We start from the raw sequence: 57671 nt of genomic DNA on the forward strand, positions 1-57671 counted from the left end.
GCGGCGGGTATTGATCCCGTCCATTTTGGTCTGATTGTCACACTCAACCTTGCCATTGGTCAGCAGACGCCACCGGTGGCATCGGTTCTGATCACCGCCTGCTCGGTGGCAAGGGCCAATATCTGGGAGGTCTCGAAGGTCAATATCTGGTTCGTCGGCGTCCTTCTGGCTGTGTTGATGCTGTGCACCTATGTGCCGTCTGTTCCGATGTTCCTCGTGGAGTATTTCTACCGATGACCGACCTCACGCCTGACCTGACACAGGAAGTGCGCGGCAAGACGCTCTGGGTCACTTTCAACCGTCCGGCAAGCCGCAATGCACTGACGTTCAGCATGTACGAGGCGCTTGCCAGGATCTGCCGGGATGCTCCGACAGATGGGTCTGTGACCTGCATTGTCCTGTCTGGTGCAGGTAGCAAGGCTTTTGCCGCTGGTACCGACATGACCCAGTTTCGGGCATTCGAGACGGCGCAAGATGCGTTGGATTATGAAACACGGATCAGCAGTGTTCTTGATGCCGTCGAGCGGTGTCCGCTGCCGACTATTGCTGCCATCAACGGTGCGTGCACCGGCGGTGGCGCAGCGATTGCTGCAGCTTGTGATGTGCGGATTGCGTCAGCCAGTTTGAAGTTCGGCTTTCCGATCGCCAGGACCCTCGGCAATTGTCTGACGGCAGCAAACCTTGCACGTCTTTCTGATCTGGTTGGTGCAGGGCGTGTGCGGGAGATTATCTTTACGGCAAGGCTCATGATGGCCGATGAGGCGCTTTCTGTCGGGCTGATCAGCGAGATTTTGCCAGACGAACCATCGCTTCTGGCCCGCGCAGAGGAACTTGCACATCATATCGGCACCATGGCGCCGCTGACCTTGCGGGCAACCAAGGAAGCCATGCGCCGTAACCGGATGGCCACACAGGTGGATGACGCTGACTTGATCACCATGTGCTACATGAGCGAAGATTTTCGCATGGGCATGGAAGCCTTTCTCGGCAAAACCAAGCCGGAGTGGAAAGGCAAATGACAGCATCATTCGGTCCACTTGCAGGTATGAAGGTCATCGAACTCGCCCATATCATGGCAGGCCCTGTTTGCGGGCTCATGCTCGCAGACATGGGCGCGGATGTGATCAAGGTGGAAAAGCCGACCGGTGATGACAGTCGCAGGTTTGTGCCGCCGGAAATCGAAGGCCAATCCGCTGCCTACATGATGATGAACCGCAACAAGCGCGGCATTGCGCTCAATCTCAAGGACCCCGCGGCGCTCGAGGTCTTGCACAAGCTGCTGCTGGATGCAGACGTCGTGATCGAAAATTACAGGCTGGGCACAATGGAGCGGCTGGGGCTTGGCTATGATGTGCTTTCAAAGCTCAACCCGCGCCTGATCTATTGCGAGATTTCAGGCTTTGGCCGCACCGGTCCCTATGCGGCCCGCGGCGGGTTTGACCTGATCGCTCAAGGCATGTCCGGGCTGATGTCAATCACTGGAGAAGGGCCTGACCGTCCGCCGGTGAAGGTTGCTGCTCCGATTTCCGATGTCAATGCAGGTATATTGGCCGCAATGGGGATTTCTGCGGCCTATGCAAACATGCTCAAGACCGGGCGTGGGCAAAAGGTTGACACCTCGCTTTTCGAGGCGGCGATTGTCCAGACTTACTGGCAATCAGCCATAGCCTTCGCAACGGGCGAAAATCCCAAGCCGCTCGGTTCGGCTCATCCTTTGAACGCGCCTTATCAGTCTTTTGAGACAAGCGACGGATGGATAAATGTGGGCGCCGCCAATCAGAGCAACTGGCTGAGGTTTCTCAATGTGATCTCTGCGCCTGAACTCGATGCCGATCCCCGATTTTCCTCAAACCTGCAGCGCATGAAGAACTTGCCTGAGTTGGTTCGAATTCTTGACGGGTTTCTCAAACAAGACACCACTGCGAATTGGCTCTCCAAGATGGAAGAGGCCAAATTGCCGGCCGGACCGGTTCTGGATATTCTCGAAATGCATCAGGATCCACAGGCTCTGGCCCGCGAGATGATTGTTGAGGTTGATCATCCGAAGGCAGGACAGGTCAAAACGCTGGGACACCCGGTGAAATTCAGTGAAACCCCGGCCAGGATCACTCAGGCGGCTCCGGTTTTGGGGCAGCACACCAGAGAGGTTCTGGTTGAAATGGGCTATGAAACGGCAGACATAGAGTCGTTGATCCGCAGTGAGGCTGTCATCGCAGCCTGATCTGTTCCCGATCCTGTGATAGCAGTGATCTGCACTTTAGGCTGTCAAGATCAGCTATGTGAGCCAGGCCGGGAAATCCGGCGACAAGGCCAACGCATTTCGAATTATCAGACCCCGGGGAGATCAAGTCTTGGAACTCAATTTGCAGACCGCACAGTCCATTATCGCGTTTGCGCTGGAATGGCGCAAGAAACAGGACATGAAGCCGCTGACAGTCGCGGTTCTCGACAGTGGCGGCTTCCTTGTTGCTCTGGCACGTGAGGACGGCATGAGCACTCTGCGTCCCGAAATAGCGCAGGGAAAAGCTCGCGGAGCGGTTGCCATGGGAATGGGCTCACGCGCAATATTTGAGCGCGCCCAATTGCAACCGTTTTTCATACAGTCGATGAACAGCCTGGCGGCAGGATCACTCGTCCCGGTACCGGGTGGTGTGCTGATAAAATTCAAAGGCACCCTGCTGGGTGCGGTGGGCATTACAGGTGACTCGTCAGACAATGACGAAGCCTGCGCAATCGCAGCCATTCAAGCGGCTGGATTTGAAGCTGATGGTGGCTGATGGGTGCAGCATCAATGCGGAAGCGGACGACCTGCAAACGCTTTTTGTTTGTGCATCTCGTTGTTGCAAAATCGATGCGTATATTGGGCTGTATGCGTTAGCTCGCGGAGGCCCGTCGAACCGGCCTGAGCCATTTTCATAGGCCAAGGCGCCAGAGGGTGTCTGGAAGCGCGCGTTCGGGAAACGTCCGGGTCAGCGGTTTGCGGCGGGACTAGGACCAATTCCTGTCATGCAGGGCGCTCTCGGCCCGGCGATCGTAACGCGGGATCAACCCGCCGCAGCTCTGGCAAGCTGCGGCGCTTGTGATGCCAGTGCATCGGCATCCATTCTAAGGGCGAAGGCCAGTGCCTCATCCGCGGGTGTAGGTCTGGCAAAGAAGAAGCCTTGGACCTGGTCACATCCGAGCTCTTGCAGGATCTTTATCTCCTCCTGCGTTTCTGCGCCTTCAGCGATAGTGGTCATTCCCAACCCGCGGCCAAGCGCGATGATGCCGCTCAGCAATTCAGTCGAGCGTCGCGAATTGTTGACGCCGTCGATGAAAATGCGGTCGATCTTCAGTTTGTCGAATGGAAGCTGGGTGAGGTATCCCAACGAAGAATAGCCGGTGCCGAAATCGTCGAGTGCGAGGGTCACGCCGAATTCTTTCAAGCTCTTCAGGACATTGCGCACACGACTTTCGTTCTGGTCCATCAACAGGCTTTCGGTCAGTTCCAGGCATAGCAAATGTGGTGGAAGGCCGGTCTCGGTCAGAACGCGGCTGACATCGCTGACAAGATCGGAATTCCATATCTGCGCGGGAGACACATTGACGGCAATCGTCGGTGTCGGAACGCCGGCCTCCAGCCACTGCTTTGCCTGGAGGGCAGCCTGCCTCATGACCCAATAGCCCACGTCGCATATGAGATGGGAGCTTTCCGCAATGGGAATGAACACGTCAGGCGGGACATTTCCACGGACGGGGTGATCCCAGCGGATCAGTGCCTCGTATCCGATGACCCGGCCGGTCGAAAGATCAACCTGCGGCTGATAATGAACCGAAAGGCCTTCGTCATTGGCCAGCGCATTGCGAAGGTCCAGTGACAACGCCACCTTCTCTTGCACGGCTTCGTCCATGCTGGCCTCGAAAACCCTGTACCGTCCACGACCTTCTTCCTTGGCGCGGTAAAGCGCGAGGTCTGCGCTACGCAAGAGTTCGTCTGACGTCCTGCCGTGATTGAGAAGCATGGCGATGCCGATGCTTGTGCCGACTGTCACTTCGATGCGATCGAGGACCGTCATGCCGGAGATCACCCTGACGATTTCGCTGGCAATGGCTTCGCTCTCTTCCCGATCGGTTATCCCTTCGAGGAGAACCGCGAATTCGTCACCGCCAAGGCGGGACACAAAATGCGCATTCCCCAATGTTCGGGCAAGCAGATGTGCCACCTTGACGAGAAGCGCGTCACCAACCGCATGGCCAAGTGTATCATTGACGTCCTTGAAGCGGTCCAGATCGAGCAATAGCAGCGCACCGATTTCCCCGGTTCGCGCGCATCGCCCCAGAGCATCATCAACCCGCCTGTGAAACAAGGTTCTGTTTGCCAGCCCCGTCAGCGGGTCGTGAAACGCCAGTTTTTCCAGTTGCTCGGAAGCGAGTTTGCGGTCGGTTATGTCCTGGATGGTGCCGTAGACACCCGTTTTATGGCCCATGCTGTCGGTCTTGAGCTTGGTGGTGACAGCGAAGTGTCCGAATGCCCCATCGCCACGCCGGACCCTGACGTCGAGACTTTTGACAACTCCGTAGCGCACGACTTCTGCTTGCAGTTCCAGTAGCCGGCTCGCATCGTCGTCTGCATAAAGCTCCATGACCTTGTCGCGCGTCAACTGAAAGGCAGCCCGATCATAGCCGAGCAGATTGAAGATCTCATCTGCCCACCAGAGGTCTTCCTCGCCGAAATTGTAGGCCCAGTCTCCTATTCTTCCCAGATGCTGTGCCTCGTTCAATTGCCCCGAACGCTGTTCAAGGATGTTTTTGGCGGCTTCAAGTTCGCAGACAACTTGGTCCAGCTTGCGAAGCGGTATGGACCGGACAAAATAGGCCGCTGTGCCAACCAGAGTGGAAAGCAGGCCGAACAGGAAAAGTTCTAGCGCCAATGACGCAAGCGGAATTGACACCTCGAGGCGGCCGATTTGCTTACCGGCAACGATGAGGGGGGAACCTTGTGTCAGTTGCAACTGCCCGGGCGATTCACCGACAGTGAGCAACAGTTTTCCGTCATTGTCGAAGATGCGTTGTTCGGTCGTGGCGGACTGATCAATGTGGAGCTCGACAATCTCGGCGAGCCGGACCTGCTGATATTGCCACAAATCTTCATGTGCGTAGATATACTTGGAAACTCTGGCAGCCTGCATGTCCGCGATGAACGTGAACTCACTGGTCAGGTACCGGTATGAAACCAGTCCATAAGCCAATGGCGGGATTACCGCGATCGCAATGCCTATCGCGAGAGCGATCCGTATGCGTATTGCGGTATTCAACGCGCTGGTCACTGGGCCGCCGGGAGGCTGCCTGCCTCACGCAACAGGCTCTTGCCTTCGCTGGAGCCGACAAATGCCAGAAACCGCTCAACCTGCGGTTCGGGGTTTTCTGCATGGACAAATCGAAATGGCTTGAAATATGGGTATGTTCCATTCTCCAGGTTTTCGAGCGTCGGCTGCACGCCGTCGATTGTCAGAAAGTGCAATTCCGATTGATGCTGTTCTGTCACCATCTGCGCCAGGCTCGTGCCTACGAGTGACCCGTCAATGGCTTTCGCCATTTCGAGATTGTCCTGATCTGTCGCGGCCAGGGGAACGTCGATGCGTGTTCGCACCTGATCGATGGCGGCGGCCATTTCCGGAAATGTCTGGCCAAGGAGCGCGGTGTCACTCTCGCTTTTGGGCCGAAGTATGATCCGGACCGGCGATCCGTCTGGCCAAATAGAGGTGGTCGAAGCGAAGAAGGCGGCGACGTCGGCATTTGCTATATCGCCGGGCTTGGAATTCGAGCTGACAAGTCCGTAGGGTGTGATCACGGCAACGACTTCGACCAGTCCGGTCTCCGCCGGCTTTAAGGGGCGCGCGGAGACTGCAATGTCGAGGGCGCCGTCCTGGGCTGCAGCAATTCCACCGGAACTGCCGAGACCTGGAATGACCTGAACCTTCAGACCGGATTCACTGGCTTCGAATGCCGCGGCGAGCCGTTCCACCAACACTGTCGCTGAGCCGGTTCCACCGAGGCGCAGCGTCTCTGCTGCGGAAACAGGCAACACAGCGAAGCAAACAGTCAATGTTGCCATCAGGCAGGAGGATGAGGCTCGAAGAAAAGGGTTGGTCATTACAGCTCCAGGGCGCATCGGAGCACGGTGTATAGGGGGGTACACCTGAAAACTTTGTAAAGCAGAGGGGGGTGAAAAGTATCGGGTAAATATGTGTCTGACGCTGACCTTGAGGGCGAGTTGCACTCAACTCCGCTGGCCGGGCGCGGGTGCAGATTGCTTTACAACCTCCGCTATTTCCATCAGTTGCTTGGACAGGGGGCTGGTCTTGCGCCATATCATGCCGATTGTCCGGGCGGGCTGCGGTTCACTGAACCGGGCGATCGAAACCGGCGCCGAGCGGGTTTCCACGGTAATCGCCATTTCCGGAATCAGGGTAACGCCCATTCCCGAGCCGACCATCTGGACCAGCGTTGCCAGGGAACTGGCGTCCAGGATTTCCCGTGGACGGGAGGACTGGATGTTGCAGAACGACAATGCCTGATTGCGGAAGCAATGGCCTTCTTCGAGCAGAAGCAGTTTCATTTCGCGCAGGGCTTCGCGATTGGGCACCGGTTTTCCGTCATCCTTGTTTGGCCGGACCAGAACAAAACTCTCCTCAAACAACGCAATCTCCGTCAGTGACGGCTCGGAGATCGGCAGGGCTACGACAGCGGCATCCAGACGTCCTTCGGTCAATTCGTCTACGAGTTGCGGCGTCAGGGTTTCGCGGATCTGAAGGTCTATCCCGTCATTCATCAGGGTCATGTTGCTGATGATGGCAGGGAGCAAATAGGGTGCAATGGTCGGGATGATGCCGATGCGAAGCCTGCCGACCAATCGATCCCGCGAGGCCAGCGCCAATTCGCTCAGCTCATCCACAGCCCGGAGAATGAGGCGAACGCGCAAGGCAAACTCCTCTCCGAAACTGGTCAGCCGGACCTGACGCGCGGCGCGTTCGAACAGCTTGGCGCCAAGCGAATCCTCCAGTTCCTTGATCTGGACGGACAAGGCGGGCTGTGAGATGGCGCAGGCATTCGCAGCGCGCCCGAAATGATTGTGCTGGGCCAGCGCCTCGAAGTAGCGGAGCTGCTTGAGTGTCAAATTTCTCATAGTTTAAAATTATCAGAGCGATCATATAATTCAACTTAAATTAATAGATAGGTTTTGCTATAGCTCAAGGTGAAACGCGGCAGAGATGATATAATCCATCTGCAATTGATCTCGATGACTTTGGCCTGCATGGCTTCAGGGTGCTGTGTAGCGGAACGGCAACCGAACCGGCCTTTTGAGACAAGAATTGCCAGCTTCCAGAATTTCAGGGTTCATCGCCAGATGAACCGATCAATCAAAATGTGATCGGAGAACACAATGAATATCGATGCGAAAGCCGGCAAATGCCCCGTGGTCCACGGCGCAACAAACAACAGCATACGTTCGAACCGCGACTGGTGGCCGAACCAGCTCAACATCAAGATTTTGCACCAGAATGCTGCGCCTTCCAATCCGATGGGTGAAGATTTCGATTATGTCGAAGCGTTCAAGACGCTCGATCTGGACGCGGTGAAGCAGGACCTGCGCGCGCTGATGACCGATTCGAAGGAATGGTGGCCGGCCGATTTCGGGCATTACGGTCCGTTCTTCATCCGCATGGCCTGGCACAGTGCCGGCACCTATCGCACCGCTGACGGCCGTGGCGGCTCGACCTCCGGCGCGCAGCGTTTTGCGCCACTCAACAGCTGGCCCGACAATGTCAATCTCGACAAGGCCCGCCGCCTGATCTGGCCGATCAAGCAGAAATACGGCAACAAGATTTCCTGGGCGGATCTGATGATCCTGACCGGCAATGTCGCGCTGGAATCAATGGGTTTCAAGACCTTCGGCTTCGCTGGCGGACGCACTGATGTCTGGGAGCCGGAAGAAGACATCTACTGGGGCGGCGAAAGCGAGTGGCTTGACGACAAGACTCGCTACAGCGGCGAGCGCGAGCTGGAAAATCCGCTCGCTGCAGTTCAGATGGGGCTCATCTATGTGAACCCGGAAGGTCCCGGTGGTCAGCCTGATCCACTGGCGTCAGCCCGTGATATCCGCGACACCTTTGCCCGCATGGCGATGGACGACTATGAAACCGTGGCGCTGATCGCCGGTGGCCATACCTTCGGCAAGACCCATGGCGCCGGTGACGCCGGACTGGTCGGGGCTGATCCTGAAGCTGCAGGCATTGCCGAGCAGGGTCTGGGCTGGACCAGCAAACATGGAACCGGCTTTGGAGCAGATGCCATCGGCAGCGGTCTCGAAGTCACATGGACCCAGACACCGACGCAATGGAGCAACCATTTCTTCGACAATCTGTTCGGTTTCGAATGGGAGCTGACCAAGAGCCCTGCAGGTGCTTTCCAGTGGACACCGAAGGACGGCGGCGGCGCCGGCACGGTGCCGTCTGCGCATGATGCGTCAAAGCGGATTGCGCCGTCGATGCTGACGTCGGATCTGGCGCTGCGGTTCGACCCGATCTACGAGAAGATCTCGCGCCACTTCCACGAAAACCCGGACGAGTTCGCCGATGCATTCGCACGGGCCTGGTTCAAGCTCACGCACCGCGATATGGGTCCCAAGACCTGCTATTTCGGTCCCGAAGTCCCGGCTGAGGATCTGCTGTGGCAAGATCCTATCCCGGCTGTCGACCACCCGCTGGTCAATGCTCAGGATATCGCGGCGCTCAAGGTCAAGGTTGCCAACACCGGCCTATCGGTGTCCGAGCTGGTTTCAACGGCCTGGGCCGCTGCCTCGAGCTTCCGCGGTTCTGACAAGCGCGGCGGTGCCAATGGCGCGCGCGTCCGGCTCAACCCGGCCAAGAACTGGAAGGTCAACGAGCCCGAGAAGCTGGCCAAGGCGCTTGCAGCGCTGGAAGCTGTGCAGACAGCCTTTAATGATGCCCAGACTGACGGCAAGAAAGTGTCGATGGCTGACCTGATCGTGCTGGCCGGGTCGGTTGGCATCGAGCAGGCCGCCAAGGCAGCCGGCCGGTCTGTCGAGGTTCCGCTCACCCCGGGTCGCATGGACGCATCGCAGGACCAGACCGATGTCGAATCCTATGATGTGCTTGAACCTGCCGCAGACGGGTTCCGCAACTTCCTCAAGACCCGCTATACATCCGCGGCCGAGGAACTGCTGATCGACAAGGCGCAGTTGCTGACGCTGACAGCGCCGGAAATGACGGTTCTGCTTGGTGGCATGCGTGTGCTTGGCGCCAATTATGGCGGCTCCAAGAACGGTGTCTTCACCGATCGCCCCGGAACGCTGACCAATGACTTCTTTGTCAATCTTCTGAGCATGGACACCAAGTGGGAAGGTCTGGACGAGGACGAGGAAGAGTTCGAAGGCCGTGACCGCGTGACGGGCGAACCGAAATGGACCGCCAGCCGGGTTGATCTGGTGTTCGGTTCCAACTCGCAGCTGCGGGCGATTGCCGAGGTCTATGCGCAGGACGATGCCAAGGACAAATTCGTCAAGGACTTCGTTGCCGCCTGGACCAAGGTGATGAACGCCGATCGCTTCGATATCGCCTGATCAGGGCATCGACGGTATTTTCGGGCGCGGATGGTTTTCTGTCCGCGCCCGAACTGTGTTTGACAGCCGGGCAAACCGGTGATTTGCCGCGCCGGCTGAACTGGCGCGTCAGCCGCTTGCACTGTCGGCGGCGACGGCCTCGTGCAGATTGCGCAAAAGGTCGGGATCGGCAGACTGGATCCGGCTCCAGTTCGGAATGAACGGCGTTTCCATCGGGTTTTCCAGAAAAATATGTCCGGCAGTGACGATGTTGGCCGCGAACAGTTCCACCGCTTCCTCTTCCTGGTGCCGATCGGTGTGAAGACCGTTCATCACCGCATCATTGTGATACATCTCGATCAGGTCCAGCGCGGTCCGGTAGTAGGTGGCCTTGATCGTCCTGAACGTCTCTTGCGAGAAAACCACACCATCGGTCGCCAGTTTGCGAAACAGGGCTTTCGATATGTCGATCGACATGCGCGACAGGCCCTGGGATGCGTCGGCCTTGGAAAGTTCCTGATGTTTGTGATCATAGGCGTCTGAGATGTCGACCTGACAGACTGACCGGTTGGACAGATTACGCCAGACCTCCGACAGCACGCCGATCTCCAGTCCCCAGTCCGACGGAATGCGCATATCGGGCAGGATGCTGACACGCATGGCGAACTCTCCGGCCAGCGGATAGCGGAAGCCCTTGAGATATTCGATGTAGTCGAGATGCCCGCAGACCTTCTGGATTGACAGCAGCAAGGGCGAGACCAGAAGCCGCGACACCCGGCCATTGAGCTTCCCGTCGGCGATGCGGGGGTAGTAGCCCTTGCAGAACTGGTAGGGGAACGCCGGGTTGGTCACGGGGTAAACCAGGCGCGCCAGCATTTCGCGGGAATAGGTGGTGATGTCGCAATCATGCAGCGCCACAACATCGGAGTTTTGCGAGGCCAGCGCGTAGCCAATGCAGTACCAGACATTGCGGCCCTTGCCGGGTTCGCTGGGCGCCAGACCGGCAGCTTCCAGCTGGTTGTGGATGGCCTTGAGCCGAGGGCCGTCATTCCACAGAATGTCGTGCTTCTGCGGCAGGCGTGAAAAATACTCCCGGGCGAAGCGGTATTGTTCCTCGGTCGCCTGATCAAGGCCGATGATCACATGGTTGATATAGGTCGCACCACTGAGTTCATCGAGGATTTTGGAAAGTGCATCGCGGCCCAATTCCGCAAACAGCGATGGCAGGATCAGCGTGATCTTGCGGGTGGCGGAGAATTGCCGGAGCTGGCTTTCCATCATGTCCAGCGGCATATGGGTGAGATTGTGGAGGGTGGCCACGCTGCCATTCTGGTGAAAATCGCCCATGTGAGCTCCTGCTATTTTGCTGCTGCCTGCAACAGCGACATGATGGTTTCGTTCCAGCCCCTGGGGCCCGCCTGCGTTGCCCTTATGACTTGCCCGGTGGCTTCGCCGGCGAGCGGGGGAATGCCGCCATGCGCCGGATTGGGGATGATCACGCCTAAATCTGCTTGCTCGATCATCGCCACGTCATTGCCGGCATCGCCGAGCGCCACGCTGATGGCCTGGTGGCCGGACCCGCTGGCATGTTGACGGATGATCTCGACCATACGCTCCGCCTTGTTGCCGCCGAATGACAAAGTCATGAAGCGACCGCCCTGCAGGACGGTAAAGCCATCTGCCTTGAGCGCGGTGATAAATTCATCCCGGCTGGCGTCGGTGCCAAGCCAAAGACCGGGCTCGGAAAACCGGCGTTGCTTGGCTCGCACCGCTTGCTCGATGCTCAAGCCGGTTCGCTCTGAAACTTCTTCCGCGCTCCAGTCGGAAAAACCCTCATACTGGCTTCGCAAAGCCGGCGGCAGCGCATTCAAGGCGAGTAGGATGGACTGATATTTGTCCCCGGATTGGGTGGTGTCGGTTTCGCCTTCAAGGATGCCGGATCCGTTTTCGACAATGGCCTGGCAATGAGAAAAGCCCAATTCCTGCCGCAAGGGGATGATCTCCGCAGCGGTTTTGCTTGAAGCCAGAACCAGCGGGATCTTCAGCTCGCGCAGCCTTGCCAGAGCCGGAAGAGCTTCAGTGTAGGAATAGGTTTCATGATCGAGCAGCGTGCCGTCGAGATCGGTGAATATAATCAGGTTGGCGATGTCGGGGAGGGGCAGGATCGCATTGGTCAATTGGTGATCCAGCGGCATTGATAGGGGGCAAATTCAATCTCACCGGTAACACCTGCGATGTCCTCGCAGGATATCAGGTCGGTCCATTTTTCGCCGCCGATCAGATTGAGCGACATGACCGGGATCGCGACCGTGTCATTGGTGAGGTTGTGGATGGCGAATATGCTTTGCGCCCGATCCATGCTCTGCCGCCAGAAGCCGAAAAACTGATCGCCCAGTTGGAGGGTGAATTGGGTAGCGTTGGGATGAAACGCCGGCTGTTTTGATCGTTTTTCCAACACCCCGGTCAGTGCATTGAAAACGCGTGCATGGTGGCTTGCGGGATCATCCAGTTGTTCCAGCAGGTCCGGATAATGCCAGCGGTGGCGGTTGATGGCCCGGTTGTGGCCGGATTTTTCCACTCCGTCATGATCGTTCTGCGTCGCAAGCAAGGAATGGATATAGAAACCGGGTATGCCTTCCAGGCCCATGGCGATGATCTGGCTGCACAAAAACCGCTCGACGTTCCACTCATCCACGCCTGCAATGGTTCCCTTCAGAGCATCAAACAGCGCGATGTTGATTTCATAGGGCCGGGTGCCGCCATCGGGCATTTTGCGCATGGACAGCAAACCGCCGAATTTCTGCACGGTTTCAATCACACGGCCGATATCTTCCTCGCTCAGCAAACCCTCGGCGGGGCGCATGCCAATGCCATCATGCGAGGCGGTGAAATTGAAATAGGTGCAGCCGAGCTGGGCAGGTGGCATGGTCATCTGCCAGGCATTGAGATGTCTGGATGTTCCGTGAAGCAAAGCGTGCAGCAGCAGCGGCGGCAGCGAAAAATTGTAGATCATGTGAGCTTCATTGCGATTGCCGAAATAGCTCAGATTTTCCGTGTTGGGGACATTGGTCTCGGTGAGCAGAACCAGCGGTTCTCTGGTGTAATCTGCCAGCAACCGGATCAGTCGGACGATTTCGTGCGTCTGCCGCAAGTGGATGGACGGGCTGCCAGGCTCCTTCCACAGGAACGCGATCGCATCCAGCCGCAAGGTCTGGACCCCTTTGGAGATATGAAAGCGCAGGATTCGCAGGAATTCAAACAGCACTTCCGGGTTTGAAAAATTAAAATCAACCTGGTCATGGCTGAAGGTGCACCAGACATGTTTTGTACCGTTGGCGGTCTCGACCTGCCTGAGAAGCGGATGCGCCCTGGGACGGACCACCATGGAGAGGTCATCGTCCGGCGACGCTTCAAAGAAGAACTTGTCGTAAGGGGGGTGGCCGAGCAGATATTCGCTGAAATAGCCGCTCAGGCTCGAGCAGTGATTGATCACCAGATCGGACATCAGCCGGAATTTTCCGGCGATACGGCCGATGTCCTCCCAGGCACCAAGCCCGCTGTCGACCGCATAGTAATCGGTGATCGCAAAGCCGTCGTCGGATGTGTAGGGAAAGAACGGCAGGATATGCACGCCGGTGGTGATATCCTTCAGATGGCCGTCCAGAAAATCAAACAACAAATCCAGCGGCTTGTGCTCGCCATTGACGAAGCTATTGCCATAGGTGATCACATAGCTGTCTTTTTCATTCCACAGTGCATTGCCCGGGACACGACCACGTCGTTTCGGCTGCTCGCCGTCTGGCCAGAATGCGCTCAGGGTCTGATCCAGCAATGCCGCCTGATCATGCTCAGGGTAGATGGACAGAAGCAGCATCTGAAGCCCGTCGCGCAATCTTTTGGGAAATCGCTTCGGGTCCGCGGCTATGGTTTCGTATGAATTTGCATAAAAATTCGCCATGACCAAATTTTTAGCACTATTCTGTTTCAAGGCAAGATGGTCGGTCGATATTTCTGATTCCGCCGCGTGCTGCGTAGGTTTGCGGTGCGCACGGCACAGCGCAAATCCGGAAGCGCGGGCGGAATGCAGATCTATTTGTTCAGAGGCTTATCTGCGTGCTCAGCAGTAGGACTCGACACCGCTTATCTGGGCTGCGGAATAACGGTTGCCATGGGCAAAACCTGCAGGAAGAATACGGTCAATTTCGGAGAGATTTGCCGAAGTGATTTCCAGCGCGGCACCATTTACGCAGTCCGTCAGGTGGTCGGCGGAGCGAGTTCCGGGAATGGGAATCACATGCGGTCCGCGCGCAAGCACCCAGGCAATGGCCAGGGAAGCCGGCGTAGCGCCGATGTCGCGGGCATAATCCTTGAAAGGGGCGATAGCGGCAAGGTTGCGGGACAGGTTGGGCTCGAGGAATCGCGGATTGGATTTCCGAAAATCCTGGTTGCCGAATGTCGCAGGCTCCGGTGCCTTGACTGCAAAGATGCCGCGTCCCAGCGGGCAAAATGCCACGAAGGCAACCTCGAGTTCTTTGCAAGCCTGAACCATTCCCAGGTCGGGCTGTCTGGTCCACAGTGAATATTCGCTCTGCACCGCTGCCACCGGCGAGACCGCGTGTGCCAGCCTGAGTGAGGCCGGTGAAATTTCCGAAAAGCCGAAGCCACCGATCTTGCCTTCCTGCTGGAACCGCAGAAGCGTTTCGACAACTTCTTCGATCGGCCGGTCGGCCTCGCGGCGATGGACATAGAACAGATCGACATGCTCGACGCCGAGACGGGTCAGCGAAGCTTCGAGCTCGCTGCGCAAATGGTCGGCGGAATTGTCGAACCAGCGGTCGCCGGTGGCCGGATCACGGCGGATGCCGGCTTTGGTGGCAATCCTGAAATGGCCCGGATGGTCGCGCAGGTAACTGCCGATGATTTTTTCCGACACGCCCATGCCATAAACATTGGCGGTGTCGAGCAGGTCTATTCCTAAATCTCTGGCGGCAGCCAGGGTTTCATGGCTTTCTTTCTCTGATGTCGGGCCGTAGGGACCCGCAAAATTCCAGCAGCCGAGGCCGATGGCCGAAATCCGCGGACCGGCTTGTCCCAATTGACGCTGCTGCATGATGTCTCTCTGGCTGTGGATGAGTTGGTCGGGCTATTCGACACCGCCCATTCCAAAATGTCCACACCATGCAACCGGCAAACATTTAGCCGGTGAAGCTGCTGATCTGATGTCTGGATTGCTCCAGCCAGGCGGGGCTGACTTCCGCGCCCCAACCAGGTGCGTTGGTGACGGTCGCCTTGCCATCGACAATCGCATAGGGCGATTCAACGAACAGCCCGTCCTGCCAGGGATAGTAATCCTCGCCCTCTATGGAAAACTCGAGATACTTTCCCGCATTTGGGATCGCGCGCAGCATGTGCATGGTGAACAGCGTCACCATTGACCAGTTGGCGCAATGCGGCGTGCAGGGCAGGCCAGCCTTGTGCGCCATGTCGGCGACACGCAATGTGCGGGTCAGGCCGCCGAGATAGCAGATGTCGGGCTGAACGATGTCGACCGCCTTCATGTCGATCATCCAGCGCCAGTTCGGCAGTTCGCAATCCTGTTCGCCACCCGTGACATCAATCGACAGCGCCTCGGTCACCTGCTTGGTCTGTTCGTATTCCCAATAGGGGCAGGGTTCTTCGAAATGGCTGATGCCGTTGTCCTTGAGCAGTTTGCCGATTTCGATGGCCTGAGCCGGCGAATAACATGAGTTGGCGTCGACCAGCAGTGCGACGTTGTCATCCATGGCCTTGCGCATGGTCGGTACGATTTCCTCGGTACGGCCGGGCCATTCGTCCTTGCCGCGTCCGCATTCGGCGCCGATCCGGAACTTGAAGGCATCAAAGCCGAACTTGTCACGAAGGCTGCTTAGTCGTGTGGCTTCATCTTTGGGCGTGATGTCGCGTTTCATCGAAGATCCATAAGCGCGAACTGTGCCGGGTGTCCCGCCGATGAGTTCACAGACCGGCTTGCCTTCGAGGCGGCCACGCAGATCCCAAAGAGCGGTATCGAGGCCGCCGAGAGCGCGCTTCAAATAGGAGCCGGGAAACTTGTGCTCTTTCTCTGGGATCAGATCGACAAGGTAGTCGATGTCGAGGGCTGACTGACCCAATGCATAGGGCGCGACCTGCCGATGGACGATCTGGGCTGTAATGTCAGCATAATAGGGGGCAACCTGACCCCAGCCAATGTCGCCTGTATCGGTGGTGACTTTGACAAAGCAGACGAACTCGTTGGTGAACGTTTCGATGTGAGCGATTTTCATGTTCTGTAAACCTGTGCCGACGTTTTGACAAACCGTAGCGGGTCGATTGGACTTACGATAAGGTCCAATCTCGCAAAGCTTCCAGACCAATTTAGCTGTATCGAGACGCCATCGATGAAAACCAAAGCCGGAGCCATTCTCTCCTCGATTCGCATCGACAGGTCGCAGGACCGCAAAATAAGCGTCCAGCTCTATATGGGATTGCGCGACATCATCCTGTCTGGCGGCTTGAACGGCGGCGAGCGCCTGCCGGCGACGCGGACACTGGCGAGCGAAGTCGGTGTGTCGCGCACAACAGCGCTCGATGCGGTCAGTCGGCTGATTTCCGAGGGGCTTCTGGAATCGCGCATCGGCGCGGGCACTTTCGTCAGTCACACGATGACCGGACGGGCACCGGTCAAGCTTCATGCCGCCGGTGCAGATGTGGAGAGGCAGCCAAGGCTTTCGCCTTCAACCATCCAGGCCCAGCAATTGTTTGCAGAGCGGCGGCGGTTGCCGCACAAATCGCAGGCCTTTGTCACAGCCCTTCCGGCACTGGCATCGTTTCCGATGGCGCAATGGGCGCGGCTTTCAGCGCGGCATCTCAGGTCGGACCGGGACGCGGTGATGGGCTATGGCAATCCCTATGGATTGCCGCGGCTGCGCGCCGCCATTTCCACACATCTCAATGCCAGCCGGGGGATTCAGTGCGACCCGGAACAGATTTTTGTCGTTGGCGGGGCACAGCAGGCGTTTTCGCTGATCGGCGGCATGCTGCTTGATCGGGGAGAAAAGGTCTGGTTCGAGAATCCTGGCGCCATTGGCGCGCGCAATGCGTTCATCTCGCAGGGAGCCGAACTTGTTCCGGTAGCTGTGGATGATGAGGGCATTGTTGTCGAGGATGGGCTCGCCAAGGCGCCGGACTTCAGGCTGGCCTTTGTCACGCCCTCACATCAGCAGCCGCTGAGCAAGGTCTTGAGCCTGTCGCGGCGACTGGCGCTTCTGGATGCCGCCGATCGGGCTGATGCCTTAATCGTCGAGGATGACTATGACGGCGACTTCTATTTCGGTGATCAGCCGCTTCCGACGTTGAAGAGCATCGATACAAATGGCCGGGTGATCTATGTCGGCACGTTCTCCAAAACGCTGTTTCCCTCGCTGCGGCTTGGATTCATTGTGGCGCCGGTCAGCATGGTTGAATCCATGTCGAGCATTTTTTCGTCTGCCCTGAGCGGGGTTCCGACCTGGCCGCAGGCCATCGTTGCCGATTTCATCGATGAAGGCCATTTTGCAACGCATATCAGAACCATGCGTCAGCACTACAAACGGCGTCACGAGATTCTGCATGAGCATGCACGGCAGCTTGAGCCGCACATGCATGTCCAAAGGGCGTCAGCCGGCTTTCACACGGTCGGCTACTTCAAGGAACCGGGGCGAAGCGAGGACGACTTCGTTGCGGCTGCCCATGCGGCAGGCCTCACCCTGTCGGGCATCAGCCGCTACTGCCTCACTCCGATCGACCGCAAGGGTGTGGTGATCGGTTACGGAGCGGCCAGCGAGAGCGAAATCCGGCACGGTATGGATGTCATGGCGCATTTGTTTGCCTGAAGGGCTGATTTGTCGATGAGGCTGCGTTGGAAACAGCCATTTCCGACGTGTTAATTTTGCCGCAATTTCGCTGAAGTGCGTTGCCCCGCGGATAAGCGGCTGATTGTCATAAATTGGTATGGAAAAATATCTAGAATGGATATGCGGTGCAGTCCAATGAGGGATTACGCTTCTTGCTATCTGCGCGAATTATAAACAATAATGCGCTGGTATTCAGAGGGTTCAAAGGGAGTTGAAAATGATCATGAAATTAGCAATGGCCGGGCTATTGGCGACAACAGTTATGGCAGCCGTGCCGGCGCAGGCAGAGACCTTGCGCCTTTTGACATGGGGCTCTTATGCTCCTGACGAGCTGGTAAAGAAGTTTGAAGCGCAAAATCCCGACATCACTGTCGAGGTGACTTTCTCCAACAATGAGGAAATGATCGCCAAGCTTCGCGCTACCGGCGGCGCCGGTTTTGACCTGGCTCAGCCGAGCCATGACCGCATTTATGCGGTTCAGCAGGAATACAACATATACAAGCCGATGGATCTTTCCAAGATCAACACCGAGGCCATGCAGACCAAGCTGCTTGAAGGCGTGAAAGCCAACACCACGATCGATGGCGAAGTCTATGCCGTGCCGCACCAGTGGGGCACATCGGGCCTGATGGCCAACAAGGCATTGGCGCCTGACGTCAAGGCATGGGGCGACCTTTGCGATCCGCAGTACAAGGGCAAGACCTCGATGCGCCTGAAGCGCACCATCCTGCTCGGGATGGCGTTCGACATGGGCGAAGACCCGTTTGCAGCCTATGCCGACCTCGACAAGTACCAGACCATTCTGGACAAGGTCGCCGACAAGCTGATCTCGTGCAAGGACAACCTCAAGGCCTACTGGAAGGGCGGCGACGACCTTTCGGCGATGATGATGTCAGGCGAAATCGTGGCTTCGGAAACCTGGGACTCGACCGCCTACAAGCTCTATGGCGAAAACAAGGACATCGTGTTCGTGCCACCGAAGACCGGCGCGCTTGCCTGGATCGACACTTTCGCATTGCCGCGCAAGGGCGAAGCTGATGATGCCGCCTACAAGTGGATCAACTTTGTGCTTGAGCCTGAGAACGTGAAGATCATGTCGGCCAGCACCGGCGCCATTGCAGCCGTGAATGGCGGCAAGGACCTGTTGCCTGATGACAAGAAGGCTGCCGTCAATGCCTCCTTTACCGACGAAGACATCAACAATTTGAAGTTCTTCGCCAACATCCCCGCCGGTGTTGAGGATATGGAAGGCAAGACGCTGGAAAAGATCAAGGCTGCCACCGGCTCCGAATAAGCCCGGCACTACGATCCTTTTTCGTAACATGATGCGGCTGCGCAATCCCTTTTTGCGCAGCCGCATCAGACCTTCAATGACTGATGACGACAACGCACTGGGCACTCGATGCAATCAAACACCGGGAACGATCTGGCAAACGCCGAGTACGATCTGGAATGTATCCAGATCAAAAAACACTTCGGGTCCGTCCGGGCCGTTGATGATGTCTCTTTCGAGATCCCCAAGGGTTCGTTCTTTTCCATTCTCGGCCCATCGGGATGCGGCAAGACAACGCTGATGCGGATGATCGCCGGGTTTGAGCAACCGACATCTGGCGATATCCGGATCAAGGGGAAATCCGTTGTCGACACACCGCCGAACCGGCGCAATGTGAAGATGGTGTTCCAGCATCTGGCCTTGTTCCCGATGATGAATGTCTATGAGAACATTGCCTATGGCCTGCGCTGTGCCGGTGCCTCGAAAGAGGAGATCCGCACCAAGGTGCATGATGTTCTCGAGCGCATTTCACTACCCGATGTGGCCAATCGCGAGATCACCCAGCTTTCCGGCGGCCAGAAGCAGCGCATCGCCATTGCCCGCTGCATGGTGCTCGACCCCGATGTGCTGTTGCTTGATGAACCCCTTGGCGCTCTGGATCTGAAACTGCGTGAGGCGATGAAGATCGAACTCAAACTGTTGCAGCATCAGTTCGATACGACCTTTGTGTACATCACCCATGACCAGTCCGAAGCGCTGGTCATGTCCGACCATGTGGCGATCATGAATGAAGGCAAATTCGTTCAGATCGGTACGCCGCAAGAACTTTACCACAAGCCTTCGGCGGCCTTTGTCGCCGGATTTGTCGGAGACACAAATCGATGGTCGGGCCGTGTGTCGCGCGTCGAAGGCGGCACTGTCGAAGTTGAAACAGAGGCCGGACTGACCATGCGCGGATCCGTGCGCGGCGGCGGTGCTGCAAGTGTTGGCGATGCGGTCAATGCCTTTGTCCGCCCGGAATTCATCAAGGCGGAAAGATCTGCCGGGAAAGCCGATACCACCGGTGCGAACCAGAATGTGATTGAAGGCAAAATCGACAGCATCCTGTTCAATGGTGCCAACAGCCGGGTTCTCGTTCGCGATCAGGCGGGAGAGCTTATTGAGGCTGATGTTGTGCTGACCGGCGGAACACAGGATTTGAAGCCAAAAGATCACGTCACGCTTTCATGGTCGGCCGAACAGACCATGAGCTTTACGGTTTGAGGATGATCCGATGATGCAAAAAGACATCAAACGGCTGTCGCTCATACTCCTGTTTGCGCCGTTCGCGCTGTGGATCGCGTTGCTGATCATACTGCCGCATCTGGGCATGTTCTACATTTCACTTCGCGAGAAGGTCGCGCCGCGGGTCTATGAATTCGGGCTGGACAATTACATCAATTTCTTCACCGAGCCGATCTACTGGAACACCCTTATCCGCACCGGCTCGATGTCGCTATTGGTGACCGCGCTGGCATTGGTGCTCGGGTTTCCGATCGCCTATTACATTGCCAAGATTGCCGGTAATCGCACCCGTGGCGCGTTGTTCCTGATGTGCCTGATCCCGCTGTGGGTCAGCGACCTGATCAGGGCTTTCGGCTGGATCCTGCTGCTCAGGGAAACCGGAATCGTCTCCAGCAGCCTTCAATGGGCCGGGCTGATCAGCACGCCGATCGAGTTCTTGTACAATGATGCCACTGTCATCGTCGGTCTGGTTTACACAGTGATCCTGTTCATGATCGTGCCGCTGGTCTCGACGCTGGACGGCATGGACAATGCAATGATCGAAGCTGGCTACAATCTCGGCGGCAATGGCCCGACCGTGCTGCGCCGGATCATCATCCCCTACGCCATGCCTGGCATCGTGTCGGGATGCATCGTCGTGTTCATGCTGACTGCCGGCAGCTATCTGACGCCTATCCTGCTGGGCGGCAAGAACTCAAGCTGGTTCACCGAGCAGATCTATGACCAGTTCATTACCCGCTACAATTGGGAATCCGGTGCGGCATTTGGCTTCCTGCTGCTGGCGTTCACATCGCTGGTGGTTTGGGGCGGCCTGAAACTATCGGGTCAGACCCTGAACAGCACAGTGGCGAGAAGCTGATGGCGATCAAACCCAACACCGCGTTCTTGACCAGCTACCGGCTTTATGTGGCAGCGTTCTTCGTGTTTCTGGCGGCACCCTTGGTTGCCGCCGGCATGTTTGCCTTCAATGATTCCGTCTTTCCCTCGCTGCCTTGGCAGGGGTTCACGCTTGACTGGTTCTTCAACGACACCGAACCAAAGCTCGGAATGTTTCATGACCGGAGACTGCTGCGCGGGCTCTATTATTCCTTCGTCATTGCAAGTTTTGTGTCGTTGCTTTCGGTGTTTGTCGGCACCTGCAATGCTTTCCTGTTCGTGCGCTGCAAGTTCCCGGCGAAGGATTTCTTCTACATCATGATGGTGTTGCCGCTGGTCATTCCCGGCGTCATTCTGGGTATCTCGATCCTGCTGCTCGCCAGCAACATCGCCAACGGGGCCGAAGAAGCGTTCTCGCTCGATCTGGATTTCCTGCGTCCTGGAATTATCCTGGTGGTGCTTGGGCAGTTCTCCTTCATCACCACAATCACCTCGCTGGTGATTATCGCCCGATTGAAGAAATTCGATGAATCGATGGAAGAGGCCGCATTCAATCTTGGCGCCAGCCGGGTGCGGGTGTTGCGGACGATCACTTTGCCATTCCTGTTTCCGGCGATGGCCGCTGCCAGCATCGTGGCGTTTCTGGTGTCATTTGAAAACTTCAACACCACGTTGTTTCTGGTGGGATCTGAAGCGCCGCTGACGATCACCATGTATGACCGGATGGTCAAGGTCGGCTCAACACCGGTGCTCAATGCAGTCTCGTTCTTCCTGATGGTCGGCTCGGCGCTTCTCGCCGTGGTTTCCATCCTGGTGCAACGCGACAAACCCCAAACCTGAATCCCCATACCGGAGTCCCCGAACCAAAGAGTGGCGCTTCCCGTGCAGACTTATGACTTTGTGATTGTTGGCGCAGGTTCGGCTGGTTGTGTGCTGGCCAACCGGCTGTCCGAGAACGGCAAGTATTCCGTGCTGCTGCTCGAAGCCGGTGGCCATGACAGGAACTACAAGATCTGGATGCCGATCGGCTATGGCATGGCGTTTTACGACAAGCGTATCAACTGGATGTACAGGTCCGAGCCTGATCCGGGCACCGACAACCGTGTCAGCTACTGGCCGCGCGGCAAGGTGATCGGCGGCTCTTCCTCGATCAACGCCATGGTCTATATCCGTGGGCATCAGGGTGATTTTGATGACTGGGCTGCTATGGGCAATCCCGGCTGGGGGTGGAACGATGTGCTGCCCTTTTTCAGGAAGAGCGAAACCAGCGATCAGGGCGCAACCGAGTGGCGTGGCGGCGGTGGGCCGTTGCATGTCTCGACCATGGACCAGGACCTGCATCCGACCTGTCAGAATTTTATCCGTGCCGGAGAAGAATGCGGCCTGACCTACAATCCGGATTTCAATGCCGCCACCAATGAAGGCATAGGTCTGTACCAGAACACCGCCAAGGGCGGCTTCCGGATGTCGGCGGCCCGCGCCTATCTGCATCCGGCAAGACGGCGCCCCAACCTGACTGTCATCTCGCGCGCTCACGCGACCCGGATTCTGTTTGACGGAACGCGCGCCAAGGGTGTCGAATATGTCCGCAACGGAAAGCTCGAGCAGGTTTTGGCTGGCCGCGAAGTTATCGTTTCGAGCGGGTCGGTGAATTCGCCGCAATTGCTGATGCTGTCCGGCGTCGGTCCCGCCGATGTGCTCAAGCGGCATGGCATTGATGTCGTGCGCCAGCAACCGAATGTCGGCCGGCACCTGCAGGATCATCTGTGTATCGACCATACCTACAAGGCCAAGGTCCGTACGCTGAATGATGAGCTGAGGCCGTTGCTCGGAAAATTGCGACACGGCATCAACTATGTTCTTCGGCGCAGGGGACCGCTTTCGCTCGGGGTTAATCAAGCGGGTGGCTTTATACGGACCCGGCCCGAGCTGGAACGGCCGAACATGCAGCTCTATTTCTCGCCGGTCAGTTATACCAAAGCGCCGCCGGGCAAGCGGCTACTGATGAGCCCCGACCCGTTCTCGGGGGTCATTATGGGAACCCAGCCAACCCGGCCGACCAGCCGCGGGCACCTGGAACTTCGATCGTCCGACCCTTTGGATACGCCTGCGATCCATCCGAATTATCTGTCGACCAATCATGATGTTGCAGAGCAACTGGAAGGCGCCCGGTTTCTGCGCAAACTGGCTCAGGCGCCTGCCTTTGCCGGAATTCTCGAGGAGGAAATCCGTCCCGGACGTCAGGTGGAAACTGACGAGGAGATGATTGCAGATATCCGCGCGCGGGCAGGCACCGTCTTCCACCCGGTCAGCACCTGCCGCATGGGCGAGGACGAGACCGGCAGCGTGGTAAATGCACGGCTTCAGGTTCACGGTCTGACACATCTGCGGGTCATCGACGCGTCTGTTTTTCCGACGGTGACATCAGGAAACACCAATGCGCCGACAATCATGGTGGCGGAAAAAGGGGCAGACATGATCCTCTCCGACCACGCGGGAACATAAGATGGCAAATTCAAGCGATTGTTTTAGCTTAGACTTCAAGCCCGCGCCTTACTGGTGGGATGCAAGCCCACGCCAGGCCGATGAAACGGCAAAATTGCCTGTCAACGCCGATGTGGTGATCATCGGATCAGGTTATACCGGCCTGCATGCAGCGGTGCAGACCGCGCGCGCAGGGCTGGATACGGTCGTGGTCGATGCCGAGCCAGCTGGCTTCGGATGCAGCACCCGCAATGGCGGACAGATTTCCACCAGTGTAAAGCCTTCCTTTTCCACGCTCACGCGGCGCTATGGGGAAGAGCGTGCGATCAGCATTCTGAAGGAAGGCCAGGCTTCGCTCGATCACGTCGCGCGTTTCGTCGGTCAGGAAAAAATCGAATGCGATTTCGGGGTCGTTGGCAGGTTTCATGGCGCGCACACAGCCGGACAATACAACAAGCTGGCGCGCGACTACGAAATCCGCCATCCCGGCTTTGAAACAGGCGCATTCATGGTTTCGCGTGGTAATCAACACAGCGAACTAGGTACGGATGCATATCACGGTGGAATTGTTTTTCCGCGACATGCCAGCATCGATCCCGGCAAATACCATTCAGGGCTTTTGGGAGTTGCTCGCTCCGCGGGCGCAAACATCATCAGTCAGTGCCGTGTGGAGACTCTCGAACGCACCTCGCAAGGGTTCGATGTTGCAACGAGCAAGGGTCGCATTCGCGCCAACAAGGTGATCATCGCGACAAATGGCTACACCGGGTCGCTAACGCCCTGGCAGCAACGCCGGGTAATCCCGATCGGATCCTATGTCATTGCCACCGAGGAAATTCCTGCGGCGGTGATGGACAGGCTGTTTCCGACCAATCGCGTTCTCTCCGACACCAGAAAGCTCGTCTACTATTACCGGCCATCGCCGGACCGGAAACGGATATTGTTTGGCGGCCGTGTGTCTCTGCAGGAAACCGATCCGCGCAAGAGCGGCCCGAAGCTGCTTGCCGAACTGGTCAGGTTGTTTCCGGAACTGGCGCAAACCCGCATCAGCCACTCCTGGGCCGGCATCGTGGCGTTTACCTTCGACACGCTGATGCATTGCGGCGAGGACAACAATCTTTTCTATGCCATGGGCTATTGCGGCTCCGGCGTCGGCATGGCGGGTTATCTCGGATCAAGGATCGGGTTGGCTGCGGCGGGCATTGACAAAGACCTCGGCGCCTTCAGCACGATCCCGTTTCAGACCCGGCCGTTCTACACCGGAAATCCGTGGTTTCTCGGCCCGTCCGTAGCAATGTACAGACTGCGGGATCGGCTTGGGCTGTAAATCAGTCCCTCTTGCGCGGGCGAAACGCGCGGTTCCAAGCGCCGGTTGCCGCAGATAGCAGTGGTTCTTTCAATAGCAACTCTTCGCATAGGCATCGTATTGACGCCCTTCGGCCGTTGCCCTGCGCGCATCGCGCTCCGGCATCGGACCAGCCACAACGACCCAATAGCCGGGCGTAAAATTCGGACAGTTCCTCGAGTTCATCACCTGCCATTGGCGCGACAGATTCCGAGCCCGATTATTGGCGTTCTTGCGGCTGCTGAAAGCGCCGGCTACCGCGTACCATTCTTCGTTGGCAGCTTTGTCGGTGTAGCTGTCGAGGCTGAACAGCAGTTCGTCATAGCGGTACCTTGTAACCTCGCATCGCCTGTTACGAACCGGGGCCTGACCTTCGAGCAGAATCGAATTGGGGCGGATGGCGCCTTCGACACTGTAATCAATTGCGCCGCATTGGGCGCTGAAACGGCGTGCCGTGCCAGACACCGCACCAATCCTGGAAATAGTACCTTCGAACAATGTGGTTCCAACGCGAATGCCTATTTTTCGCAATGAAGCTTTTGGCCTGGAGTAGGAAATGTACAAGTCATCGCCGCACATTTCCACTTGCATGATCGAACCGTTGTGATCGTAGTCATCAACCGAGCAATTGCTGGCCTGAGACTGTCCGGCAAATCCGAGCAGCAATAAAATCGTCCACACAGGCCAGAGGCGGTTTGACATGGTCAGTCCTTTCATCCGGTCAAATCTCGATTTTATCGACCGTTTTGTATCTTTTCATCTGTCGTTCAATTTGAAACCTACACTCTGAATCGTCGATGAACAGATTAAAATGAAGGGGAGGCCGGCTTCTTTTCAATATAATCGTTCGATTGAGTGATATTGCCAAATACATTTGGTAGCAAAATGCAATCGCAACCATCGGTAATTTTTACGAAGGTCCGTACCTGTATGGTTGCTAATTCATGAATCGGCCAAATAATGCTTTACAGGAATGCATTTCACCTTAGTCTTGAAGGGATTGAATTGCGATAAATATAGATAAAACAGTCGTATTTTGAATTTATTGGGGGATGGCCGGGTATGTTTTCTTTTCGTGCATTGATGTCTTGGATTGTCCTGACGCTGTGTCTTTCATCGTTTCCTCTCAGCGCATTTGCCCAGGCTTACGGCACCAAAGATGCCCAGTATGTCACCAATTCCCGAAACGATTCCGTGCTCAGATATATTGTCTGTCTGGAACTTGTGGCGGGTACGTTGCCGGCAAGCATGAGCATGGACAGCCGGCTCAAGCGTGGGGAAGACGATTGCAAGACAGCCGCCTCGCGGCTCCCCAATTCGGCACGTGAACCGGACGCCGACGATATCCGCGGAATGATCCTTGAATGCGGCTTTCGCGCCGGTGAAGCTTCCGGCAACGCCGATTGTGGCGGTACGCCAACTGCAGGGCGAAACCAGAACACCCGGGGGCCGAAACGCCCCGGCGCGGCTGGCGGTGCCGATGACGTCACGCTCGCACCCAGGATCATCCAGCTCGGAAAATGGGTTGAAGGCATCGTGCATGACGGCTCGAACCTCTGGGTGTCAGAAAGCGGTCAGAGAACCATTGCGCGCGTCGATTACCGCACTGGCAAGCTTCTCGAGCGGTTGAAGGTAGGCCGCCTTCCGATTGCGATTACCTCGATTGGCAAGGATGTATTTACGCTGGTCGCCACCGACAAGGTGATCCTCAAGCATGACGAGCGCAGCAAAAAGACCCGCCTTGCCAACCTCAAGGATTGTCCCACCGCCATGCTGGCTTCCGGAGAGGATCTTTTTGTTCTGGGCGAACCGAATTGCAGTTCCAACGAAAGCCGTTTGACGCGTATCGACGCGCGCACCGGAAAGCAGAAGGCGTCGAGCAATCTGGGCGAATGGGGACAAGCCATCACGGCGTTCGGCTCCGAAATCTGGGTGGGCCATGCACGGGGATCAACGGTTTCTGTCGTCCGCACATCCGACATGAAAGTATCCAAAGTCAAACTGCCGGGCATCGAAGTCTGGGCTATGGCATCCAACAGCAAATCTGTTTTCGCTGGTGGCAGCACAGCAAATTCAAATGCTGACGGAAGCATCGTGATGATTGACGCGCAGACCCGCAAGGAGGTCAGGCGGTTTTCCCCGGCTGAGCGGGTTGCCGAAATCGCAGCCGATGACACCAAGGTTGTCGCTGTCGGCGATGAAGGCACAATCTGGGTCCTGTCGCCCCGCGACCTGTCCCTGCTCCGAACCATTCATGCCAATTCCGGTGACTATGAACCCAAGGCGATCGCATTCGTCAAAGACGAACTGGTGGTTTCCGTTGGTCAGTACATCGGTGAGAAAGGTGCGGTGTTTGTCTTTGCCGATTACCTCCCGCACGGGCTCTCTGTTGCAGCAGGGCCGACAAGGCCCTCATCCAGGCCGCAGCGTCCATCGTCGACGAACAATGGCAAGCCCGGCAATATCAGTCGCCCAGGTCGTCCATCCTCGACAAATACGGGCCGTCCGCCTCAGGTCATTCAGCGTCCCAACAGGCCACAGCGGCCGGGATCGAGCAAAGGCTTTCCTTTGTCTGCACGATCGTTCCAGGGAAATGTCCGCAGCAAACCGACGATCAACAGCGCTATTGTTGCCAAGACAAGCAATATGCAGCCGGTCAAATTGCTGGCGCGCACTGGTGTGATGCTTGCCAACTATCCCTGGTTTTCCATTGAGTTCGCAAATGGGCGCAAGGGGTATCAGTGGGGCAAGCTGATTTGCTCGAAGACCAAGCCGATTGCCGGCACCCGTGGTGCCTGCCCCTCCGACAGACCAACAAAACCGAGATTCAATCCACAGGTCAGTGGAAATCAGGGATCGGGCATCAAGAATGGTCAGTCGAATGGCGCTGACGTGGTTGTTGGCATTCTGAACCTGTTTGGCCAGATAATCGACAGCAACAACAATAAGAACAATTCTTCCAACGGCCAGAATCTGTTCAGCGAAAACATTCAAGTCAGGCCTGGCGATGGTCCGGTTTCGTTCTTCCGTGACCTGAATGATGGCCAATTGGCGATCTACACGCTTCGCGGAAAAAGAGGCCAGAGGCTCCGGGTTGAGTCCTGGTCGCAGAGCAAGAACGCGATCTTCAATATCTACGTCAACAAGGCGGTCGAAGGCGGCCGGACCTTGCCCGGCGCGAACGATGGTGACTATGCCACCTATTTCGACGGTGAATTGCCGGAGAACGGCAACTATCTGATTGCAATTGGCTCCACCGGCGGCCAGACCTCTTACGAACTGGTTGTGACGGTCGACGAGGAAGAAAACAAATACAAGCCGTCCTACGCGGCGGGCGCATCCAACAGCAAGCTTGTGGTTGGAACCTATTCGGGCGCAAACGTCGAATCCGGCAACATCCAGTACAATGAAAAGACCCGGTCTCTGACATGGACCGAGTTCTGTGGTCCGACCATCAGTCTGAACCCGGACTGGGTCAATTCCCGTTTGATTCCGCGCGTAGGTGGTCTCAAGGCATTCCGGCTCAATGTTAAAGACGGCGAGGTTTTGGGCTTCAGAAGTCGCCAGAATACCTATGTCAAACAGGCCGGAATCATGATGCCAATGTGCGTGGCACCACCCAAAAATCCCCGTGGCGGCAAGAATAAGGGCCCGGGTTCAGCAGCGCCTGATTGGGCACTTGACCCGCAGGATGCGCGGCGATCCAAGGACTACAGCAGTCTTCCGAATACCTATTGGAGGATCTGCGAAGCTGCGAACAGCAATCCGAAGTCAAAGGATTTCAACAATGAGAGAGCGTTTTGGGACTGTGCCGATGAAGGCCTCAAGCTGACAGCCGGCACCGGCGGCAACAGCGGAAAAAATCCCGCTGCCCTACCCGATAAGCGCACCAACAAGGATTACCGCCTCGTTCCTTCCGCTGAGCAGCAGATATGTGGGACCAAATACCCTGGCAGCCCCAAGGACGATAAGGGCTATTTCGACTGTATGGACGTCTTCCTTGCGGCAGCGAAAACTGCTGGCAATGGCAATACCCCGGCAGCCCCGGACTGGACGCTCAAGCCTCAGGACAGGATAAGATCGGTCAAGGATTACAGCAGTGTTCCGACTCGTGAGTGGTCGAAATGCGAATCCGCGAACAATGACCCCAAATCGCCGAAGTTCAACAACGAGAAAGCCTTCTGGGACTGTGCCGACCAGGGCCTCCTGTCTGTCGGCGGTGCACCAGTGGCACCTGTTCCTACCGCCCCGGCGGTGCCTGATCCGCGCAGTTCAAAGGACTACAGTGCGGTTCCCGCAGTTGAAGAACAGAAATGTTCAAATGCTTATCCGGTCAGTCCGAAGGACGACAAGGGCTATTATGACTGCCAGGATGCAGCCTTGGCAGCGGTAGGACACACCGCCCCTGTCACGCCGGATCCTCGCTTGAACAAGGACTATAGTGCGGTCCCCACAGCCGAAGACCAGAAATGTGCAGTCGCGTTTCCCGACAGCCCGAAGGACGACAAAGGCTATTATGACTGCAAGGATGCAGCGCTGGCGGTTATCTTGAGCATGCCTCCTGTTGCACCGACTGCGCCTACCGCTTCAGATCCACGCAGTTCGAAGGACTACACTCTGGTTCCGTCTGCTCCGCAGCAGTCCTGCCAAACCAAGTTCCCGGACAGCCCGAAGGATGACAAGGGCTACTATGACTGCATGGATGCGGCGCTGACAGCAGTCGGAACCGGCACCCCAGCAACGCCAGTTGCACCGGGTACGCCTGTAGCTCCTGATCCGCGCAGTTCGAAGGACTACACCCTGGTTCCGACTGCGCCGCAGCAGTCTTGCCAGACCAGCTTTCCGGACAGCCCGAAGGATGACAAGGGCTACTATGACTGCATGGATGCGGCGCTGACAGCAGTCGGAACCGGCACCCCAGCAACGCCAGTTGCACCGGGTACGCCTGTAGCTCCTGATCCACGCAGTTCGAAGGACTACACCCTGGTTCCGTCTGCTCCGCAGCAGTCTTGCCAGACCAGTTTTCCAGACAGCCCGAAGGATGACAAGGATTACTATGACTGCATGGATGCTGCTCTGACCGCTGTCGGAACCGGTACTCCAGCAACGCCTGCTGCTCCGGGCACTCCGGTTGCACCGGGTACACCTGCCGCACCAGATCCGCGCAGTTCGAAGGACTACACCCTGGTTCCGACTGCTCCACAGCAGTCCTGCCAAACCAGCTTCCCGGACAGCCCGAAGGACGACAAGGGCTACTATGACTGCATGGATGCTGCGCTGACAGCTGTCGGAACCGGTACTCCAGCAACGCCTGTTGCACCGGGTACGCCTGCCGCGCCAGATCCGCGCGGTTCGAAGGACTACTCGCTGGTTCCGACTGCTCCACAGCAGTCCTGCCAGACGAACTTCCCTGACAGTCCGAAGGACGACAAGGGCTACTATGACTGCATGGATGCTGCTCTGACCGCTGTCGGAAGCGGCACTCCTGTTGCACCGGGTACGCCTGCCGCGCCAGATCCGCGCGGTTCGAAGGACTACTCGCTGGTTCCGACTGCTCCGCAGCAGTCTTGCCAGACGAACTTTCCTGACAGTCCGAAGGACGACAAGGGCTACTATGACTGCATGGATGCTGCTCTGACAGCTGTCGGAAGCGGCACTCCAGCAACGCCTGTTGCACCGGGTACGCCTGCCGCGCCAGACTCACGCAGTTCGAAGGACTACTCGCTGGTTCCGACTGCTCCACAGCAGTCTTGCCAGACCAGTTTTCCGGACAGTCCGAAGGACGACAAGGGCTACTATGACTGCATGGATACGGCGCTGACAGCTGTCGGAACCGGTACTCCAGCAACGCCAGTTGCACCGGGTACGCCTGGTGCGCCAGATCCGCGCGGGGCCAACGACTACAGTGCGGTTCCGCCGGCCGAAGAGCAGAAATGTTCGAGTGCGTTTCCGAACAGCCCGCAGGACGACAAGGGTTATTACGATTGCCAGGATGCGGCCTTGAAAGCCGTTGGCACCGCGCCGGTTGCACCGGTAGCTCCGGACCCTTCAGCCGGAACGCCCGCCGCGCCGGACCCTCGCGGGGCCAACGACTACAGTGCGGTTCCGCCGGCCGAAGAGCAGAAATGTTCGAGTGCGTTTCCGAACAGCCCGCAGGACGACAAGGGTTATTACAATTGCCAGGATGCGGCCTTGAAAGCCGTTGGCACCGCGCCGGTTACACCGGTAGCTCCGGACCCTTCAGCTGGAACGCCCGCCGCGCCGGATCCTCGCGGGTCCAACGACTACAGTGCGGTTCCGCCGGCCGAAGAGCAGAAATGTTCGAGTGCGTTTCCGAACAGCCCTCAGGACGACAAGGGTTATTACGATTGCCAGGATGCAGCGCTGAAGGCTGTTGGCAACGCGCCGGTTGCACCGGTAGCTCCAGACCCTTCAGCTGGAACGCCTGCCGCGCCGGATCCTCGCGGGTCCAACGACTACAGTGCGGTTCCGCCGGCTGAAGAGCAGAAATGTTCGAGTGCCTTTCCGAACAGCCCGCAGGACGACAAAGGCTATTACGATTGCCAGGATGCAGCGCTGAAGGCTGTTGGCAACGCGCCGGTTGCACCGGTAGCTCCAGATCCTTCAGCTGGAACGCCCGCCGCGCCGGACCCTCGCGGGGCCAACGACTACAGTGCGGTTCCACCGGCTGAAGAGCAGAAATGTTCGGCTGCCTTTCCCAATAGCCCGCAAGACGACAAGGGTTATTACGATTGCCAGGATGCAGCGCTGAAGGCTGTTGGCAACGCGCCGGTTGCACCGGTAGCTCCAGATCCTTCAGCTGGAACGCCTGCTGCGCCAGATCCGCGCGGGGCCAACGACTACAGTGCGGTTCCACCGGCTGAAGAGCAGAAATGTTCGGCTGCCTTTCCCAATAGCCCGCAAGACGACAAGGGTTATTACGATTGCCAGGATGCAGCGCTGAAGGCTGTTGGCAACGCGCCGGTTGCACCGGTAGCTCCAGATCCTTCAGCTGGAACGCCTGCTGCGCCAGATCCGCGCGGGGCCAACGACTACAGTGCGGTTCCACCGGCTGAAGAGCAGAAATGTTCGGCTGCCTTTCCCAATAGCCCGCAAGACGACAAGGGCTATTATGATTGCCAGGATGCGGCGTTGAAGGTTGTGGGCAACGCGCCTGTGGCGCCTGCCGCTCCGGATTCCGATAGCGGAGCTGCCGACAAGTCCTCCGGTGCGGCTGATGATCAGGACGCGGCGCTCAACGAGATTTATGGTTATTGTTCCAGCACCTTTCCCGGTTCGGAAGATCCCTGCTATCAGGCGCTTGCCCAATGTCTTTCGGTGAGTTCAGACACCGATTCAAACGAGTATTTCCAATGCGCCCAGGAAGCGGGTTGGGTTCAGTAGTCTGACCACTGGCCGTTCGCAATTTCGCTTCATCCGCCACAGCGACGTGGCGGATGATTCATAAGAACTGAGCTGTGGACAGATCGCCTTTCGGCGGTTGGCAGCGAGGGGCTTCTTGAAGCAGGCTTGCCTGCTGATCAGGAAGGCGTTTTGCGAGGGATGCTCACAACAGCCTCGGCCTCAATCTCAACCCGGAAATCGCCGATCAGGTTGCCGACCAGGAACGTGGTGTTGGCAGGTGGATTGGTGGTGAAGCGCAGCCCGTGGGCGCGCGCGGCAGGCTCGACGTCTTCGTCTCCACGCAAATACATACGGGTGCGCAGCACATCCTTCGGGTCTCCGCCAAGTGCCCGCACCGAAGCGGCGATCTTGTCGAGAATATAGGTGGTTTGAGCACCAGCGTCGTCGAGCGCAACGGTGCGATCGACACCGTGGGTCGCGGTGGTGCCTGAGACAACGATGCGGTCACCATCGCGCAAGGCCCGGCAGTAGCCGGCGATCGGCTCCCAGAGCGATCCCGAAAACACCCGCGCCCGATCCGGATTTTCGGGATCCGTGACTGCCTCCATGGCGCTGGGCATTTTCGCCAGGTGATGGCTCAGATCGCCCGAGGCGGTGAGAAAAGGCGGCTGGCGGTATTCATCGCCGCAATCACCGGGGATCGGGCGGGTTGCGTCGAAAGCCTGGTTCAGCAATGCGTGGTCGTCCCTGTCGAGTTCGAACTGGAACAGGCGCAGATTGTCGGCGCGATGCTGGTTTTCGCCCAACCGCGCCCCAACGATGGCGCCGGCGACATGGGCATGTTCGAGAACCCAGCGGGTGGCGACGTTGGAAATCGAGACCTTGTGTTTCGTGGCGATATGGCTGGCTGCCTTGAGGATGCCTTGGTAGGCATCCCAGCCGCCGGCGGCATGGATGAACCGAAGATATTTCGAACCGCTCCAGTCGGCGACCGAATCCGGTTCGGGCTTGTCGAGCCAACGCTCGGAGAGAAAGCCGCCGCACAGGGTGCCATAGGCCAGCAACTGCACATTGTGCTTTTTGCAGGTTTCCGCGAGGTGACCGGCGGCGCGGTGATCAATCAGCGAGAAGGAAACCTGGTTGGAGACCAGCGGTATGCCATCGGCCAGGGCAAGATTGAGGTGGGCGGCATCAAAATTGGTGACGCCGATCTCTCCGATCAGGCCGTCTTGTTTGAGCCGCGCCAATTCATGCAGAGCATCGAGCCAGGCGGGGTGCTCGAAGGTCCACCAGTGAAACTGCAGCAGATCGACACGGTCGACGCCGAGGCGATCGAGCCGCTGCTGGACGCCGGCGCGCACTACCTCGGCGGTCATTGGACCGGGTTCGGGGCACCATTTGGTGAAGGCCTTGGGGCGGGGTGTGTCCTTCCAGCCGCGCAACATTTCGCCGGTGATCAACTCGGCGCTGCCGTAATGATCGGCCATGTCAAATGTGTCGAAGCCTTCTTCCGCATAGGCTGTCAGCGCACGGGCGCCCGCCAAAGGATCAAGTGTGACGCCATCTCTTTCCTGATCGGCGACCTGCCAGAGGCCGGTCAGAATGCGACTGATGGAGAGTCCGGGAGCGAGGTCTTTGCGGTCAGGTTTCATGGATTTACTGGTCCTTGTTGCGGCGGCCGAGGTGGCGCGACACCGAGCGCACCTCGGGCAAAATACCCTGCGGCCGCCAGAGAAGAATGACGCACAGCATGACGCCAATGGCCACGATCTGCAGCGACGCGGCTCGGGCTTGCTGATCGGCGGGGAAGATTTCCGAAATCAGCGCGCCTGACAGGGCCCAGATCGCCCAGACCAGAACAGCACCGAGAATGGCGCCTCGATTGTTACCGGAGCCACCGACAATCAGCATGGCCCAGACCTGGAAGGTCATCATCGGAAGGTAATTTCCCGGGGCAATGAATCCGATGAAATGGGCTTGCACCGCACCGGCCAGCGCCATGATGGCGCCGCCAAGCGCAAAGGCCTGGATCCGCAACAGAACAGGGTTCTTGCCCAAGGCTTGCGCCGCAACTTCATCCTCGCGCACCGCCCGCAACGCTCTGCCCCAGGGGCTGCGCAGCAGATGTTCGAGCAACAGGTAGCATGCCAGTACGACGGCCGCGGTCAGCGCCAGATTGATGAAGTTGAAGGCGAAGGCCTGTCCCTGCAACTCAGCAAATGGGCGCGGAATAAACGCCATTCCGAAGGCGCCGCCGGTCAGGCTTTCAGCGTTCTGAAAGACCAGTTGCAGCGCCACGGCGATACCGAAGGTGGTGATTGCCAGGTAGTCGGATCGCATTCGAAGTGTCAGCAAGCCCACAGCCAGCGCAAGCAGCCCACCTGCTGCCATCGCCGCCAGCCAGCCGACAAGGATCGGCAGGTCAAAGCCGCCGATGCGCTCGACTGCATCCGGCGTGGTCAGAGCCGCAGACACGTATGCGCCCAATCCGACGAAGCCGGCAATGCCGACATTGAACAGGCCGGTTTGTCCCCATTGCACATTCAATCCCAGGCACATGATCGCATAGGTCAGTGCCACGGTGAGAAAGAATGCGGTATAGGCGAGTATTTCCATTCAAGCCGCCTTTCGGCCGAAGAGGCCCTGCGGGCGCAGCATCAACACAAGTACAAGAATGACAAAGGAGATGGCGGCCCGCCATTCGGCGCCGACAATTTGCACCGCGAAAGCCTCGGTCAGTCCGATGATCAGGCCCCCCAGCATGGCGCCGGGAATGGAGCCGATGCCGCCGAGAATGGCTGCGGCGAACAGCGGCAGCAGCAAGTCAAATCCCATATAGGGCCGGATCTGCACCAAAAGTCCGGCCATCACGCCGGCAAGGCAGGCCATGCTGGCGCCGATGATCCAGGTGACACGCACCACCTTGTCGACATCAACCCCGAAGACACCGGCAAGGCTCGGGTTCTCCGACACGGCACGCATGGCCCGACCGATGGCTGAGCGGGTAACCAGCAAGTGCAAGACCAGCACCAGAACGCCGGTCAGCCCGATGACCAGAAGCTGGTCCGGCGTGGCGCGCATGCCCAGACCGAGTGGCTTGGCGATCTGCAATGCCTTGGTGAAATAGGCCGGCTTCGCCGTGAAAATGAATTCGAGCAGCGATCTGAGCGCCATGGACGCACCAAAGCTTGCCATGACGATGATGATGGCATCGGCACCACGGGCGCGCAAACGGCCAAACAGGATGCGATCTAGTCCGAGCGCCAGTGCCACGGTCAGCACGACGCCTCCAAGTACGGCCAGCGGCAAGCCCCAGCCAAAGCTGAAGGGATATAGCGGCGCGCCGAGACCGGCAGCCAATCCGCCCAATACACCGGCAACGGTGAGGGTGAGATAGGCACCCCAAGCAAGAAAGTCGCCATGGGTGAAATTGGCAAAGCGCAGGATGGAATAGGTCAATGTCAGGCCGATGGCGCCCAATCCAATGGTTGAGCCGGAAATCAGCCCGTCGATGATGGCTTGCGGGTTCATGCGCTCGCCTCCGCTGCGCGGTGGCCGAGAAACAATTCTCCGAGCAGGCTGCTGTCATGCAGCCCGGCTGTCGGTCCGTCATGCGCCAGTTGCCCGTCAACGAGCACGAGGGCGCGTGATGTCAGCGACAGTGCTGCGCGGACATTCTGCTCGACCAGAACCAATGTCACGCCTGCCTCGGAAATGCGGCGCAAGGTGTCGAATACCTGTCCGACCAATTTGGGAGACAATCCGGCTGAAGGTTCATCCAGCATCAGAACCTGTGGTTCAGTCAGCAGTGCACGCGCCGCCGCAAGCATCTGCCGCTGCCCGCCGGAAAGCGCACCGGCCAGTTCGCGCGGACGCTCGCCAAGGTCGGGGAACATGCCAAGCATCGCTTCGATCCTGCCGGCCCGATGCGGGCGGGGCAGCAATTGTGCCGCAATCTGCAGGTTTTCGAGGATGGTGAGGCTGGTGAAGATGTTGTCGGTCTGTGGCACGAACCCCATGCCCTTGCGTACAAGGTCGTGAGAGGGCAGGCCGGTAACATCCAAATTGCCGAGCCGGACTTGTCCGCCGAAACAGGCGACCTGACCGGCAATCGCCTTGATCATCGTCGATTTTCCGGCACCGTTGGGACCGAGAACGCACACCGCTTCGCCCCTGGGGACGGTAAAACTGACGCCTTTGACAATGGGGAGGTCACGGTCATACCCGGCGCGCAGGTCTTGAACGGAAAGCGCAGTCATGCCGGCATTCCTTCAAGATAGACATCGATCACATCGGCGCGTTTGGTAATTTCCGAGGGTGCGCCCTCAGCCAGTGCCTTGCCTGCCGCCATAACAATGACACGCGGACAGAGCCGGGCGATCATCTCCATATTGTGCTCGATCAGCAGGACCGCGATGCCAAGTTTGTTGATGGCGATGATCCTGTCGATGATCAGATCGAGAAGCGCCGGATTGACCCCGGCGGCAGGCTCATCGAGCAGGATGACCCTTGGTTCGGCCATCAGCACACGGGCAAGTTCCAGCAGTTTCCGCTGTCCGCCGGAGAGCACGGCGGCCGTCTGATCTTCCAGGTGCGAGAGCGAAACAAAATCGAGAATGTCGCGGGCCCGCTTGGCATTTGCTCGCTCCTGGGCGGCGACAAGCCGCGGCGCCACCAGAGCAGAGAACAGGCTTTCGCCGCGCTGGTTTTGCGCTGCGGTCATGACGTTTTCCAGAACCGTCATACGCGGAAATGGTCTCGGAATCTGGAATGTGCGCCCCAGGCCAGCGTGGATGCGGGTTTCCGCACGGGCGTGGGTCAGATCCTTGCCATCAAGATGAATGCTGCCGGAGTCAATCGGGAGCGCGCCTGCCAGCAGATTGAAAAGCGTCGATTTCCCCGCGCCGTTTGGTCCGATGATTCCCAGGATTTCAGTGCCGGAAAGGGCAAGTGAGATGTTGTTGACCACACAGAATCCACCAAAGGATTTGGTGATGCCATGCGCTTCGAGAATGGAGGTCTGACTGGTTCCGGACATTCACTCAACCAAAGTTGATCAACTATCATTTATCATTTACAGGATCATGTTTGATGCCTAAAGTAAAGCTCGAAACCGGGGAGCAGGCGTTGGCAGAATGAACATCCAAACCACCACCAAGCTTGATGGGCCAGGGCTCGATCGGTTGTCGCCAGTCGGCCGGGAAACCGTGCAGGACCGGATTTACCGACAGCTTCGTGTTGCGTTGATTCAAGGCCGCTTTGACGCTGGCGAGATTTTTCTGGTCGGTGATGTAGCGCAACGGATGTCAGTCAGTTCGATGCCGGTGCGCGAAGCTCTGGCCCGGTTGGTGTCGGAGCGCGCGCTTGAAGCGACACCGAACCGGCGGGTGCGGGTGCCGCTGCTGACGCTTGAGCGCGCCCGCGATATTGCCCAGGCACGCGCGCTGATCGAAGGCGAATTGGCCGCGCGTGCGATCGACAACCTTTCGCGTGCCGATATTGCCCGACTGGAATCACTGACACAGGACTACGAGGGGACCCGGGAAGCGGAGGATGTCACCACGCTCAACCATGCCTTCCATTTCCAGCTCTATGAGGCCGCCGGTTCGTCGGTGTTCATGCCGATAGTCGAAAGCCTCTGGATGCAGGCCGGACCCTATGTTCGTGCCGCCGCGAAACTGCACAGCCCACTCACCGACACGGCGGCAACGCTGCACCATCGCGGTATTCTCGCGGCGATCGAAGCGGGCGACAAAACACGGATTTCGAGTGAGCTGACGGCTGATATCAGTCAAGTCTTTGCCATTCTTGAAAGAGCTGATCCTGCCTTCTGGGACACGCAAAGCGGAGGTGGGTCATGAGCGGAAATGAAGGGTTCGAGTTGTGGGACCTGAGGGTCGAGGTGATTGCACCGGAAGGGGCCAAGATCTGGTGCGGTGCGAATGTCGGCGACTATTTCGAACTGCGCGGTGAAATGCTCTATTTGCCGCCGGGGCAGGGCATTTCAATCTATTCGCTGGCCTCGGTACTGCCCTTGCTGGCGGCAAAGCAGCGGCAGACGGACCCGAATGACTGGATGTCCACCGATGCGGAAATTGCCTGTCCTGATCCGCACTGTCCTTCACGCTTGAAGATCACCCGCACCAATTTGCGGCGCTTCAATCATTCGCAGACCACTGCCGTTCCTCTGGGAGATAACAATGCAGATGTTTGATCTGGCGCCCGAACACCGGATATCCCGTGTCATCAAGGGCGGCTGGCAGTTGGCCGGCGGGCATGGCGAGATTGATCGGCAATCGGTGATCGAGGACATGGTCGCCTTTGCCGATGCCGGCATTACCACATTTGACTGTGCTGATATTTACACCGGCGTCGAAGCCCTGATCGGCCTCTTTCGGGCAGAATACCTGAAGCTTCGCGGAGCCGAAGCCCTGAGCCGGATCAAGGTTCATACGAAATTCGTTCCCGATCTTGGCAAGCTGGCAAGCATCAGCAAGGCCGATGTGGCGGAGGGTATCGAGACCTCGCTCACGCGGCTTGGCATGGAGCAGCTCAATCTGGTCCAGTTTCACTGGTGGGACTATGAAATCGACCGGCAGGTCGAGGTGGCAAGCTGGCTGGCGGACCTGCGCCGCGAAGGCAAGATTGCAAACATCGGCGGCACCAATTTCGACACTGAGCAAATGTTGCGGATCGTCGATGCCGGAGTGCCACTGGTATCGATGCAGGTTCAGTATTCGCTTATCGATGACCGGCCGTCGCGCACCATGGTGAAGGCGGCCAAGGCGCATGGCATCAACCTGCTGTGTTATGGATCTGTCGGAGGCGGGCTGTTTTCGGAACGCTCGCTCGGCGCTCCTGAGCTGCAGGCCCCGTTCGAAAATCGATCATTGAACAAGTACAAGCTGATCGTAGATGAGTTCGGTGGCTGGGCGCTTTTTCAGGAACTGCTTGAGGCTCTTGCGACAATTGCCGCTCGCCATGGCAGTGATATCGCGTCGATTGCCAGCCGGGCGGTTCTCGAACGTCCGGGCGTGGCGGCGGTGATCGTCGGTGCCCGCAATCGCAATCACCTCGCGCGCAATCTGGCCATTCCCGGGATCGAACTCAGCCAGCAGGATTTTGCCGAAATCAATGCCGTGCTGGCGCGTGCCAGTCCAGTGCCTGGCGATGTCTACACGCTGGAACGGGACCGGAGCGGCAGGCATGGCTCGGTTATGAAATACAACCTCAACAAAGAGGGGCATTGAGCCGATGGATCTGATCGAACGCGCCCAGGCTGAAGTCATCAACCGACACGATTTCTTTGTGGAATGGTTCACCGGACGCGCCGGGGAAAAAGACATGGAGGTTTCGGCCCGCGCCTTTGCACCCGACATGCTGATGATCGAGCCGGATGGCAAGATGATCCGTGCTGGCGAGATCGTCGGAATGATCACTGCGGCGCGCGGCAAACGCCCGGCGGATTTTGAAATCAGAGTGGAATTGGTCGCGGCGCGTCAGATCGGTAACGATATCGCGCTTGTGACCTACGACGAACATCAGGTGATTGATGGCCAGAAAACCGCCCGTCGCTCATCTGCTGTGTTCAGTGCTGACCCGGAAGCACCTGAGGGGGTGGTCTGGCGGCAGCTTCAGGAGACCTGGATTACCACATAACAAAGCGGGCGAGTGAGGCCCAATAACAAGGAGAACGACAATGAACATGATCAAGAAATCGGGCCTTGCAATGGCCATGCTTTGCGCGTCGGCGTTGAGCTCCCAGGCTTGCGACGTTACCATCGGCATGGTGATGGAACTGACCGGTCCGGCGGGAGCCTACGGCCAGGCCGGAGCGAAATCTGTCGAAATGGCTTTTCGCGACATCAATGAAGCAGGCGGCGTTCTTGGCTGCGATCTGGTAACAGACACCCGTGACAGTCAGAGCCAGGGCAATGTCGCTGTCGATCAAGCGACGCAGCTGGTCAACATCAAGCAGGTGCCAGTGGTAATTGGCGGCATCATCTCCTCGGTGTCGATTCCGATCCTGACCTCGGTCACTGCCGCAGCCGGCGTGGTGCAGGTTTCGCCCGCGTCCTCCAGCCCGACGCTGACGCAGCTCAGCCGTGACGGCAAGACCGGCGGCTATTTCTTCCGCACGATCACCTCGGATGCCCTGCAGGGCATTGCGGCGGCGAAATATGCCATCGATTCAGGGCTGACCAAGCTCGCCATCATTCATGTGAACAATGATTTCGGCCTCAATCTGATGCGCGAATTCACTGCGTCCTACGAAGCTTTGGGTGGCGAAATCACTTCAGCTACGCCCTACAATGAGAACCAGCCCAATTACAGCGCTGAAGTGACCGCAGCCATGGAAGGCGGACCGGAAGCACTTTATCTGGTCAGCTACCCTGTCGACGGCGCCACCGTGGCGCGGGCCTGGATCAGCCAGGGTGGACCGCAGAAGTTTCTGCTCAATGACGGCATGAACTCCACCGACTTCATTGAAGCTGTCGGTGCGGATTATCTCGAGGGTGCCTATGGCACATCATCGGGTACCACCGAGACGGACTCGACCAAGTATTTCTATGCCAATTACGAAGCCTTTTCCGGCGGCATCGCGCCTTCGGCGCCTGCTGCTGACCGGTCCTATGATGCGGGTGCAATTGTCGGGCTGGCTGTAGCCAAGGCTGGCAAGGCTGAAGCGGATGCCATCCGTGACGCCATCCGCTCGGTGGTCGATCCTGAAGGTGAGGTGATTTATGCCGGACCGGAAGAATTCAAGAAGGCGCTGGCCCTTATCGCTGAAGGCAAGCCGATCAATTATCAAGGCGTGATCGGCAATGTATCGTTTGACAAGTATGGCGACATTTCCGGCCCGTTCCGTCTGTGGCAGATCAAGGCCGGCGAGGTCGTCACCAACGGCCAGATGACCGCCGCAGACGTGGCCGATGTCAAGGCTTCGATGAAATAGGGCTTTGCAGTCAAACCAGGTTTGACCTACCAAAAAAAGGGGCGCAATCAATGCGCCCCTTTCGTGTTTGCTCAGTTGGACTCACTCACTTGCGTCTGAGGAAGCCTGGGGTCAGCAGATGAACATCTGTCGATTCATCGCGATGGCTGCCGCCGAGGCTGGCAAACCACCAGGCTGCGCCGGCGCCGAGAGCTGCTGCTGCTCCGGACGAAAAGCCGTACACGACACTGATGGTCCTGGTGTACTCAACAACGTTTTCGGGAATGTCCGAAACGGTGTTTGTTTCCAAGCCGAGGCTGGACAGGGCCGCAGCGACGGCCGCGAAAGCCGCAACAGCCATGGTCGACACAGCCCATACGGAGAGGCCGTGGACACCGTCACGAAATTCGACTTCGGTCTTGGCGGCATCGTTCCAGCGGCTGCGCATGCGACCGGCGATGTAGCCACCGCCGGCCGAGCTTGCCAGGGCAGTCACGAACAGCCAGAGGCTGGCAACAACAACCTGCCAGGACGGGTCACCATTGGCGAGCATCGGCTCGCCCAGCGCCAGACCGGCAGAGCCACCAAATTGTCCCAAGACGATGGTTGTGGCGATGGCGACGACGCCACCACCCCAAACGGCACCCCATTCAAGATAGGATTGGCCGTTGGGCAAATTTTCCGAATAAATCGGTGCAGTTTTGACTGCGGTCGGTTCCATGACCTTAACGCAGGCCGAGAAGCGAAAGGATGAACATGACTACGACCACGAGGCCGACGAGATAAATAATTCCATGCATTGGAAATCTCCTTTTATACAACAGGCCAGCACCACGCCTCGGCCCCACTGAGCCTTCAACGTCGCTTGTTGAATTAAGTTCCAAATGTGACTTGCAGATTGCAGCAGGCGTCTTATCGCGTGAAACCGGCCAGCCAATGCCGGTAGAGGCTGGCTCTGATGCGGGTGAGGTCGGCTTCGGCAGCTGTCAGCTTGCCAAACACATGATCGGCGGAGCTGCCGATCTCTTGCCGCAGCATCTCCTCGCAGCCGTCGATTTCGTACCAGTCGGCAAGCGTGGCCGCATCGATTTCGGCGTGAAACTGGACCGAGCTGACAGTCTGTCCCCAACTCATGGCCTGCACGGCACACTGCTCGGATCTGGCCAGAATGCCGGCGCCTTCCGGCAGGCGGCTGACTTCGGCGCTGTGCCATTGGAAACAGGGCAGCGGTCCGGACAGGCCGCTGAACATTGCAACCTCGCCGGATTTTTCCACATGCAGCAAGCCGACCTCTGACTGATGTGCCTGGCTGACGCTGCCTCCCAGCACATGGGCCAGCAGTTGATGGCCGAGACAGATGCCGAAGCAGGGCATGCTGCGAACGAGAACCGCGTCGCGGATCACCTCGATCTCCCGCGCAAGCCAGGGCAGTTCGTCCGCCTGCCACACCTGCATCGGGCCGCCAAGTACCCAAAGACCATCGAAATGGCTCAGATCGACATCGCCGATTTCATCGGGTGCGATGCAGGCGGAGATCTCATGGCCGTCACGCGCAAATAACGGTCTGAAGCCGCCGGCGTGCTCTTTGTCCGAATGCTGAATGATGAGAATCCGCATGGCAGTGACCTGGTGTGATTGGGAATGAGACCTGCAAGTGTTCGGCTCGGCTGTCTGCTGCGCATAAACCGGCTTCAGGTTGTTTGCAGTGTCTTCAGGCTGTCGGCGAATTCGGCACTGGCCATAAGGCTCTTGCAGCGGGCAAAACGGCCATCGGCATAGGCGCGGAAATCTTCAGCCGGATTGCCGTTGGCGAGCTGGATCAGACCCCATAATGTCCACAACAGATCACACATTGCCTTGTAGATGACCATGCGGGCATGATCTGCGGGATCGGGCGCGCCACCGGAATAGGCTTCCATCATCGCCCGGTCCTGGGCTGCATCAAAGCCGCCCTCGACCGAAAGATCACCCAGATCCCACATCGGATCATTCATGCCGGAATATTCCCAGTCGACGATCCAGATGCGCTCGCCGGTGTCGAGAAAATTTTCGCACAGCGGATCACAATGACACGCCACCGATGGCAGCGTATGCCGGGCGAGCGCGGCGCGGACGGTTTCGGCCTGGGCAACCACATCATGGTAGCCTTTCGGCAGCGCCACATGTTTTTTCGACAGAATGCCCAGGTACTCGTCGATCATGGCAAAGAGTTCGAAGGTGAACGGAAACTCGGCACCGGATTGGTGCAATTGCCGGAACGCTTCGCCGGCTCTGCGCACCGAGCCGGGATCGGCAGCAAACGCGGCGGGCGTCATGGTTTTGGCGCCCTCGACGAAACGGGTGACCATGATGCCCGTGGCCGCATCGGCATGAATCAGCTCGGGACTGACGCCAGCCGCGGCTGCTTCGCGTGCGGCCACTTCCTCGTGTTCACGGTTGATATATTCCTCGGTGCCCTTGCCCGGCAGCCGCAGGCAATAATCGCCGACGCGAAACACCAGATTGGTCAGTCCGCCGAGTCGCTCTACCGGGCCGATATGACCGTCCAGCGCAGAGATTGTGGTCAGGGCATGCGAGAGCCGGGCTTCGGTGTCGTCGTCCATATTCGTCTCCATTCGCCGCTTTTCCGGAATATCCTTGGCGGCAAGGTTTCACATTGCTCCGTGCAAGGCTATGGTTTGACTGACAAAGTTTCAATCACGATGGGAATAATTGATGAGCGACCAGGACAAGACGGCACGGCTGGGACAGGTCTACTCGGCACAAAAGCCTGACGAACTGGCAAAGGTCTACGACGCCTGGGCGGAGAATTATGATTCCGACATGTCGGCAATTGGCTACCGGCACCCGGCCATCGGGCTGGCGATGCTGGCCCGCCATGTCGAAAAGGGGGCCGCGCCGCTGCTCGACGCAGGAGCAGGCACCGGTCTGATCGGCGAATGGCTGGCAATCATCGGCTATCCGGAAGCCGAAGGGCTCGACCTCTCGGAGGGCATGCTGAAAGTGGCCGAGCGCAAGGGGGTGTACTCGGCGCTGCATCAGGCGGCGATGGGCGGCGAATTGCCGTTTCCGAGTGACCGCTTTGCCGCCATCATTTCCACAGGTGTATTCACAGCGGGACATGTCGGCGTTGAAGGTCTCGATGATCTCGTTCGCATCTGCCGGCCCGGCGGCGTCATCGTGCTCACCATCAAGGACCTGATGTGGGGCACTGCATTCGGTTCGTATGTCGCTGACTTCGAAGCAAGGGGACTGCTCACGCTGATTGACGACACCGGCCCCTATATCTCGATGCCGGGCGAAGCAGGCACCGAGCCGAGCCGTTGTGTTGCATTGAAGGTACTGTAATCGCCCAAATGACTATTGATTATCGAATGAAAGACAATATTTAGACATATCGTCGTTTATGAATGCTACTGCCCGCGGCACACCCGATCCTGGCAGCCCGAAAACTGAGAGCGAATTTTCATGACACTGAACAAACTCCGTACCAGAACGACAATGCTTGGCTTCGGAGCTGCGATGTTCATGCTACCTCTCATGGGCGCTGCGTCAGCCCAGGATGCATCGGCTCCCGGGATCGGCTTCGAACTCGGTCTGGGCGGCGTCGTGGCGCCGAGCTATGAAGGATCGAGCCGCTATATGCTCAGCCCTTATCCGATCATCAGCTTCAACTATCTGCGGCTTGGCAATGGTTTTTCACTGGGTGGCGGTGACGGCCAGGGCCTGTCTTTCAAGCCGTCCTTTTCCTATAATGGCGAGCGCAATGCCGTTGATGAGCCGGCTTTGGCGGGTATGAACACTGTCGAAGCCGCAGTCGAACTCGGCGCCGGTTTGAAATACACAGCCGGCCCGATCAGTGTTTTTGGTGCTCTTCGTTACGGCGTGACCGGTCATAATGCCGTCGTCGGCGAGATAGGTGCTGACTATGCGATCAAGCCGAATGAGGCGTTGACACTGTCGTTGGGTCCGCGGCTTTCCTTTGCCTCGTCAAACTACATGAATACCTATTTCGGCGTGACGGCCGCAGAATCCGTCACTTCAGGCTTCACGGCCTACACTGCCAGCGGCGGCATCAAATCTGCGGGCATCGCAGCCAGCGCCCGTTATGACTTCAACGAGAACTGGGCTGGCGAAGCCGGTGCAAGCTGGAACCGTCTGGTCGGCGATGCGGCGGATTCACCGTTGATTGCCGCAGGCTCCAGGGATCAGTACACCGCCAATATCGGCCTGATCCGCAAATTCCAGTTCGATTTCTGATCCGGTCTTCGGGCTGCAGTCATGACAAAGGGCGCGAGAGACAATCTCGCGCCCTTTTTTGTCGACGTTACCCGGTTTTCCTCCCGGCTTTGATCAGGCTTTTACCTTGGTATTTGCCGGATCGACCAGCGGCCCGAGATGCAGGCTGGCCGGGAATTTATCCAGTGCGATGACCAGTTCGTAATTGGCCCCGTTGAGGAACTCATCCGACACGCCATCGTCGTTACGCACATAGCCATAGCCAACGCTTTTGCCGATGGTGTAGCCGTAGCCGCCGGAGGTGAGGTAGCCGACCGGCTCACCATTGCGCAGAATGGTTTCGCGGCCGACCAGCACGGCGTCGGGATCGTCAATGACGAAGGCTGCGAAACGCTTTGTCAGCGGTTTTCCGGCGACGGCCCGGAGCGCCGGAGCGCCAAGGAAATCGGTGTTGGATTTGAGCTTTACCGCCCAGCCCAGCCCAGCCTCGAACGGAGTGTCGTTGGGGGTGATATCGGAGCCCCAGGCGCGGTAGCCTTTTTCAAGCCGGAGCGATTCCAGCGCCCTGTATCCGATCGGGCGGATGTCCCAGGCCTTGCCTGCCGCCATCAGCGCATCAAAGACATCGCCGGTTGCCTCGATCGGGATGTGCAGTTCCCAACCCAGTTCGCCGACATAGGTCACGCGCAGCGCCCGGACGGTGCTGCCGGCAATGTCGATCTCGCGGACATGGCCAAAAGGAAAGGCTTCGTTGGAGACATCGGCAGCGGTTACTTTTTCCAGCACATCGCGGGCGTGCGGGCCCATCAGTGACAATGTGCCATAGGCCTCAGTGATGTCGTCGATTTGGACATCAGCGCCTTCGGGAACATGCTCTCTGATCCAGGCCAGATCGTGGGTACGGAAACCGGTGCCGGTGACAACGTAGAAGCGGTCATCGGCGAGCCGTGCCACGGTCAGATCGGCTTCGATGCCGCCGCGGGTGTTGAGAAGCTGGGTGTAGGTCAGCCGCCCGACCGCTTTGGTGACATTGTTGGCGCAAATATGGTTGAGTGCCGCGAGTGCGCCCGATCCACTGATTTCGTATTTGGCGAAGGAGGACTGATCGAAAACACCAACCTTCTCGCGCACATGGCGATGCTCATCGCCAACCGCATCAAACCAGTTCTGGCGTCCCATCGTCGGAATGTCTGCGGCCTCCATGCCCTCGGGAGCAAACCAGTTGGGACGTTCCCAACCAAGCTTGGAGCCGAAGACAGCACGGTGCGCCTTGAGCCGTTCAAACAGTGGGGAGACAATGCGCGGGCGGCCGGACTCATATTCCACATGCGGGAAGCCGATGGCGTAGTGTTTGCCATAGGCTTCGAGCGTGCGGTCATTGACCCATTGCCTATCCTTGTGCATCTCGGAAAAACGCCGGATGTCGACAACCCAAAGATCCAGCGGTGCTTCGCCGTCAATCACCCATTGGGCCAGCACCCAGCCCGCGCCGCCGCCCGAGGCGATGCCGAAAGCGTTGAAGCCGGCACCGACGAACATGTTGGAGCATTCAGGCGCCGCTCCGAGAATGAAATTGCCGTCCGGAGTGAAACTCTCCGGGCCGTTGATCATCTGTTTGACGCCGACATTGCCCAGCGCCGGAACCCGCTCCATCGCCTGCATCATGTGCTGCTCGAAATGGTCATAATCATCGTCAAAAAGCTGGAACTCGAAATCATTGGGCACATCGTCCATGGTCCAGCCCTGCGGATTGGGCTCGTAGCCGCCGAAGGACAGGCCGCCAACTTCTTCCTTGAAATAGGTACGGCGGTCGGGATCGCGGATAGTCGGTGCGTCGCTTGATAGTCCATCGATCTTGTCAGTGATGACATATTGATGCTTGACCGGCTGCAGCGGCACATTGATGCCGGCCATCACGCCTATCTGGCGCGCCCATTGCCCGGCGCAGTTGACCACTTTTTCGCAAGCGATGTCGCCTTTGTTGGTCTTCACCGCTGTGATGCGGCCATCGGTCATGTCGAAGCCGGTGACCCGGACGTTCTCATGGATCTTTGCGCCATGCATGCGCGCGCCCTTGGCCAGCGACTGGGTGATGTCGGAAGGGCTGGCCTGGCCATCGGTCGGCAGCCAGCTGGCGCCAACCAGATCATCGACCTGCATCAGCGGGAACTTGGATTTGGCTTCCTGCGGCGACAGCAACTGCATGTCCATGCCGAAACTCTGTGCGGTGGTCGCCAGCCGACGGTATTCGGTCCAGCGATCCTGATTGGTGGCAAGCCGCAGACAGCCCGACATCTTCCACCCGGTTTCAAGGCCGGTTTCCTGGTCGAGGTGCTTGTAGAGATCGACCGAATATTTGAGCACCTTGGTGATAGATGCTGAGGAGCGCAGTTGCCCAACCAGCCCGGCTGCATGCCAGGTCGAGCCTGATGTCAGCTGACCTTGCTCGAGCAGAATGACATCGGCCTTGTGGTCGCGGGCCAGATGGTAGGCCGTGGAGCAACCGATGATGCCACCGCCGATGACGACGATCTGGGCTCTGTCAGGAAGGGTCATTGTGATGTCTTTCCGTAGGTCGAATGGTACTGGTCAAGCGCGGCGTCAAGACGGGCGAGGTTCTCTGCGGTATAGGCCTGGTAGTCCGCGCCCGGCGCATCAAGGTGCAGTTCCGAGACCAGGCTCCACAGCGTTTCACGCAAGAGCGATGCGCATTGCATAGCGTGAAAGGATCGGGTGAGAGCAGCGTCCGGGGTGGTTCCCAGCGCGGCCTCAATAAGAGTGGCTGCCTCAGCTTCTGACATTTCGGCGTTTGAAGCCGCGCCGGCGATGTCGAACATGGCGGTGGAAAATCCGGCATATTCGAAATCGATGAGCCACAACTTGTGACCATCATCGAGAAAATTTGCAGGCAGCAGATCATTGTGCCCGAAGATTATCGGTAACGGGTGCTGTGCAGCTTCGAGTCGATCTGAAAGCTCCAGCCAGTCAGGCAGGCGGTCGGCCATACGCGAGCCGCCCGCCTTCAGCGTTCGGGCATAATCGCGGATGACGTGGAAAACCCAGAACATGAAACCAGGGCCTTCGATGTGGCGCGGCATGGTAGTGTGGAAATCGTAGATGAGTTTGCCGATGCGTTCAGGGTTGGCGCGGACATCTGGCGGCTCAAAGGTTTTCGCATCCAGAAAAGCCGAGACCATGATGCCAGGTTCGGAATATTCAACTCGCGGCGCAAAGCCTGCTTCATGGGCCGCGCGGGCGGTCATGACTTCGCGTTTGCGGTCAACATGGTGAAATGGAAAATCGCGTCCAAGCCGGACGACATGGCGGCCCGCCCTATCCGAGACAAGCCAGCTCTCATTGCTCAATCCGCCGGTCAGCGGTTCGATGTCGATCTTGCCCGAGAAGCAGGGCAGGGCACGGATGTGATCAAGGGAAGCAAGATCAGTCATGAGTTACTCCAGACCAAGACGGCGACGGGCGTGACTGGCGCCGGCCGAAATTAGCCGGTCGGCGATGATGGCGATGGCTGCAATCGACAGGCCAGCAACGAGACCGCGGCCGGTGTCGGCCTTGGTCAATGCGATATAGACTTCCTGACCGAGATCGCGGGTGCCGACCAGTGCAGTGATGACCAGCATCGACAGGGCGAACATGATGGTCTGGTTCAATCCGAGCAGGATCTCGGGCAGCGCCAGTTTCAGCCGGATGCGGGTGAGGATCTGCCACTCGGTGCAGCCCATGGCGCGGCCGGCCTCGATCAGCTTCGGGTCAACCTTGCGGATGCCGAGCGCGGTGTAACGGATGGCCGGAGCGATCGCGAAAGCCACAACGGCAATCATGGCGGTGAAGTCGCCGACCCGGAACAGCATCACGGCAGGCATCAGATAGACAAAACTCGGGAGTGTCTGCAGCGTGTCGATGGCAAGCTGAACCCAGGTCCAGACACGGTCGCGGGTGGCGGCAAAAATGCCGATTGGAATGCCAATCAATGAGGCGAGCACAGCCGAGATGCCGCAGAGATAGACGGTGATCATGGCCTTCTCCCACTGGCCGGTGGCGGCGATGAAGAGCGGCAGGCTGATGGTCAGCAACCCCAAACGCCAGCCACCGAGCCGGTAGCCGGCAAAGCCGAGAAATACTGTCACACCAAACCAGGGTAGATCGCCGAGGAAGCGTTTGAACGGAATCAGAACATTGAGCAGCATCGCGTTCTTGATGGCTTCAAGCGTGTCGAAATAGTTGATGTTGATCCAGGCTACGACTTCCGACCAGAACGTGCCGGTCGATAATTGCAGGGCTTCAGGATAGCTGCGGATGCCGGGCACAACATAGCCGAGCACCGTTGTGACGAAAACCAGACCCAGTGCGGCAACAATATAGGGATGGCGTGCCAGGAGCCCGGAGGTTTGAACCTCGGTGGAGGGAGCAGAGAGTTTTTCTGCTGCAGCCTGGCTCAATCGGTCCATGGCAATGGCTAACGCGACGATGGCGAAGCCTGCTTCCAGGCCTGCGCCGAAATCGAGCCGGCGCAGGGCTGCCAACACGTCGAAGCCCAAGCCGCCTGCACCGATCATCGAGGCGATGATGACCATGTTGAGCGACAGCATGATCACTTGGTTCATGCCGACCATCAGGCTTTCGCGCGCGGCGGGTACCATCACTCGCCAGGTCATCTGGCGTTTGGTGCAGCCGACCATGTTTCCCAGATCGATGATTTCACTGGGTACTGCCCGCAATGCCAGAATGGCGATGCGGGTCATCGGCGGGGTGGCGAAAATCAGAGTGGCGATCACGGCCGCCGTCGGGCCGAACCCGAACAGGAAAAGCACAGGTACCAGATAGGCAAACACCGGGATTGTCTGCATCAGGTCGAGCAGCGGCGCGATTATCCGCTCGAACCAGCGCCAGCGCCAGGCGGCAACGCCAAACAGCAGCCCGAAGAGTACGCCCAGTGGCGCCGCCACCAAGATAGAGGCGAGGGTGATCATGGCGCTGGTCCACTGCCCGAAGACCGCCAGGAACAGAAAGCAGCCACCTGACAACAGGGCCAATGACCTGCCGCCGAGCCAATGTCCGAGCAGCATGACCAAACCGACGACGGCTACCCAAGGCAAGGGGGGAGCTATCTGGATCGCCGAAGAGCCGCTGCCTTCGAGAAAGCCGGTGGACAGCAGGCTGGAGGCAAGTGTGTAGGGCACCTCCAGAACGGCGGAGACAAAGCGGGTGAACTCGGTGAAGGTGAAAAGCCCGAAAGTGGCCTCGTCGATCAGCCATTTCATCGCCGCGCTGATCCACTTTGCGAGCTTCACCACATGGGCTTTCGGGTACTCGAAGGCTGCGGGGACAAGAGGTTTGGCGTAGAGCCAGAATGCCACGAACACTGCGATGGCAACCAGCCAGGCAATCGGCAGCCGGAAAGATCGCGGAGAAGCCTGAACCGTGTCGGGTTTCAAATCGGGGGCGCCGGACATCGCCATGTTCAGCCCTGCAACATCAGCGAGACAATCGCTTCGCGGTCAAGTCTGCCGATGAGTTTGCCGGTGTCATCGGCAATCCCAAGATGGGCAATCCCATCAAGAAACAACGGCGCCACGTCGGCAATAGTCGATCGCGCGGAGACCGTCGGTCCGTCGACGCCGCCATTATCGACCGGGACCATCAGGCTGCGGGTGCGGATCACCTTGGCCCGGGCGACGTTTTTGGTGAATTCCGCCACGTAAGAGGTGGCTGGTGTCAGAACGATCTCTTCAGGCGTGCCGGCCTGGACGATCTCGCCATCCTTCATGATGGCAATCCGGTCAGCGAGACGGATGGCTTCGTCGAAATCATGGGTGATGAAGACGATGGTCTTGTGCAGCTTGGTCTGCAGCCGCATGAACTCGTCCTGCATCTCCCGGCGGATCAGCGGATCTAGCGCCGAGAACGGTTCATCGAGAAACCAGATTTCCGGTTCGACGGCGAGCGAGCGGGCGATGCCGACGCGCTGCTGCTGACCTCCGGAGAGCAGCCGGGGAAAGGCGCTTTCCTTTCCGGCCAGACCAACCAGTTCAATCATTTCGCGGGCCCGGGCCTCACGCTCGGCACGGCTCATGCCCTGGATATCAAGTGGGAACGCAACATTGTCGAGAACGGTAAGATGCGGCAGCAATGCGAAATGCTGGAACACCATGCCCATCTGGTGGCGGCGGATTTCGATCATCCGCGCCTGCGAGACCTTGAGCAGGTTTTCGCCCTTGAACAGCACGTCGCCGCCGGAGGGCTCGATGAGCCGTGACATCAGCCGCACCAGCGTCGATTTGCCGGAGCCTGACAGGCCCATGATGACGAAGATTTCACCCTCATGCACGTCGAGATCGACTTGCCGCACGGCGCCGACCAGACCGGCCTCGGCGATTGCTTCGGCATCCGGGCGTCCGTTGTGCCCGGCAAGGAAACTTGCGGCATCAGGGCCGAACAGTTTCCACACATTGCGACAGACGAGTTTGGCTTCAGGAGTGGTCATGGAGAACTCGTGCGGGGAACGCTTGAAAATATGGCGGTCTGAACCGGTCCGCGCGGTGCCGGTTTGTCATCCAGTGGTGCACAACCGGGCGCGATCGCCCGGTTGTGGTGTCAGCGGCAGATGCCAAGGCATCCGACTGGAGACTTACTTCTTGATCCAGCCCGACCAGCGGGCTTCATTGGCACCCATCCATTCGCCGACGACGTCGGAGACTGTCTTGCCGTCCAGATCGACTTCGGTGATCATCTTGCCCATCTCGTCATTGTCGATGGTGAAAGCCTTGATGGCGTCATAGGCGCCAGGCCATTTGTCCTTCACGCCGGCCCAGCCGACTTTCCAGATTTCGCCAAACGGCTTGCCGCAGTCATAGGCCATGTCAGGGTTGAGACCGGTTGCTGCGTCATTGTAGCATTCGGCGGAATATTCCGGGAACTCGACCCAGGCGCCTTCATACTTGGCAGGTGCCCAATGCGGCGCATAGATCCACAGCATGATCGGCGCCTTGCGCTGATAGGCGCTTTCCAATTCGGCGAAGAGTGCCGCATCGGTGCCGGCGTGGATCACTTCAAACGGCAGATCGAGCGCTTCGACGCGTTCATCGTCAAAGCCGCCCCAGGTGACCGGTCCGCCAAGGTAACGGCCCTTGGGTGCGGTTTCTGCAGTGGAGAAGGCTTCCGCGCAGGCTTCGTCCTTCAGGGCTTCCCAATTGGGCAGGCCCGGGCATTGCTCGGCCATGTAGGCGGGATACCACCATTCTTCCTTGGCTTTCATGCCTGTGGGGCCGAAATTCTCGACCTTGCCGGTTGCGGTGGCCGCATCCATGGCGTCGCGGCCTGTGGTTTCCCACATTTCCATGGCAACGTGCAGATCGCCGGACTCCAGTCCTGCGAACTGGGCCAGATAATCGGCCTGGACGTATTCTATGGAATAGCCGGCCTTCTTGAGCACTTCACCCATTATTTCCGTGGTGATCAGCTGACCGGTCCAGTCATGGAGCGTCAATTTGATCGTATCGGTGGATTCCTGCGCCATGGCCGAAGCGGACAATCCAATGCAAGAAGCGCTCGAAATGACGAGCGCCGCTGTCAATTGCCTGAAAGTGCGGCCGGTAAAAATATTGGCTGAATGCATGTCGAGCCTCCTGTTCACCCTGTTGGACCCGGCATCTCGGCGCTTTGTCCGCAAGTCACGATGGACCTAGCGGCAGCGCACCCGTGCGCGGCTTGTTAACTTCTCAATCCCACACCACACCTCGATCCTTGTCAATCAATTCTGTGGTTATATTTTGCTTTGATGCCCGGTTATGTTTGTTTTGATTGATAAAGCGGCGATAGTCGCCTAGAAATCAGGCAGATCAGAAGGTGTATGCCGATGCTGTCAAAACGTCATACCGAAATCATGCGGATACTGAGTGACGAAGGCACCGTGACCATTTCAGGGCTCGCTGCCCGGCTTGGCGTGTCGCTTGAAACTGTACGCAGAGATGTGCGGCCGCTGACTGAAAACGGTTCTGTGCTGCGAATTCATGGTGCGGTGGGACTGGCCGGACAGGTCGGCGAAGCGCCATTCCAGCGGCGGATGCGTGAGAACGCAGATGCCAAACGCCGGATCGCGCGTGAAATGGCAAAGCTGATCCATGATGGCGATTCCGTCATGCTCGATACCGGCACCACAACCAGCTTTGTCGCGCGAGAACTGCTTGGTCACAGGCGGCTGACGGTAGTGACCAATTCTTCAGATATTGCCCGGACGCTGGCTACGGTGAACGGCAACAAAGTCTATATGGCCGGCGGCGAACTCAGAAGCGATTCCGGCGCCGCCTTCGGAGTTTCGGCGATCGAGTTCATCGCCAAGTTTTCGGTCGGCCATGCGATCATTTCCGCCGGTGCCATTGATGCTGAATCCGGAGTGATGGATTTCGATCTGGAAGAGGCCGAATTTGCACGGATGGTGCTGACACGCGGAGCAAATAGCTATGTTGTCACGGATCGCACCAAATTCGGGCGCCGAGGATTGGTTCAAGTGGCGGGGTTTGACGCCATTGGTCATGTGGTGACGGATGAACCAGTCGCTGACGATATCGCAGCCGCGCTTGACGAAGCGGGAACTCAATTGATCGTCGGTGGAACTGCAGCCGCATCGGTCGACCACGCAGCCGAGGAGTGAAGCCGCCCTTTGACGGCTCCATTCGTTTCAACGGATCTAGCGCCGGATGATCATTTCTTCCGGGCCGTAGGGGAAGTTGGTGATGTTTTCCGCGCCGGTTTCGGTGATGATGAAAATGTCGTGCTCGCGGTAGCCACCGGCACCCGGCATTCCCTCTGGGATCATGATCATCGGTTCCATCGAGACGATCATGCCTGGTTCCAGCACCGTGTCGACATCTTCGCGCAGCTCGACGCCGGCTTCACGGCCATAATAATGCGACAGCACGCCGAAGGAGTGGCCATAGCCGAAGGATCTGTATTTGAGCAGATCCCAGCCGCGATACATGTCGTTGAGCGCCAGCGCGATGTCGGAGCATTTCTTGCCCGGTGCGATCATGTCGGAGCCGGCCTTCATCACCGCGCAGTTCTTTTCCCACAAATCCAGATGGACATCAGACGCTTCTTCGCAAAACAGCGTGCGCTCGATGGCGGTGTAATAGCCGAAGATCATCGGGAAGCAGTTGAGGGAAAGGATATCGCCGCGGGCGATTTTCTTGTTGGTTACCGGATTGTGGGCGCCGTCGGTCATGATGCCTGACTGGAACCAGGTCCAGGTGTCCATCAGCTCGACAAAGGGGAAACTCTTGCCGATCTCGCGCACCATGGCTTGCGTCGAGGCGAGTGCGACTTCGTATTCCGGCACGCCTTCGGCAATTGCCTCCATTACGGCGCGGGCCCCGACATTGCAGACGCGGGTGCCTTCGCGGATCAGCGCGTGTTCCTCTGCGGATTTCATCGTACGCATCCACATCGAGGCTTCGGCGACATCAACGAATTCGACACCCGGAAAGGCGTCGCCGAGAAGTTTGCGGAAATCGAGCGAAACATGGTCGAACTCGATGCCGACGCGGCGGGCATTTGTAGGGATGAGGGATTTCACTGCAGTGAAGAAATTGTCGCGGCGCCAGTCGGAATAGATGATGTTGTCGCCATGGCTGCGCCGCCAGGGCTGCCCGCCGTCGATCCCGGCTGAGACGGTTGTGGCGGTGTCCGGGGTCAGCACGAAGCCGTATTTGCGACCGAAATAGCAGTAGAGGAAACCCGAGTAATAACAGATGCCGTGATAGGACGTGAAAATCGCGGCATCGATGTTCTTGGCGGCGAGATGGGTGCGCATGGCGTTCTGGCGCCGGTCCATTTCGGTGGCCGAGAACGGCGACCATTCCTTCTCGCCATTCTTCCATTGGAAGACATGCAGCATATCGTCAGTGCTGGTGAGGTTTGTCATTTTGTGAATCGCTTCAATTGGGCCTGATGGCCCGCGACCCTAGTGCCGCGAGCGTTGGCCTGACCGGGAAGTGAAACCGGTTCTCACACAATAGCTGATCTTGCAGCGGAATCCGATCCCCGAATTGACATGGCTTGGTCGGTTCGCGACGTCAGCTCCAGGCCAATCGGTTCCCGATAGTGTCAGCCTGGCGACAGGCCCCGCAACCGTTCGGAACGGCGACGCAGCAATTCGAGCGTGGTCAACAGCAGCATCGAAACGCCGACCAGAAGTGTGGCGACCGCGAGGATGGTGGGCGAGATCTGTTCGCGCAGGCCGGTGAACATCTGCCATGGCAGGGTCTTCTGCCCGGCCGACCCGACGAACAGCACCACCACCACTTCATCGAATGAAGTGATGAAGGCAAACAGGCCACCGGAAATCACGCCTGGTAGGATCAGCGGCATCTGCACCTTGAAGAAGGTGGTCACCGGGTTGGCGCCCATGTTGGCGGCTGCCCGGGTCAACGACTTGTCGAAGCCGACCAGTGTTGCTGTCACCGTGATGATGACGAAGGGAATGCCGAGCGCCGCATGGGCGAGAACAACGCCGATATAGGTGCCCTGCAGGCCGATGCGGGAATAGAAGAAATACATGCCGGCTGCCGAAATGATCAGCGGCACGATCATCGGTGAAATCAGGATCGCCATGATTGCGCGCCGGAACGGCACATGCGGCTGCGACAGGCCGATGGCGGCGAGTGTGCCAAGCGAGACCGAAATGATGGTCGCTGCAGGTGCAATCTGCACCGAATTCTTCAGCGCCTGCTGCCAGTCGGGATTGGTGAAGAAGTCGCGATAATGTTTGAGCGAATAACCCTCGGGGTCAAAGGACAGCATGGCCGGGGTGAAGGTGAAGAAATTCTCAGCGTTGAAGCTCAGCGGCATGACCGTGAGGATCGGCGCAATCAGGAAAAAGAAGATCACGCCGCAGATGAGTTTGTAGGTGTTGTGCCACAACACCTGGCCCGGCGTTGCATATATCTGTGTCCCGGAACGGTAGCTGCCGGTGGAAAGCCAATAGCTCAGCCAGCCAAGCACGAAGCCGACGATCAGACCGCCGACAATGCCGCCGGTTCCGGCCAACAGCAGGCCGACGATCGCGAAAAGGACGGTTGTCGCGGCAATGCCGGTGCGTTTCAAGGGCACAAATGTGGCGAGCACCCAGGCAAGCGCCGCGCTGCAGATGGCACCGATGGCCGTTCCTGCAAGCGGTGATCCGTTTGCCGTGCCGACAAGGAAGCCGAAGCCGGCTCCGGCAAGCGCCATGATCGGCAGAACGAAGCGGATGAGGTCGACTTCAGGCTTTGTGGATTTGCGCATTGGTCTATCCCAGGCTCACATTGTCGATGCCCACGATGCGGTCATAGACCCAGTAGAGCAACAGCACGACCGCCAGCAGGATCGTCCCCAGCGCGGCCGCGAGGCCCCAATTGAGCGAGGACGAAATGTGATAGGCGATCCGGTTGGAAATAAAGGTGCCCGTCGTGCCGCCCACCAGTTCAGGGGTGATGTAGTAGCCGATGGACAGGATGAAGACGAGGATCGATCCGGCGCCGATGCCCGGTACCGACTGAGGGAAATAGACCCGCCAGAAGGCAGTCCAGTCGGTCGCGCCCAGCGATTTGGCGGCGCGCACATAGGTTTGCGGAATGGTTTTCATCACCGAGTAAAGCGGCAGGATCATGAAGGGCAGCAGAATGTGGGTCATGGCGACAATGGTGCCGAACTGGTTGTTGATCATCACCAGACGGTCGCCGTCGCTGACCAGGCCAAGCCAGACCAGAATGTCGTTTATGACACCTTGTTGCTGCAGCAACACCTTCCAGGCTGATGTCCGCACCAGCAGGGAAGTCCAGAACGGCAACAGCACCAGGATCAACAGCAGATTTGATGTCCGCAATGGCAGGTTCGACAGCAGGTAGGCGATTGGATAGCCGAGCAGGATGCACGAGCCCATGATCACCATGCTCATGAACATGGTGCGCCCGAACAAGAGCATGTAGACTTTCTGGTTTTCAGGCTGCTCCTCGATGCCGGCAGGGGTCAACTGCAGATCGACAGAGGCGAGAAAGTAACCGGCTGTATAAGGTGAGGAGAAGGCCTTGATAGTGCCCCAGACCTGCGGACTGGCCCAATCCTTGTCCATCTTGATGAACTGGTCCTTGAGCGAGACCGATTCAAACCCGTCGACCGCGCTGTCGGCCGACTTGATGAGGCCGGCTTCGGCACCGCTATAGGCGTTAATTGCCGATGCCGGCTGTTTGATCAGATCGCGATAGAGCGTCGTATAGACGAAGTCCTCAGGCTTTTCCTCGGCCAGAACATCATCCTTGTTTGCCACAATTCGCTTCCAGGATTTCCAGGCAGACGCGGTCTCTGGC

The 57671-nt window shown here is 58.2% G+C and carries 47 protein-coding genes (2 of these 47 cut by a window edge); 22 read left to right on the forward strand and 25 right to left on the reverse strand.

Features of this window, described 5'->3' with window-relative positions; all coding sequences use genetic code 11:
• From IMCC20628_RS00985 to IMCC20628_RS01000, 4 genes are all read left to right on the forward strand, one after another.
• Positions 1 to 237, forward strand: the final stretch of a protein-coding gene (locus IMCC20628_RS00985) for a TRAP transporter large permease (RefSeq protein ID WP_047028646.1). Its footprint begins 1044 nt before the window's first position; only the last 237 of its 1281 coding nucleotides appear in the window; its start codon lies beyond the left edge, outside the window; its stop codon occupies positions 235 to 237.
• Positions 234 to 1019 (forward strand): enoyl-CoA hydratase/isomerase family protein, encoded by a 786-nt coding sequence (locus IMCC20628_RS00990; protein WP_047028647.1) that lies wholly within the window; start codon positions 234 to 236, stop codon positions 1017 to 1019. The genes IMCC20628_RS00985 and IMCC20628_RS00990 overlap by 4 nt, the downstream gene beginning before the upstream one ends.
• Entirely contained in the window at positions 1016 to 2221 is a 1206-nt protein-coding gene (locus tag IMCC20628_RS00995; RefSeq protein WP_047028648.1) for a CoA transferase, read from the forward strand. The genes IMCC20628_RS00990 and IMCC20628_RS00995 overlap by 4 nt, the downstream gene beginning before the upstream one ends.
• Before the next feature lie 142 nt (positions 2222 to 2363).
• Positions 2364 to 2777: a heme-binding protein gene (locus IMCC20628_RS01000; RefSeq protein ID WP_245307926.1), complete on the forward strand. Its 414-nt coding sequence runs from the start codon at positions 2364 to 2366 to the stop codon at positions 2775 to 2777.
• Between the two features lie 267 nt (positions 2778 to 3044).
• Here the strand turns inward: IMCC20628_RS01000 and IMCC20628_RS01005 are convergent, their stop codons facing one another.
• Entirely contained in the window at positions 3045 to 4931 is a 1887-nt protein-coding gene (locus IMCC20628_RS01005; RefSeq protein WP_245307848.1) for a GGDEF domain-containing phosphodiesterase, read from the reverse strand.
• Between the two features lie 15 nt (positions 4932 to 4946).
• Here IMCC20628_RS01005 and IMCC20628_RS25530 point away from each other — a divergent pair, with 15 nt between their 5' ends.
• The gene (locus tag IMCC20628_RS25530; protein ID WP_245307849.1) at positions 4947 to 5210 is read left to right on the forward strand and encodes a hypothetical protein; all 264 of its coding nucleotides are present in this window, start codon (positions 4947 to 4949) and stop codon (positions 5208 to 5210) included.
• A 92-nt stretch (positions 5211 to 5302) separates the two neighbouring features.
• Here IMCC20628_RS25530 and IMCC20628_RS01010 read toward each other — a convergent pair whose 3' ends face one another.
• On the reverse strand, positions 5303 to 6133 hold the full coding sequence (locus tag IMCC20628_RS01010) for a substrate-binding domain-containing protein (protein ID WP_047028650.1): 831 nt from the start codon (positions 6131 to 6133) through the stop codon (positions 5303 to 5305).
• 126 nt (positions 6134 to 6259) lie between these two features.
• Complete coding sequence (locus IMCC20628_RS01015) at positions 6260 to 7165, reverse strand: hydrogen peroxide-inducible genes activator (RefSeq protein ID WP_047028651.1); 906 nt, start codon at positions 7163 to 7165, stop codon at positions 6260 to 6262.
• Positions 7166 to 7423: 258 nt separating this feature from the next.
• Between IMCC20628_RS01015 and katG the strand changes: the two genes are divergently transcribed.
• On the forward strand, positions 7424 to 9622 hold the full coding sequence (katG, locus tag IMCC20628_RS01020) for a catalase/peroxidase HPI (RefSeq protein ID WP_156174373.1): 2199 nt from the start codon (positions 7424 to 7426) through the stop codon (positions 9620 to 9622).
• A gap of 108 nt (positions 9623 to 9730) precedes the next feature.
• On the opposite strand, the gene IMCC20628_RS01025 is transcribed toward katG, so the two are convergent.
• The 5 genes from IMCC20628_RS01025 to IMCC20628_RS01045 form a co-directional block, all read right to left on the reverse strand.
• Positions 9731 to 10948 carry a glycosyl transferase gene (locus tag IMCC20628_RS01025; RefSeq protein ID WP_047028652.1) on the reverse strand — a complete coding sequence of 406 codons (1218 nt, stop codon included), beginning with the start codon at positions 10946 to 10948 and terminating at the stop codon, positions 9731 to 9733.
• 11 nt (positions 10949 to 10959) lie between these two features.
• Positions 10960 to 11778 carry an HAD-IIB family hydrolase gene (locus IMCC20628_RS01030; RefSeq protein ID WP_245307850.1) on the reverse strand — a complete coding sequence of 273 codons (819 nt, stop codon included), beginning with the start codon at positions 11776 to 11778 and terminating at the stop codon, positions 10960 to 10962.
• Positions 11775 to 13475, reverse strand: coding sequence for a sugar phosphorylase (locus IMCC20628_RS01035; protein WP_245307851.1), 1701 nt, complete (start codon positions 13473 to 13475; stop codon positions 11775 to 11777). Before IMCC20628_RS01035 ends, IMCC20628_RS01030 begins: the two co-directional genes overlap by 4 nt.
• A 243-nt stretch (positions 13476 to 13718) precedes the next feature.
• On the reverse strand, positions 13719 to 14711 hold the full coding sequence (locus IMCC20628_RS01040; RefSeq protein ID WP_047028655.1) for an aldo/keto reductase: 993 nt from the start codon (positions 14709 to 14711) through the stop codon (positions 13719 to 13721).
• Positions 14712 to 14796: 85 nt separating this feature from the next.
• Positions 14797 to 15903, reverse strand: coding sequence for a mandelate racemase/muconate lactonizing enzyme family protein (locus tag IMCC20628_RS01045; protein ID WP_047028656.1), 1107 nt, complete (start codon positions 15901 to 15903; stop codon positions 14797 to 14799).
• Between the two features lie 114 nt (positions 15904 to 16017).
• Here IMCC20628_RS01045 and IMCC20628_RS01050 point away from each other — a divergent pair, with 114 nt between their 5' ends.
• From IMCC20628_RS01050 to IMCC20628_RS01080, 7 genes are all read left to right on the forward strand, one after another.
• Positions 16018 to 17490, forward strand: coding sequence for a PLP-dependent aminotransferase family protein (locus IMCC20628_RS01050; RefSeq protein ID WP_047028657.1), 1473 nt, complete (start codon positions 16018 to 16020; stop codon positions 17488 to 17490).
• A gap of 238 nt (positions 17491 to 17728) precedes the next feature.
• Positions 17729 to 18805 carry an extracellular solute-binding protein gene (locus IMCC20628_RS01055; RefSeq protein WP_082127954.1) on the forward strand — a complete coding sequence of 359 codons (1077 nt, stop codon included), beginning with the start codon at positions 17729 to 17731 and terminating at the stop codon, positions 18803 to 18805.
• 108 nt (positions 18806 to 18913) lie between these two features.
• Positions 18914 to 20047, forward strand: coding sequence for an ABC transporter ATP-binding protein (locus IMCC20628_RS01060; RefSeq protein ID WP_047028659.1), 1134 nt, complete (start codon positions 18914 to 18916; stop codon positions 20045 to 20047).
• A 10-nt stretch (positions 20048 to 20057) separates the two neighbouring features.
• Positions 20058 to 20927: an ABC transporter permease gene (locus IMCC20628_RS01065; RefSeq protein WP_197078371.1), complete on the forward strand. Its 870-nt coding sequence runs from the start codon at positions 20058 to 20060 to the stop codon at positions 20925 to 20927.
• Entirely contained in the window at positions 20927 to 21784 is an 858-nt protein-coding gene (locus IMCC20628_RS01070; protein ID WP_047028660.1) for an ABC transporter permease, read from the forward strand. Before IMCC20628_RS01065 ends, IMCC20628_RS01070 begins: the two co-directional genes overlap by 1 nt.
• A gap of 42 nt (positions 21785 to 21826) precedes the next feature.
• A complete protein-coding gene (locus IMCC20628_RS01075; RefSeq protein WP_047032143.1) occupies positions 21827 to 23449 on the forward strand; it encodes a GMC family oxidoreductase N-terminal domain-containing protein in 1623 nt (540 codons plus the stop codon).
• 1 nt (position 23450) lies between these two features.
• Entirely contained in the window at positions 23451 to 24755 is a 1305-nt protein-coding gene (locus IMCC20628_RS01080; RefSeq protein ID WP_047028661.1) for an FAD-binding oxidoreductase, read from the forward strand.
• 69 nt (positions 24756 to 24824) lie between these two features.
• Here IMCC20628_RS01080 and IMCC20628_RS01085 read toward each other — a convergent pair whose 3' ends face one another.
• On the reverse strand, positions 24825 to 25475 hold the full coding sequence (locus IMCC20628_RS01085; RefSeq protein WP_047028662.1) for a hypothetical protein: 651 nt from the start codon (positions 25473 to 25475) through the stop codon (positions 24825 to 24827).
• A gap of 546 nt (positions 25476 to 26021) precedes the next feature.
• On the opposite strand from IMCC20628_RS01085, the gene IMCC20628_RS01090 reads away from it, so the two are divergent.
• Positions 26022 to 32177 (forward strand): hypothetical protein, encoded by a 6156-nt coding sequence (locus IMCC20628_RS01090; RefSeq protein ID WP_156174374.1) that lies wholly within the window; start codon positions 26022 to 26024, stop codon positions 32175 to 32177.
• Positions 32178 to 32314: 137 nt separating this feature from the next.
• Here the strand turns inward: IMCC20628_RS01090 and IMCC20628_RS01095 are convergent, their stop codons facing one another.
• From IMCC20628_RS01095 to IMCC20628_RS01115, 5 genes are read right to left on the reverse strand one after another with little or no spacing between them, the layout of a single operon-like run.
• The gene (locus tag IMCC20628_RS01095) at positions 32315 to 33790 is read right to left on the reverse strand and encodes an aldo/keto reductase (RefSeq protein ID WP_047028664.1); all 1476 of its coding nucleotides are present in this window, start codon (positions 33788 to 33790) and stop codon (positions 32315 to 32317) included.
• 4 nt (positions 33791 to 33794) lie between these two features.
• On the reverse strand, positions 33795 to 34754 hold the full coding sequence (locus tag IMCC20628_RS01100; RefSeq protein ID WP_047028665.1) for a branched-chain amino acid ABC transporter permease: 960 nt from the start codon (positions 34752 to 34754) through the stop codon (positions 33795 to 33797).
• On the reverse strand, positions 34755 to 35669 hold the full coding sequence (locus IMCC20628_RS01105) for a branched-chain amino acid ABC transporter permease (RefSeq protein WP_047028666.1): 915 nt from the start codon (positions 35667 to 35669) through the stop codon (positions 34755 to 34757).
• On the reverse strand, positions 35666 to 36397 hold the full coding sequence (locus tag IMCC20628_RS01110) for an ABC transporter ATP-binding protein (RefSeq protein WP_047028667.1): 732 nt from the start codon (positions 36395 to 36397) through the stop codon (positions 35666 to 35668). The genes IMCC20628_RS01105 and IMCC20628_RS01110 overlap by 4 nt, the downstream gene beginning before the upstream one ends.
• The gene (locus IMCC20628_RS01115; protein ID WP_047028668.1) at positions 36394 to 37176 is read right to left on the reverse strand and encodes an ABC transporter ATP-binding protein; all 783 of its coding nucleotides are present in this window, start codon (positions 37174 to 37176) and stop codon (positions 36394 to 36396) included. Before IMCC20628_RS01115 ends, IMCC20628_RS01110 begins: the two co-directional genes overlap by 4 nt.
• 97 nt (positions 37177 to 37273) lie before the next feature.
• On the opposite strand from IMCC20628_RS01115, the gene IMCC20628_RS01120 reads away from it, so the two are divergent.
• The 5 genes from IMCC20628_RS01120 to IMCC20628_RS01140 all read left to right on the forward strand — a co-directional run bounded on the left by IMCC20628_RS01120 (position 37274) and on the right by IMCC20628_RS01140 (position 41094).
• Entirely contained in the window at positions 37274 to 37999 is a 726-nt protein-coding gene (locus IMCC20628_RS01120; RefSeq protein ID WP_047028669.1) for a GntR family transcriptional regulator, read from the forward strand.
• Positions 37996 to 38352, forward strand: a complete 357-nt coding sequence (locus IMCC20628_RS01125) for a TIGR04076 family protein (protein ID WP_047028670.1) — start codon at positions 37996 to 37998, stop codon at positions 38350 to 38352. Before IMCC20628_RS01120 ends, IMCC20628_RS01125 begins: the two co-directional genes overlap by 4 nt.
• Entirely contained in the window at positions 38339 to 39388 is a 1050-nt protein-coding gene (locus tag IMCC20628_RS01130; protein WP_047028671.1) for an aldo/keto reductase, read from the forward strand. Before IMCC20628_RS01125 ends, IMCC20628_RS01130 begins: the two co-directional genes overlap by 14 nt.
• A 4-nt stretch (positions 39389 to 39392) precedes the next feature.
• Positions 39393 to 39797, forward strand: coding sequence for a DUF4440 domain-containing protein (locus IMCC20628_RS01135; protein ID WP_047028672.1), 405 nt, complete (start codon positions 39393 to 39395; stop codon positions 39795 to 39797).
• 70 nt (positions 39798 to 39867) lie between these two features.
• Positions 39868 to 41094: an ABC transporter substrate-binding protein gene (locus IMCC20628_RS01140; RefSeq protein ID WP_245307927.1), complete on the forward strand. Its 1227-nt coding sequence runs from the start codon at positions 39868 to 39870 to the stop codon at positions 41092 to 41094.
• 85 nt (positions 41095 to 41179) lie between these two features.
• Here the strand turns inward: IMCC20628_RS01140 and IMCC20628_RS24120 are convergent, their stop codons facing one another.
• From IMCC20628_RS24120 to IMCC20628_RS01155, 3 genes are all read right to left on the reverse strand, one after another.
• A complete protein-coding gene (locus tag IMCC20628_RS24120) occupies positions 41180 to 41794 on the reverse strand; it encodes a hypothetical protein (RefSeq protein ID WP_052766244.1) in 615 nt (204 codons plus the stop codon).
• A 191-nt stretch (positions 41795 to 41985) separates the two neighbouring features.
• Positions 41986 to 42690 carry a type 1 glutamine amidotransferase gene (locus tag IMCC20628_RS01150; RefSeq protein ID WP_052766245.1) on the reverse strand — a complete coding sequence of 235 codons (705 nt, stop codon included), beginning with the start codon at positions 42688 to 42690 and terminating at the stop codon, positions 41986 to 41988.
• Positions 42691 to 42764: 74 nt separating this feature from the next.
• On the reverse strand, positions 42765 to 43676 hold the full coding sequence (locus IMCC20628_RS01155) for a phosphotransferase (RefSeq protein ID WP_047032146.1): 912 nt from the start codon (positions 43674 to 43676) through the stop codon (positions 42765 to 42767).
• Between the two features lie 112 nt (positions 43677 to 43788).
• On the opposite strand from IMCC20628_RS01155, the gene IMCC20628_RS01160 reads away from it, so the two are divergent.
• Complete coding sequence (locus IMCC20628_RS01160) at positions 43789 to 44421, forward strand: class I SAM-dependent methyltransferase (protein WP_047028674.1); 633 nt, start codon at positions 43789 to 43791, stop codon at positions 44419 to 44421.
• 174 nt (positions 44422 to 44595) lie between these two features.
• Positions 44596 to 45333, forward strand: coding sequence for a MipA/OmpV family protein (locus IMCC20628_RS01165; RefSeq protein ID WP_197078372.1), 738 nt, complete (start codon positions 44596 to 44598; stop codon positions 45331 to 45333).
• 93 nt (positions 45334 to 45426) lie between these two features.
• Here the strand turns inward: IMCC20628_RS01165 and IMCC20628_RS01170 are convergent, their stop codons facing one another.
• The 5 genes from IMCC20628_RS01170 to IMCC20628_RS01190 all read right to left on the reverse strand — a co-directional run bounded on the left by IMCC20628_RS01170 (position 45427) and on the right by IMCC20628_RS01190 (position 52945).
• The gene (locus IMCC20628_RS01170; protein WP_047028675.1) at positions 45427 to 47868 is read right to left on the reverse strand and encodes an FAD-dependent oxidoreductase; all 2442 of its coding nucleotides are present in this window, start codon (positions 47866 to 47868) and stop codon (positions 45427 to 45429) included.
• Complete coding sequence (locus IMCC20628_RS01175; protein WP_047028676.1) at positions 47865 to 48761, reverse strand: phosphotransferase; 897 nt, start codon at positions 48759 to 48761, stop codon at positions 47865 to 47867. Before IMCC20628_RS01175 ends, IMCC20628_RS01170 begins: the two co-directional genes overlap by 4 nt.
• Positions 48762 to 48764: 3 nt before the next feature.
• Positions 48765 to 50789, reverse strand: a complete 2025-nt coding sequence (locus IMCC20628_RS01180; protein WP_047028677.1) for an ABC transporter permease subunit — start codon at positions 50787 to 50789, stop codon at positions 48765 to 48767.
• Positions 50790 to 50791: 2 nt separating this feature from the next.
• Positions 50792 to 51814, reverse strand: a complete 1023-nt coding sequence (locus IMCC20628_RS01185) for a betaine/proline/choline family ABC transporter ATP-binding protein (RefSeq protein ID WP_047028678.1) — start codon at positions 51812 to 51814, stop codon at positions 50792 to 50794.
• Between the two features lie 144 nt (positions 51815 to 51958).
• Positions 51959 to 52945, reverse strand: coding sequence for an ABC transporter substrate-binding protein (locus IMCC20628_RS01190; protein ID WP_082127955.1), 987 nt, complete (start codon positions 52943 to 52945; stop codon positions 51959 to 51961).
• A 240-nt stretch (positions 52946 to 53185) separates the two neighbouring features.
• Between IMCC20628_RS01190 and IMCC20628_RS01195 the strand changes: the two genes are divergently transcribed.
• On the forward strand, positions 53186 to 53980 hold the full coding sequence (locus tag IMCC20628_RS01195; RefSeq protein ID WP_047032149.1) for a DeoR/GlpR family DNA-binding transcription regulator: 795 nt from the start codon (positions 53186 to 53188) through the stop codon (positions 53978 to 53980).
• A 36-nt stretch (positions 53981 to 54016) separates the two neighbouring features.
• On the opposite strand, the gene IMCC20628_RS01200 is transcribed toward IMCC20628_RS01195, so the two are convergent.
• The 3 genes from IMCC20628_RS01200 to IMCC20628_RS01210 form a co-directional block, all read right to left on the reverse strand.
• Positions 54017 to 55249, reverse strand: a complete 1233-nt coding sequence (locus IMCC20628_RS01200; RefSeq protein ID WP_047028679.1) for a M24 family metallopeptidase — start codon at positions 55247 to 55249, stop codon at positions 54017 to 54019.
• A 182-nt stretch (positions 55250 to 55431) separates the two neighbouring features.
• A complete protein-coding gene (locus tag IMCC20628_RS25535) occupies positions 55432 to 56214 on the reverse strand; it encodes an ABC transporter permease (RefSeq protein WP_343123256.1) in 783 nt (260 codons plus the stop codon).
• A gap of 400 nt (positions 56215 to 56614) precedes the next feature.
• Positions 56615 to 57671, reverse strand: the 3' portion of a protein-coding gene (locus tag IMCC20628_RS01210; RefSeq protein WP_047028681.1) for an ABC transporter permease. The gene runs 527 nt beyond the window's last position; the window shows 1057 of its 1584 coding nt (coding positions 528–1584); its start codon lies beyond the right edge, outside the window; it ends in the stop codon at positions 56615 to 56617.

It is taken from the genome of Hoeflea sp. IMCC20628 (assembly GCF_001011155.1).
Classification (GTDB): Bacteria; Pseudomonadota; Alphaproteobacteria; order Rhizobiales; family Rhizobiaceae; genus Hoeflea.

Bases quoted from the DNA above. Each gene is read 5' to 3' on its own strand.
- IMCC20628_RS00990 (WP_047028647.1), top strand. From the start codon at position 234: ATGACCGACCTCACGCCTGACCTGACACAGGAAGTGCGCGGCAAGACG.
- IMCC20628_RS00995 (WP_047028648.1), top strand. From the start codon at position 1,016: ATGACAGCATCATTCGGTCCACTTGCAGGTATGAAGGTCATCGAACTC.
- IMCC20628_RS01010 (WP_047028650.1), bottom strand. From the start codon at position 6,133: ATGACCAACCCTTTTCTTCGAGCCTCATCCTCCTGCCTGATGGCAACA.
- IMCC20628_RS01015 (WP_047028651.1), bottom strand. From the start codon at position 7,165: ATGAGAAATTTGACACTCAAGCAGCTCCGCTACTTCGAGGCGCTGGCC.
- katG (WP_156174373.1), top strand. From the start codon at position 7,424: ATGAATATCGATGCGAAAGCCGGCAAATGCCCCGTGGTCCACGGCGCA.
- IMCC20628_RS01025 (WP_047028652.1), bottom strand. From the start codon at position 10,948: ATGGGCGATTTTCACCAGAATGGCAGCGTGGCCACCCTCCACAATCTC.
- IMCC20628_RS01035 (WP_245307851.1), bottom strand. From the start codon at position 13,475: ATGCTGCTTCTGTCCATCTACCCTGAGCATGATCAGGCGGCATTGCTG.
- IMCC20628_RS01040 (WP_047028655.1), bottom strand. From the start codon at position 14,711: ATGCAGCAGCGTCAATTGGGACAAGCCGGTCCGCGGATTTCGGCCATC.
- IMCC20628_RS01045 (WP_047028656.1), bottom strand. From the start codon at position 15,903: ATGAAAATCGCTCACATCGAAACGTTCACCAACGAGTTCGTCTGCTTT.
- IMCC20628_RS01050 (WP_047028657.1), top strand. From the start codon at position 16,018: ATGAAAACCAAAGCCGGAGCCATTCTCTCCTCGATTCGCATCGACAGG.
- IMCC20628_RS01055 (WP_082127954.1), top strand. From the start codon at position 17,729: ATGATCATGAAATTAGCAATGGCCGGGCTATTGGCGACAACAGTTATG.
- IMCC20628_RS01060 (WP_047028659.1), top strand. From the start codon at position 18,914: ATGCAATCAAACACCGGGAACGATCTGGCAAACGCCGAGTACGATCTG.
- IMCC20628_RS01065 (WP_197078371.1), top strand. From the start codon at position 20,058: ATGATGCAAAAAGACATCAAACGGCTGTCGCTCATACTCCTGTTTGCG.
- IMCC20628_RS01070 (WP_047028660.1), top strand. From the start codon at position 20,927: ATGGCGATCAAACCCAACACCGCGTTCTTGACCAGCTACCGGCTTTAT.
- IMCC20628_RS01080 (WP_047028661.1), top strand. From the start codon at position 23,451: ATGGCAAATTCAAGCGATTGTTTTAGCTTAGACTTCAAGCCCGCGCCT.
- IMCC20628_RS01085 (WP_047028662.1), bottom strand. From the start codon at position 25,475: ATGTCAAACCGCCTCTGGCCTGTGTGGACGATTTTATTGCTGCTCGGA.
- IMCC20628_RS01090 (WP_156174374.1), top strand. From the start codon at position 26,022: ATGAGCATGGACAGCCGGCTCAAGCGTGGGGAAGACGATTGCAAGACA.
- IMCC20628_RS01095 (WP_047028664.1), bottom strand. From the start codon at position 33,790: ATGAAACCTGACCGCAAAGACCTCGCTCCCGGACTCTCCATCAGTCGC.
- IMCC20628_RS01100 (WP_047028665.1), bottom strand. From the start codon at position 34,754: ATGGAAATACTCGCCTATACCGCATTCTTTCTCACCGTGGCACTGACC.
- IMCC20628_RS01105 (WP_047028666.1), bottom strand. From the start codon at position 35,669: ATGAACCCGCAAGCCATCATCGACGGGCTGATTTCCGGCTCAACCATT.
- IMCC20628_RS01110 (WP_047028667.1), bottom strand. From the start codon at position 36,397: ATGACTGCGCTTTCCGTTCAAGACCTGCGCGCCGGGTATGACCGTGAC.
- IMCC20628_RS01115 (WP_047028668.1), bottom strand. From the start codon at position 37,176: ATGTCCGGAACCAGTCAGACCTCCATTCTCGAAGCGCATGGCATCACC.
- IMCC20628_RS01120 (WP_047028669.1), top strand. From the start codon at position 37,274: ATGAACATCCAAACCACCACCAAGCTTGATGGGCCAGGGCTCGATCGG.
- IMCC20628_RS01125 (WP_047028670.1), top strand. From the start codon at position 37,996: ATGAGCGGAAATGAAGGGTTCGAGTTGTGGGACCTGAGGGTCGAGGTG.
- IMCC20628_RS01130 (WP_047028671.1), top strand. From the start codon at position 38,339: ATGCAGATGTTTGATCTGGCGCCCGAACACCGGATATCCCGTGTCATC.
- IMCC20628_RS01135 (WP_047028672.1), top strand. From the start codon at position 39,393: ATGGATCTGATCGAACGCGCCCAGGCTGAAGTCATCAACCGACACGAT.
- IMCC20628_RS01140 (WP_245307927.1), top strand. From the start codon at position 39,868: ATGGCCATGCTTTGCGCGTCGGCGTTGAGCTCCCAGGCTTGCGACGTT.
- IMCC20628_RS24120 (WP_052766244.1), bottom strand. From the start codon at position 41,794: ATGGAACCGACCGCAGTCAAAACTGCACCGATTTATTCGGAAAATTTG.
- IMCC20628_RS01150 (WP_052766245.1), bottom strand. From the start codon at position 42,690: ATGCGGATTCTCATCATTCAGCATTCGGACAAAGAGCACGCCGGCGGC.
- IMCC20628_RS01155 (WP_047032146.1), bottom strand. From the start codon at position 43,676: ATGGACGACGACACCGAAGCCCGGCTCTCGCATGCCCTGACCACAATC.
- IMCC20628_RS01160 (WP_047028674.1), top strand. From the start codon at position 43,789: ATGAGCGACCAGGACAAGACGGCACGGCTGGGACAGGTCTACTCGGCA.
- IMCC20628_RS01165 (WP_197078372.1), top strand. From the start codon at position 44,596: ATGTTCATGCTACCTCTCATGGGCGCTGCGTCAGCCCAGGATGCATCG.
- IMCC20628_RS01170 (WP_047028675.1), bottom strand. From the start codon at position 47,868: ATGACCCTTCCTGACAGAGCCCAGATCGTCGTCATCGGCGGTGGCATC.
- IMCC20628_RS01175 (WP_047028676.1), bottom strand. From the start codon at position 48,761: ATGACTGATCTTGCTTCCCTTGATCACATCCGTGCCCTGCCCTGCTTC.
- IMCC20628_RS01180 (WP_047028677.1), bottom strand. From the start codon at position 50,789: ATGGCGATGTCCGGCGCCCCCGATTTGAAACCCGACACGGTTCAGGCT.
- IMCC20628_RS01185 (WP_047028678.1), bottom strand. From the start codon at position 51,814: ATGACCACTCCTGAAGCCAAACTCGTCTGTCGCAATGTGTGGAAACTG.
- IMCC20628_RS01190 (WP_082127955.1), bottom strand. From the start codon at position 52,945: ATGCATTCAGCCAATATTTTTACCGGCCGCACTTTCAGGCAATTGACA.
- IMCC20628_RS01195 (WP_047032149.1), top strand. From the start codon at position 53,186: ATGCTGTCAAAACGTCATACCGAAATCATGCGGATACTGAGTGACGAA.
- IMCC20628_RS01200 (WP_047028679.1), bottom strand. From the start codon at position 55,249: ATGACAAACCTCACCAGCACTGACGATATGCTGCATGTCTTCCAATGG.